The following is a 56,966-nucleotide window of genomic DNA, read 5'->3' on the forward strand; positions in this document are numbered from 1 at the left end:
GAACATCACCCTCGGCACCGACCACGACGACGACGCGATCCTCGCCGCCGCCGCGCAGGCCGGCGCGGACGAAGTGCTCGCCGGCCTGCCGGACGGCCTGGACACCAACCTCGCCCCCTCCTACTGGTCCGGTCGGGACCTGTCCCCCGGCCAGTGGCAGCGCCTCGCCGCCGCCCGCGCCTTCCTGCGTGCCGACGCCCCCGTGCTGGTCTGCGACGAACCGACCTCCGCCCTCGACCCGCTCGCCGAGGAGGCGATGTACGAGCGGATCCGGCGCCTGGCCGAGGGCCGCACCGTCATCCTGATCACCCACCGGCTCGGCTCCACCCGCACCGCCGACCGGATCATCGTCCTGAACAAGGGCACCATCACCGAGGAAGGCACCCACGAGACGCTGCTCGCGGCCGACGGCGGCTACGCGGCGATGTGGCGCACCCAGGCGCAGACATACGGCGATCAGTGAACTCACCATCCCCGGTCGCCCGTTCGGTACGTCGGGCAGCCGGGGATGGTGAGACGGGCAGTGTCACCCGGCGGTCGGCTCCCGGGCCGTCGGCTGGGTGCCACGACGACCTACCCCAGAGGGTGGTCGTCGTCGGCCTCGGGAGCGCTGGCGGGCCGCAGCCGTCCGGCCTGCTCCAGGGCCTGCTCGAAGGCGGCCTTGACCGCCTTCTCGTCCGTACCGCGGGCCACGACTTCGATCGTGCCTCGCAGGCCGTGACGTAGCTGTACGGAGCTGACGGCTGCCTGGTCGGTGTACAGGTCGCGCTCGAACTCGAAGCAGGGCTGCCCGATGAGCGGCAGTTGATAGATCACCGAGCCGGAGCGCCGGTCGACGCCGGCCACGGCGGAGTGCAACTGCTGGTGTCGGGGCCGACGTTCCCACAGTTCCCCGCGACCGTGCCAGCGGGTGCGCTTCTTCGGCAGGATCGCGGGCCGTTCCCTCAGCCCGGGGCAGCCGTGGACCAGGAGCTCGTTCCACAGGTCCACGATGGCCTGCGCGTCCTCAGAGCTGGTCATAGCGACCTCGATCCCGCCAAGCACCAGCAGGTACACCAGCGGGGCGCTGGTGCTGCTTCGGGACTTCACCGGGACGAGGGCGGCAGCCTTCTCGGCGCTCTCGCGGTCCAGGGACGGCAGGACGGAGGTGTAGGTATCGGCGGTCAGCACGTACGTGGCGTGGCCGAGTACCTCCTGCACGACCTTGAGGTCCGCGCCGGCGCCGAGCAGCAGGGTGGCCGCGAGATGGCGAAGGTCGTGCAGGCGCACGGGCGGCAGGCCCAACTTGGCGCACAGCAGCTCGAACCGGTCGGTGAGGTAGTCCGGGTGGATCTCGGTGCCGTCCTCGCGGACGAACACCTTGTCGGTCACCGGCCACGGCCGCGCGGCTTCGGCCGCGTCGCATCGGGCCTCGGCCATCCGCTCCCGGTGGTCTCGTACCTCCCGGAGGGTGTGGCTGTCGAGGGCGAGCGTGCGCTCGCTGTCGGCCTTCGGCTTCTTTCCGAGGGGCTTTCCGTCGACGGTCACCACCTGCCAGTCGACCGTGATGACCGCCGTCTCAAGGTTGGCCTTCGGCCACTCGAAGCCGGCGCCCTCGCCACGGCGCAGCCCTCGGAAGATTGCCAGGTGCCAGAACGCGCGCAGCCAGTCGTTCTCGATGCCGTCGAGGAACTGGCCGGCCTGCTCCGGGGTCCACACCATCACCTTCGACGGCTTCTCGCCGGTGCGCCGCCACTCCTCGACGCGCTCCGGCGTCCACAACAGCGCCTTCGGCCGCTTGCCGGAGGGCAGGTCGACCAGGCTCGCCCAGTTCCTGCTGACCTGGCCCTTCTTGACCGCCGCCGTGAGAGCGGAGCGCAGGGTCGCGCGGATGCGCTGCATGGTCGCCGGGGCGACGATGCGCATCTGGGCGTGGGGCTCGCGCCCGGGTATCTCCGGCGCGGGCACCGGCGGAGGCGGGGCGTTCCTCTTGGGGCGGCCCGGCTTGCGCCCGTACAGGGCCTTCCACTCGGTGTACTCGGCGCGGGCCTTGGCGATCACCGCGAGCTCGTAGGCGATGATGACGTTGCGGGCCTGGATCGCGTCGAACATGTCGGTGATCGGCTCGGCGGTCAGGTCCTCCAGCTTGATGTGGCCGAGCGCGGGGATCAGGTAGATCCGGATGTGGCTCTCATAGGAACTGACGGTCGTCGGCTCCAGGGTCTTGCGCTGCTCAAGCCACTTCGTCAGGTACTGGGCCACGGTGGTGCGGTGGTCGATCACCTCGCCGCGGTCGACCTTCGCAATGGCCTTCTTCAGAGCGGCCACCGCGGCGTCCTTGTCGGGGTAGCCGCCCTTGCGGTCACGCTTGGGCTTGCCGTCGGCGCCGGGCTTGAGCTTGAGGTAGTACCACCACGTGCCGTGGGCCCGCTTGCCTCGCAACTTCGGGCAGCGGGCGCCGAGTTCGCGCATCTTTGGCTTTCCGCCGGCGTCCAAGACGGGCTGCCTGTTCTCGTCCAGGACGGGTTCGCGGCAGGTGCAGCGGCGGTACACGGACCCGGGGGTGTCGTTCTTCTCGCGCTCGCTCATCTCTCTCAATCGGCCCTCAGGCCCCGTTGGTTGGGGCGACGGTCGCGGCACGCCCACAGTCACCAAGGCCGTGCTGGTCAGGGCACAGGCCGGTGCGGCGGTGGGGAGTTGGCCGTGACCGTATGGCCCATGGCGGCGTTGGGTCGCGCCGAGGCTGGACGGGGTCAGCAGCGTGGCCGCCGACATGGACGGGCGTGGACCGGGGTAGACGAGGAGGAAGCCGGGGTGTCGCCGTCGTGCGGTCGTCGCCCTGGTATCGGGTGGTCGAAGACGGTCGGCTCGGGCGGTATGGATTCCCCGGGGAAGGCCGCCATTCGCGGCTCGCATGAGCGCTGACCTGCACGGATTTGGCCTTCGGTGTACTGGTGCAGCCGGTGCGGCACATACGAGAACTGCCCGTACCGGCCGTGGACGGCGGGACGGTAGGGCCCGGCGCAGACCACAGTGCGGGCATGACGACGAGCCCCGTTCCCGCCCTTCCTGACCCGCAGGTCCAGCCGACGATGACCGTGCCCGAGGCCGGCCGCATCTTCGGCCTTGAGCGCGCTGCCAGCTACAACGCCGCCCGGCGCGGCGACATCCCGACGATCACGGTCGGCCGTCGCGTGCTCGTGCCGACCGCGAAGCTGCGCGTTCTCCTGGGCCTTGATGCCCTGGCCACCGACACCGCCGCCTGAGCGCTGCCGCCTCGCCCTGATCGTCGTGTCGGCCTGCGGACCCGGCACCCCACACCTTGGTAGGAGACCACCGGCATGCCCTGGTTCGCCGTCGGCGACAGTACGGACGACCACCCCAAGATCCTCGCGGCAGGCAACGCGGCCACCGGGCTGTGGGTGCGCTGCGGCGCCTACGCGAGCGCCCACCTGACCGACGGGGTGATCCCCGGAGCGGTCGCGGTGAAGAACGGCACCACCACCCAGATCGCCAAACTGCTCGCCTCCGGGCTGTGGCACGAGGCCGGGCACGCGTGCGCGCGCTGCCCTCAGCCCCGGCGCGGCGACTACGTGATGCACGGCTACCTGGACGCCAACCCGAGCCGGGGCCAGGTCCAGGAGCGGCGTCAGCGCGCGGCGGAGAAGAAGCGCCAGCAGCGCAACCCGCCGTCGAGCGGCGACGATTCCGCCGACGACCAGGGACCAAACTGTGCCCCGTCCGGCGAGGAGTACACAGGCCAGCAGCCCGTGTCCCCAGGGGACGTCCGGCGTCCTCGTGCGCGCCCGGCCCCTCCCCGCCCCTCCCGCAGGGAGGGGGCTGGTGTGGGTGAGGAAGGTGCGGGTGGGTGGGGGCCGGCAGCGCGCCGTCACCCCCTGCCCGATGGCTTCTGGCCGGACGCTGCGGCGTTGGCCTGGGCGGCGGCCGACGGCCACCTGGACCGCCTCGGCGGCCCGGCCGGGCTGGCCACCGTGACGGCGGCGTTCACGGACTGGCACCGGGGCCGCGCCACCCTCGGCGCGGACTGGCAGGCCCTGTGGCGCAAGTGGGTTCGCGAGCAGCGGGAGCAGCCCGGACTTCCGGTGCCCGACCGCCCGGCCAGGCCCGGCCGCCGGACGGCCCGCCGAAGGCCGGCCCCGGCGGCGCAGGTGAGCGTCGCCGACCGGCTCGCCTCGATCGAGAACGAGATCTCCCGCGACCAGGAACCCGGTCCCGCCGGCCAGCCGTTGACGCTGCTTCCCGCGCCTTCGGGTGGCCGGGACCGGCCCGCAGGCGCGGCCCCGATGCCAGGGCAGCGGCCGCTCATGGCCGCGCTGCCCGGAGGCCGCGTGGCCGAGCCCGACCCGCTGGAAGTGCTGGAGGCGATCGCCGACCACGGCCAGGCCCACGCCGTCGCCCTGTTCGGCTGGCGGCAGGTGGCGGCCCTCCTCGTCGGCGACACCGCGTCAGCCGAAGAGGCGTGAGCGTGCTGCCGACGCGAGGACTCGCCCGGTGCCGCCGGTGCGCTACAGCCGTGCGCTGGACCATCACCGCCGCAGGCGCGCGGCTGGCGGTGGACGCGAACCCGAGCGCTCTGGGCAACACCGCGGTCTACCGCGACGGCGCCGGCACGATCCGCTCGCGCCGACCGAGCGCGGACCTGCCGCTGCTGCCGTACGAGCGGCTGCACCTGCCGCACGCGGCCACCTGCATCGCGCTGTCGCTGGAGGGCAACCCTTCGAGCCGTTGCGTGTCTTGACGGTAAGGAGACGAACCAGCCTGCACGTCCAGCAGGCCGGTCGAGAGCAGAACGGAGGAAGGGTGCGTGGCACAGGAGTACGAGACGGTGCTGGCAGCACTGCGCCGGTGGGGAAACGTCCGGCCGACCGAGGGCGGCTGGCTGGCGCGCTGCCCCGCGCACGACGACCGCCAGGGCTCCCTGCTGGTGCTCGCGGCCGGGGACGGGCGGGTGGAACTGGACTGCCTGGCCGACGGGTGCGAGACGCAAGACATCGCGGCGGCGCTGCGGCTGGGCCCGGAGTACGTGGTGGTCGCGCCGCCGGCGTTCGATGACGGCCCCGGCTGGATCTGGCCCGGGTACGTGCCGTCGGCGGGCCTGAGCCTGATCGACGGCGAGGACGGCGTCAGCACCTGGGCGGTGGCCTTGGACGTCGCGGTGCGGGCGGCAACGGCGGCGGCCCTGCCCGACGGGCAGCAGCTCCAGGCAGCGCGCACCGTGCTGGTGCTCGCATCGCCGCAGACGGCGGACCGGACGGCGGAACTCCTGGCGGCCTGCGGGCCGGGCGGCGAGCGGGTCGAGGTGGCCCTGGTGCTGGGCGGCCGCGGTGGGCGGCGAGGCCTGCGCCTGCCCGGCGACGCCGACCAGATGGAACACCTCCTGCGCGAGCGCCGGCCCGACCTCGTGGTGGTAGACCTCATGACGATCTGCCCCTACCGGGTCCCCGTCGAGAAGGCGATGCAGGTGCTCGCGGAACTCGCGCAGCGCGTCGGCACGGCCGTCCTGGCCGTCCGGGACGCCTCGAAGCGTGCGGGCTGGTCGTCCACGCGCAGGGCGACGGAGGCGGCGCGGTCCTCGCACGCGGCCGCGGTGCACATGGCCGTCCACGGCGTGGACGGGGCGATGGCGCTGGTGCCGGTGGCCAACAGCGGCTGGGCGGTCATGGGCGGCTTGCAGTTCCACCAAGCAGGCCGGACCCGGCCCGTGACGTGGAGCAGCCGCTGCGCGCGCGGCCGCGACGAAGCGATGACCGGCGCGGACCTGCTGCGGCGACGCCCCGCGAGCACCAGCGCCTACAAGCTCCTGGGCCGCATGCTGGCCGCCGGCCCGGCACCGGCCCGGGACGTGCTGGCGGCGGCAGCGGCCGTCGGACTCGCCCCGCGCACAGTGCAGCGGGCGCGGCGCCAGCTCGGGGTGGTGGCGTCGAAGACGGGAGGCGGCTGGGTGCTGTCCCTGCCGGGCCGGGGCTCCTCGGGCGGAGGAGCCCCGGGTCCAGGTCAGTGACTCGGCTGGGGGCCGCGCGGGGTGCTCGGGGTCGGGGAGGGCGCCGAGGTCGGCAGCAGGGTGGTGATGGCGGTCGGGGATGGGGCGGGGGCCGTGACCGTCGGGGCGGTCACGACCTGCGTGGCGGTGACGGTCACGGTGACGGTCGGGGCGGGCTCGGTGATCGTGACCGCAGGGGCAGTGACGGTGACCGTGGTGGGCGTCCCGGGCAGGGTGATGGCGGCCGGGCTCGGGGCGTCGGCGGGGGCGGGGCAGACGGGCGCCGGGGAGAGGTCGGCCAGCGGGGCCACGGCGGGGGCCGCCGGGGCGGTGGCGGGCAGCGGCTGTGCCGGGGTGGGGCTGAGGGTCACGGCCGCCGGGTTGGCCGGGGCGGTGGTGGGGTGGGTGCTGATGGCCATGCCGGTGGTGAAGGCGGTGGTGAGGGCGAAGGCGACTGCCGCGTGACGGGCAGTGATCCGGTTGGTCGGGGCCATGGTTGGTCTCCTTGGGGTTGGGGCCGGGGGTTCGCGGTCCCCGGCTGGCGGTACCAGCCTCGCAGAGAAATTGACTTAGGTCTATAAAAAAGAGCAAGGTAAATTCCTCGGGGACTGCTCGGTGCGACACCCGACCGCTGGTCCGGCACCGTGGCCTGCCAACCGACATGACCAGGAGGGCCACGTGACCAAGCCGCTGCCCGCGGTGCCCGCGCCCCGCCCCGGAAGGCTTGGCCGCCGCCTCTACGCGGAACTCGCCGCCTCGGCACCGGCCGTCCGCCGGCGCTTCTACGCGACCCTCGACACCGGCGACTGGGCGCAGGTCCTCGCGGCGGCCGACACCGAGGCCGGAACCCCCTACGCCCTGTGGGCCGACGACCCGGTCGGGTTCGTGGAGGACGTGCTCGGCGAGTCCCAGTGGAGCCGCCAGCGGGACATCCTGGAGGCCCTGGTCGACCACCGCCGCGTCGCCGTCCCGAGCTGCTTCGGCTCCGGCAAGACCCACATCGCCGCCCGGGCCGCGGTCTGGTCCTCCGTCGTCCACCCGCCCGGCACCGCGCTCACCGTCACCACCGCCACCCGGGCCCGCCAGGTCCAGCGCCAGATGTGGCCCCACATCCGCCAGATCGTCGCCCGTGCGGGCCTGCCCGGCGAAGTCGGCGTCGCCCAGTGGAAAATGCCCGACTCTCACGGCTCGGACGTCGTGGTCGCCTACGGCTTCAGTGCCCCGCCGCACGACGAGTCCGCCGTCCAGGGCATCCACGCGCCTCGCCTGATGGTCATCGTGGACGAGGCCGGCGGCATCGGCCGGATCATCGGCGCCGCGATGCGCGGCCTGCTCACTGGCGAGCACACCCGTGCCCTGCTGATCGGCAACCCGCCCACCGACGACGAGGGCGGCTGGTTCGAGCAGACCTGCGCCGACCCCGCGGTGCGGGTGCTGCCGATCAGCGTCTACGACACCCCGCTGCTGTCCGGCGAGCGCACCCGGCGCTGCCGTGCCTGCCCGCCCCAGGCCCCCGTCCACCTGCTCGCCACCCACCTCGTGGACCCCCAGTGGGTGGAAGAGGCCATCCGGGACCATGGCGAGGACGCGCCCTTCGTCCAGGCGAAGGTGCACGCGAGGTTCCCCCGAGGGGGCCAGGCCCGCGCCATCCCCTCCTCCTGGGTCGAGCGCGCCAGCGACAACCCCGAACCGGACGGCCCGGACTACGTCGCCCTCAACGCCCTCGGCCTGGACGGCGAGACCAGCGCCCACCGGGTGCGGCGAGGCGCCTGGGTCAGGCTCGGCGTCGACGTCGCCGCCGACGGAGGCGACGAGTTCGCCATCGCCCGCTCCGTCGGTGACCTGGTCGAGCTGCGCCACGCCACCGCCGGCCAGGACAACGCGGACGCCGTGGTCGTCGCCGGAGTCGTGCTGCGGGAGATCAAGGCCGCCCAGGCCCTCGCTGCCGCGCTCGGCAGCACCGCCCCCGTACGCGTCAAGATCGACGGAGTCGGCATCGGCTGGGGTGTCGCCGGCCTGCTGGAAGCCTGGCGGCGCGAAGGCCTCCACCGCGCGGAGATCGTCACCGTGCTCGCCAGCGAGAGCACGGGCCGGGACGACGAAGCCGCCATGCTGCGTCCCTCCAACAAGCGGGACGAGATGTGGCTGGCGATGCGATCGCTGCTGTCCCCCCACGGGCAGGGCTCGCTGCGGCTGCGCATCGACCGCCGCACCCAGGCCCAGATGTCCGCCCCGAAGCTGGAAACCAACTCGGGCGGACGCACCGTCATCGAGTCCAAGAGGTCGATGCGGCGACGCGGGGTCAGCTCGCCCGACCGCGCCGAGGCTGTGTTGCTCGCCCCCTACGAGCCGCAAGTCGGTCGCCGCCGTGTCCGGGTGATTGCCTGACGAACAAGCAGTAAATGCCTGGTCTACGGGAGGCGAATTGGATGTCAATCCGACGGTAATGCATGGCCCAACTATTCCCGTTGACATGGGACATGGGCCGGGCTTTGATGGCAAGTCTTCCGGAACGCGGTCAGCCAGAACTGGTGGGGGCAGTCGCCAGTTTTGGCATGTCCGCGTTCTGTCGGTTGAGCGCGCGATAATCCATTAAGAGGGGGGACCATGCCATCGCTAAAGCGTCTCACCGGGATGCTCGAATTCGGATTGACGGAATTCCCGGACACGCCGCCACACGCACTGGCCCGCAACATCACCTCCGTGCGGCCCGTCCGCCCCGGGGACCGTCCTCGGGCATCCGGCGACCTCTCGACGACCCTCGCCATCGCAGACCTGGATCACTGGGCCCCGACCGACCCTGACTTCGAAGAACTTGTGAGCCGCACCGCCGAAGCCGGCGTTGCCGCGCTGGCCGTCGTCTCCACCGCCGGCCGCGTACCCGCGGGACTCGCCGACGCCCTTCGGCACTTGCGCGTGCCGCTGCTCACCCTGCCCACCACAACCTCGTGGGCCGATCTCGCGGACGCGGTGACCCGTGAGTGCGTGATCGACCTGCGCCACGGCGCCGAGTGGCGCGACTGGCTGCTCGGGCAGGCCCGTCCCGCGCCGGACGTCCGCCGCTCGGGCCGCATCGTGCGGTGGCTGGCCACCGAGACCGGCGGCCGGGTCGTGCTGATCGGACGGGACGGAGCTGTTGTCGCCATGGCTCCGCAGCGCTCGGCGGGCAAGCTCGCCCCGGTCGCCGACAAGATCCAGGAGATCGCGGCCGGCCGCATTGAGTCGGCAGCCCTCGAGAGCGACGGCGCCGAGGTGCGCCTCGTTGCCGTCGGCAGCACCCGCCCGCGCGCCGTCCTGGCCGTCGTCAGGGAGCCGCCCTTCGACCGTCACCTCCTCACCCAGGTCACCAACCGCACCGCTGACCTGCTCTCCCTCCACCTCGCGGTCGAAGACGCCGACGCAGCGATCCAGAACCAGCAGTCCGCAGAGAGGGAACTGCGCGTCGCCATCCTGGAACTGCTGATGACGGGCGAGGTCCTCAAGGCCCGCCGTACGGCAGCCCCGGTCTACCCGGGCCTGCTTGACGCGGCGGCCGCCCGGGTCTACATCCTGGAGGCCCCGCCAAGCGAGCGAGACCGCCTGTACGACGAGTGCCGGCGAGCCGTCGACAGGCTCTCCCTGGTCGTGCAGTGCCCCATCTACGAGGAGCACCTGGTCGTCGTCGCCCCGCAGCCGTGCACCGTCACGGACACCGACGACGAGATGGACACGGCGCTGCGCCGCCTGGTCGCCCTACGCCCCGACCGGTACCTCGGAGCCAGCGGGCTCCGGCTGATCGCCGAGACCGACCAGTCCCACCGGCATGCCCTGAGGGCCCTTGCCCGGGCCCGGATCGACTGCACCCGGACCGCGTACTACAGCTCGCAGGGGAGGCTGCCAGAACTGCTCAACCGGCTGTACCCGGGCTGGGCCACGGCCGTGCTGCACCCGTTGCTCCGACAGGATCAAGCGGATCGAGACATGCTGCTCCAGACGCTCACGCTCACGCTCCAGTCGTCGGTGAGAGCGGCTGCCGAGCTCACCGGTGTCCACCGCAACACCGTCGCGAACCGCGTGCGGGCCGCAGCGACCATCCTGGGGGTCGATCTCGAAGCCCTCCGCGACCGGGCGGTGGTGGCGGCCGCGTTGGAGGCACTGTTCCTGGACGAGCACGTCGATGAGGAGACGCACGCTGGACCGGCCGACCTCCAGGACTATCTGGCCCACCCCGAAGCGCAGGCCTGGGGGCAGGACTTCCTCCAGGTCCTGACGGAGGAACTGGTCGACACCCTGAAGGCGTGGGTCCTGGCCGACGGTGACACGGCCCGCATGGCCGGCGCCCTCGGGATCCACGCGCAGACCGTCCGCAAGCGGCTGCGCATCGCTTCCCGGTTCCTCCAGCGGGACCTGCTCGGTCAGTCCGCCGACGCGTACGACGTCGTGCTGGCGATCGCCGGTGAGTTCAACATCCCCCTGCCGCTCTCGCGTTGACGGCCCCACCCTTGCGCCGACTACGCTAAGTGACATGCGCTACTGTCGGTGTTCACTGTGCAGCGGTGATACGCCTCCTGTGCAGCGGGCAGATTCCGCATCGGCCGCACACCATCTACGGTCGAGTAGGGGGGAGATCCCCAATCCGTAACTCTCGGAATGGAGGGGAAACTTGCGCACACCAGCCGTGCTGACTCGCCATCAGCACGCAAATCGGATCACGGAACGACGCGCTGCCGTACGCCGTCCGGGTGCTTGGGGGAGCACCGTCGGCGAAGCGGGGGGGAGCACAAACCCGATCTCGCGCGAGACCGCGCACGGGGCGACCGCCCTGCCCCGAGCCGAAGGCGCCACGCCGACGCACACGGCCCTCGGCCGACAGGCGCACCAGGCCCAAGCCGCCCAGCTGGAAAACGGCATACCCGTCTACCAGTACTGAGGACAACGCCCCTTCGGGTACCGCCCGAAGCCCGCACGGGCGCACAGTGCGCCACGCAGAGACGAACAACCGCTGCTGCCGCCGGCGCCCACCCACACGGGCGCCTGCTGGCGAGGGGAGTGCAGCTTGAACACTGACAGCACGACGACCGACGACAGCAACACCGACCTCCACGAGTGGGTGATCGCCGCGTACGTCCCCGTGGACACGCAAGGCGCAGCCTACGCACGCCGCCGCGGCGTCTACCGCGTCCCGGCCACAACCAAGATCCGTTCCGCAGACGTGATCTGCATCCGCTGCCGCAGGCCCTACGACGAGGTCTGCGAAGACCCGTGTGCCGGGGCCGACCAGATGCTGCACGGAGGGCCCATCGGCACGCGCAAGCGCCGTCCCGCCCCCGAGCATCGCCACCAGGTCGCCGCGGCCGAGAACTTCCGAAAGCCGGACCCAGGGGACGCGGGCAACCGCAAGCGGGAGCAGCCGCCGGGACGCTAGGCACCGAAGTGCCTAGCCTGCCTGCCGTGACCGTACCCAGCAGGCACCAGCCCCACCTGACCGACGACGTCGCGCACCTGACCGCACGCCGGGTGCGCGACGTCGTCGCCGTCGTCCTACTCGCACTCGGCACCATCGGCCTCAACGTGGCCGCCTACACCACCGACCCCCGCCTCGGCCTCGCCGGCACCAGCCTGCTCGCGCTCTCGGCCGCCGCCGTCCTCGGCCACCACAACGAGCAGCAGTAGGAGAACGCATGCCCCGCCGCTGGTTCCCCACCCTGCGCCGCCCCGCGCCGGCCACGAAGTCCACTGCGGACTACACCCTCGGCTGGACGCCCGCAGGCGTGGACCGGGCCCGTCCGTGGTCCGTCGAACGGGCGGTGCGCGACGGCATGGAACGGGCGGTGTGGATCTACAAGGCCGTCGACACGATCTCCAACCACGCCGCCGACCGGCCGCTACGGGTCCGCCCACGCAGCGGCACCTCCGACGAGCCGCTGCCTCCCCACGACGCGCACCCGCTCTACCGCGCGATGAACATCAGGGCCAACCCGGCCGAGGGCGCGTGGACGTTCAAGAAGCGGGTCAGCATGCAGCTTCTGCTGTCCAAGCGCGGGGTGTTCCTCGAGCCGACGTTCTCGCGCGGAGGCGATCTGCTGCGGATCGACCTGCTGCCGCCGGGCCGAACCCGGCCGGTGCCGTCCACCGGCAGCGACCTGATCTCGCACTTCGAGACCGTCACGATCACCGGCGAGCTGCGCCACCTCGACGTGGAACGTGTGCGGTGGATCCGAACCCCCCACCCGCTCGACCCCTACTCCGGCATTACCCCGCTGGAAGCCGCCGGCCTGAGCGCCGACCTCGACTTCTTCACCCGCTACTACAACCTGTCGTTCGTCAACAACGACGCCAGGCCCGGCGGCGTGATCGGCATCGACGGCGACATGGACGACGACGAACTGCGCCTGCTGCGCGCCAGGTTCGGCACCGGGCCGTCCGCAGCCGGCTCCTGGACAGTGCTGAACGGCGGCAACGTCACCGTCACCGACACCTCCGTCACACCCCGGGACATGGCCTACGAGACCGTCGCCGCCCTGTCCAAGATCGAGCTGCTCGCCGCGTTCGGCGTTCCGGAGTCCCAGCTCGGCAACGCGTCGGGCAGGACGTTCGACAACGCCCGGGCCGAGAAGACCACGTTCTGGGAGATCACCATGCCGCCGCACCTGCGGCTGATCGCCGACGCCTTCCAGGACGATGCCGGGGACGACAACGAGGTCTACTTCGACACCTCCGACATCGACGTGCTGCGCGAACCCCGCACCAAACGCCTGTCCGAAGCCCGTGAGGAAGTCGCCGCGGGCGTCCGCTCGATCCGCTCCTACGCCGAACTCGCCGGATACGCCGACGAGATCGATGACACCCCCGAGACCCGGGCCCTGTGGCTGGCCTCCGGCCGGACCGCCCTGCCCGCCCGCACGGCAGATGCTCCGGCCGTCGGGACCACGACGCCGCCCCCGGTGCCGGCCACGGGCAAGACCTTGGCACCCGCCGCCGACCTCGTCTTGGACGAGACCGCGGCCGACTCCCTCCGGGGCCGCCTGGACGACGCCCTCCAGACGCTCACCACCCGCTGGACGGAACGCACCGTCGCCCGGCTCCACTCCCCCCGGCACCGCAAGGGCACCCGGCACTGGGACGACCGAGGCGGCACCACCGATGCCGCCACCGGCATCAAGGGCCTGCCCGTCGACCAGGTGATCGACATCGCGACCTGGCGGCAGGAAGCCGTCCAGGCCCTCCGGCCCCTCATCGAACAGGCCGCCACCACGGCCGTGACCGAGCTCCACGCCGCCCTCGGGTCGACCGGCACCGCCACCGCCGCCGTCTGGCCCACGATCGCCCCGCTGCTCACCGACTGGCTCGCCAAGCAGGCCCAGGCCCTCGCCGACGACATGGCCGGCTCCGATCGGGAGGGCAAGAGCCTGGCTGGCATCGCCGAGGCCACCCGCGACTGGGGCCGCTCCCTCGCGAACCGGGCGAGCGTCAAGGCAAGCCACCTCGCCACCGTCACCGTCGAGAGCGCCCGTGACCAGGCCGCCGCCGCCAGCGCCCGAACCGGGCTCGTCCGCCGCTGGGTTGCCCACGACGACGGCCGCACGAGGCCCGACCACGACGCGGCCGACGGCCAGACCCAGCCCTACGGACAGCCCTTCACCATCGGCGAGGACCTGCTGCGCCACCCCGGCGACACCACCGCCCCGCCCGGGCAGGCCGTCGGCTGCCGCTGCCGCCTCGCTTGGAGGCTTGAACGCTGACCACCAGCCCCGGCCCGCAGACCGCGACGACCCCGCCCGTACCCCCGTGTGAGGATGAAGCATGACCACTGGAACACCGAGCGACCGCCAGCAACTCAACGAGGACTGGCTGCGCAGCCGGCGCTGGGACATCCGCTACCCGAACGGCGAGCCCGTCACCACACTCGACGGACTCGCCCAGGTACTCCGCGTCGACCGGCAGGAAGCCGCCCGGAGGGTCCTGGCCCAGCCCTTCGGCAAGGCCGCACCGGCCAGCCTGCGGCAAGAGGCGGAGTCGCTGCCCGGTGCTGAACGCAGTAGTCGGTAACCCGGTCTCCGCTCGCTACTTCACCCAAAGGACGGCCAGGTAGGCGGCACCGAGAGCGAGTGTGGCTCCAGCGGCGGCAGCGCCGCGCTCGACTGCTTCGGGGAAGGAACGGGTGCGCCAGTAGCGGAGCAGGCCGCTGGTGAGAGCAACGACGAGGCTCGCCAGAGCGATGATCACGAACACGAGGGCCCGCATGGCCGCCCTTCCTGGAGAATTGGGAGAGTGTGAAACACGCCAGCGTTCAGCACGTGTTCAATCCGCCGGATTGAACTCAACTGTACACCTGAGAGTCGAGGAGTGAGCCCTGTGGGTGACCAGAGTGGTCGGCAGCAACTGAGTGACGCCCTCGCCGACTTGCTCACTCGGTCCCGGAAGACCAAGGCGCAGGTGGCCAGCGAGGGAAATCTGTCCCGCACGACGGTCTCGGCGGCGTTCAGCCCTGACAGCCCGCCTCCGTCTGACCGGACCCTTGAGGTGCTCGCAGAAGCCTTGAACGCGGACCCTGCCCCGCTGCGGAATCTTCTGGCGATCGCCCGCAACGAGGAAGCAGTACAACCACGATCCGTGACCGCCGACACTCTCCGGATCAGCGAGCCGGTGTACCGGATCGCCCGGGAGATGGCGGACTCGCGCCTGCGCGAGTACAAGTTCGACCCGCTGCGCCCCGAGAACCTGGTACACAGCGTCGTCGAGAGGCTCCGCTCGGTCGAGGCCGGCAGCCTCGTGAAGGCCGCTTCATGGGCGCGGGACTCGGGGATCTACGCGATCTACTACTTCGGTGCTCACGAGCTCTACGCCCCGGTTTCCGGAACTTCGGTTCCGCTGTACGTGGGCGGTGTTCAGAAGGGGTCGGGGTCGGTGCCGATGAACGCATACCTCAAGCCCCCCGCGGTGAGCGTGCGACTCGATGAGCACTGCCGAACCCTCGACCAGAGCCGGAACCTCGACCCGATGGACTTCTGTGTCCGAGTGCTGTTCATTGATGACCTCTTCATTGCGCCAGCAGTGGCTGAGCTGACATCGGAGTTCAAGCCGGTGTGGAACACGACCCTTGACGGGTTCAACCTTCGTCATCCGGGGCGGTCCAGGATTCAGCACGCGGCCCGACCGAAGTGGCATGAACTGCACGCTGGTCCTGACTCCTGGGCAGCCGAGATGCGATCGAAGAGGACCCCTGCCGAACTAGAGAACGAGGTCCGCCAGCACTTCGCAGCCTGGCTTCGTTGACACAGGCGGCCCCACGGTGAGCACACCGCGACGGTAGGCAGTTCTCCTGCGATCGTGCCGGTTCGACTTGCGCACAATCACCAGGAGTTCGAGTGGCCCTCCCCGAAGCTCGTGAAGTGCTCCTACGCCTCCGCTGGAAGACCGAGCCGTTCCGTGAGAGCTTGCACCCGCGGGACGGTCGCGGCCGGTTCGCGCATGGCCCTGGCACGGGGCTCAACCCGTTGCTGGAGCGCATCCGAGCAGCCGCGAGCCGGCCGTCCAGGGCGCCGCGCTCCGAACCCCGCTTCGACGAGGAGCAGCACGGCCTGGTGTTCCGCGACGGGCAGAGCGAGCGCGTCGCCAAGGCGTACAAGGCCAACGTGGTGGCAGGGATCACCCGCGACCTGCGCGACATCCCGGACGAGGCGCTGCTGCTGGAGCCCGAGAGGGCCTGGCTCGACAAAGTCCGCTCCGATGGGGTGCACGCGTACGAGGACCCCGAGACCGGGATCGTCAACTCCGTCGTGAAAGGTGGTTCCCCGTCGGCCCCCTCCTGGAGGCGCGTCGACGCGGACCGGGCCCGCGAGCTCCTGCGGAGCGGCGCCGTCAACCAGGTGGTCGCCACCTGGGCGATGACGTCCAACGACGAAGACCCGCAGGCCCTCGCCCTTCAGGAGACCGCGCAAGACGCCTTCGGGCTGCGTCCGGCCGCCGACTGGCCCAGCACGGACCAGATCGCGCAGGTGACTGCCGACTATCGGGCCGCCTACGGAACTGGCCACGCGGCGATGCTGGCGGCGATGTGGGAGCGCACCCAGAACCACCTGACCGAAGCCGACCTGGGCTCCCTGACGGTGTGGCGTGGCGTGGCCACCCCCAACGGTCGACCACCAGCAGGTTGGACGGCCGACGGCAGCACCCTCACCGACCCGCTGCTGCGCCCCCTCTCGGCCTTCTCCCTTGACCCGGATGTAGCCCACGGCTTCGCTACCGACGAGGGACCCGGCTTCGTGATGAGCGCGATCGTGCCCGCAGAGCGGGTGATCGCGACGCCGGCTACGGGGCTCGGCTGCCTGGACGAGTCGGAGGTCGTCATCCTGGCCGGCCCCGGTACCTGGCACTGGCAGACCGCCGAGTAGCCTCCGACCGCTCGGCGCGACACCACCCCCGGCCCGGTGCCACGCTGCCGCCGTCCTGATCCCCAGCAGAAGGCGGTGCGGTGCACGACTTCCCCGCCGTCACCCTGCGGTTGCGCCGCAAGAACCGGCTCTGGGACGAGGCCCGGCACGCGCGTGACCTCCAAGGCCGTTTCGCCCACCACCCGGGCGTCGGCCGCGTCGGCCTGCCGGGCACCCTCGCCGACGACCACGCGGTGAGCCAGGGAGACCTGCTCGGGAAGCGGGGGAGGTCCCCCGCGAAGGTCAAGGCCGCCATGTGCGACTCGCTCGCCAAGAAGATGAGCGGCGTCTCCGACGAGCTGCTGCTGTCCGACCGCCAGCGTGAGCGCCTCGCCCGGGTCCGTGCCGGAGACCTCGCCGCGTACCGGCCGGAGTCCGGGGCCAACGGCTACGCCGACCACATCGACCAGGCCGACCTCGACAGCGGCGCGCGCCGCGAGCCCTGGGGGTACGTGAGGATGGGCGCCGAGGAGTACCGGGACTTCGCCCGCGCCGAGGCCGTCGCTCACCACGTCGCCGGGTGGGCTGCGACCTCCAACGACCACGACGCGAACGCCCTCGCCCTCCAGGAGACCGCCCGCCAGGCCTTCAACCTCACCGACACCATGGCCTGGGACCACGGGGACGCCGACCTCGACGCCGAGATCGCCGCGGCTCTGGCCGAAGACGGCCCCGTGCTGCACGCCTTCCTCACCGCCATGTGGGAGAGCACCCAGGCGCACTTCGCCGACCTCGGCGTCACCCACGTCACCGTCCACCGCGGCTTCACCGGCGGCTACGACGACACCCACGTCAGCGGGATCGACGGCCAGGGCACGGTCACGGACCTGCCCCTGCGCCCGCTGTCCTCCTTCACCACCGAAGAACACATCGCCGCCGACTTCGCCACGCACGGGGGCGAGGTCCACACCGGCTACACGATCAGCGGCGACGTGCCCGTCACCCGCATCCTGGCTGTCCCCGGGACCGGCATCGGCTGCCTGGACGAGTCCGAGATCGTCATCCTCGCCGGCCCCGGAGACTGGCACGTCCAGCAGGTCTACGCCGAGACCGACGACGACAACTGGTACGACGGGTAGAACGAGACCCAAGCCCGCCGTCCGCCTACCGTGACCGCCACCAACCCAGCGAACCGGGAGCGACACGGTGGCACCGACCCCCAGCAGCACGCTGGACCACAAGCAGGCGATGCTCGGCGTGCTGGAGACCGACGACGACCAGGGCACCTTCACCACGCTCGTGTCGATCACCGGGCTGCGCGACCACGACGGCGACGTGATCGAGCCCGGCGCCTACGCCCGCACCCTCGCGGAGATCACGCCGAAGGGCGTGTGGTCGCACGACTGGAACGTGTGGACCGCCCGCACCGAACACACCGAGGAACTGCTGCCCGGCGACGCCCGACTGCCCGCCACCCTGCCGAACGGCCAGCCCTGGCCCGCCGAGGCCGGCGCGCTCCTCGTCAAGGGCCGCTGCAACCTGGCCACCCAGGCCGGGAAGGACATGTACGCCAACCTGCTGTTCTTCGGCGACCAGGTGCAGTGGTCGATCGGCTACCAGGTCCGAACAGCCAAACGCTCCAAAGGGGTTCGCCGCATCACCGACCTGGACCTGTACGAGTACAGCCCGGTGCTGTTCGGCGCGAACCCCTACACCTCGACCCTCGACCTCAAGCAGCACCCCGGCAAGGCCCGTGGCGTCCTGGCCGACACCCAGGTGGAACTGGCGCCGCTGGCCGGCACCCTGGAGGAGCGGATCGACGCCATCGCCTCCGCCGTGGAACAGCGCCTGCGCCCCACCGAGGGCGACCGCCTCGAGCACGGCACGGTCCAGGTCATCGGCACCTACCCGGACCGGGTCATCGCCACCATCTGGAGGTACACCGAGGACGGCTTCAACTCGACCAGCTGGGAGGTCCCGTACACGCTCTCCGGCGACGGCGTCCCGTCCGCCGGCCAGCCCAGCCCCGTACGCCTGGTCCTCGACGTCGAGGGCACCGGCCCCGACGCGGCGCTGGCCGCCCTCGCACCCGACGTCGAACGGGTCGCCTCCCAGATGAAGACCCTCGCGGCGCTCCAGCACAAGGCGGGCCAGGTCCTCTCCGGCGAGAACGCCGACCGCCTGGCCTCCGCCGTACAGCACCTGGTCGCCGTGCTCACCGCCGCCGGTATCGACTGGCAGCCGCCCGAGCCCCCGACGGGCGAGAGCAAGAACCTGGCCACGGCGGTCCTCAAACCGAACGAGATCAGCGCGGCCCTCGCGCTGTTCGCCGACGCCCGGGCCGAACCGAGTTTGTGATCACCGACTGGTGCCGTACAGTCGGGACCACCGACGCGGGGTGGAGCAGCTCGGTAGCTCGCTGGGCTCATAACCCAGAGGTCGCAGGTTCAAATCCTGTCCCCGCTACCACGAACGCTGAAGGGGCGGACACAAGCATGTGTCCGCCCCTTCAGCGTTCCTCGACTTCTACAGACGCCGATTTCGGTTCGCCAGCACGCCGGTTGACCTGTTGATCGGGGGATTCCAGCCGGTTCCGGACGCGGCGCCGGAGATTGCCGACGGCGAGACGCCGAGCCGCTCGGCCAGGTCGGTCGGCGAGTAGTTGCCCCGGCCGAGCTCGTCGTTCCGGTAGGCGTCGCGGGTGATCTTTCCCAGGTCGACCGTGGCCCACGTCGCCAGTACCCGATAGCCCTCCCGCACCCAGAACTGGGCTTCGAGCGCCCAGATCCCCGACGGCAGGCTGGTGTCGTGCACAGCCGACCACGCGGCCGGGGCGATCAGATGACCGGCGACGTACACCTCCGCGTCCTGCACGCCACGGTGTGGTCGGACGGTCGGGGGCAGGGCCGTGTGCGCCAGCGCGGTCATCCAGCCCTCCGGGGCCTTGACCAGGCAGCCCCAGGGCCCGCGGGTCCGGGTCAACGGCCACAGGCGCGATGCCGCGTACCGGTGCAGCCACTCCTCCGCCTGCTCGGAGCTGTCCGACGGCCCGTACAACTCGACCGAGGAGGAGGAGATGATCCGCAGGGCCCACCCGGCGGAGGTCCGAACGACGTGGAACGCCGTCCCGTCGACGGTCAGGGGCGGCTTCGCATCGCGGTCGTCGGCCGGTGGGCACGAGGCGGCATCCAGGAGCGGCAGTTGGGGCCTGGGGAAGGGGTACATGCGTGTCTCCAGCGCGCTGGCCGGCGGTAGCCGGGTGTCCGGCACCCTGCCGGACACCACCACACTCACCCACGTCCCACAGGCATGGGCACAGCCAAATCAGCTGCTAGAAGGGTGACTTGAAAGGAGAGAGCCCGACGGTCGGCGACGCCGGACACGCGCCTCGGCGCTCGACGCGACACTAGCGATCAGGTCTTCCTACGGTGTGCCGATCACCGTGGCGATCCGGTGCTGACCGGTCGCACGGCTCGACCCCCTCCGTCCCGCGCTGGCGGGGTGGCCCGGCACCATCCCGAGGAGCGCCACACCGTGCCCACCACCACCGACAAGACCCGACTCAAGGAGCTGAACGGCGCGCTGCGCGCCAAGGCCGCCGAACTCGACACCATCAGCGCGTCCTTCACCGTGGAGGACGGCGGAGTCACCGTCTCGGCCGAGAAGGCCGCCGCCTTCCGCAAGGCCCTTGCCGAGGCCCAGGAGATCAAGCAGCTGATCACCGACCTGGAGGGCGCGGCGAACGTCCACGCCTTCCTCAACGAGCCCACCTCGCAGCCCTTCGCCCCACAGGACGCCGCTCTCGCGGCCCACCTCGCCAGCCAGGTGAAGTCGCTCGGCCAGCAGTTCCTCGACAGCGACGAGTTCAAGGGCCTCAAGGCCGCCGGCTTCCGCGGCTCGTTCGACCAGATGGTGACCATCGACGGCGCCGCCCTGGACCAGCTCGGCCGCAAGGACGTCTTCAGCCGCAGCGCCGGCACCGCCGGTGTCCTCGGCTTCGGCACCCCCGAGCACCTGGACATCGTTCCGCGCGCGGTGCGCCCCGGCCGCATCCGGGACCTGTTCCCCTCCCAGACCACCACCGCCAACATCCTGTACGGGGTGCGCGTCACCGGCTTCACCAACGCGGCCGCGATCGTGCCCGAGCGGGCCATGGAGGTGCCGCCCGGCGGCACGGCCGCCGTCGAGGTGTACGCGCGAGCCCCGCAGTCGCAGCTGACGTTCAAGACCGTCACCTACCCGGTCGCCGAGATCGCGACCACGCTCCCCATCCACAAGAACACCCTGGCCGACGAGCCGCGGCTGCGCGACATCATCGACAGCGAACTCGTCGACGGCGTCAAGATGACCGAGGACAACGAGATCCTCTACGGCGCCGGCGGCGACGAGAAGATCACCGGCATCGTCAACACCCAGGGCGTGCAGACCTACGCCCAGGCCGACACCGACAAGCAGAGCGCGGCGATCCGCCGAGCGGCCACCCGCGCCGTGCTCGCCTTCTACCCGCCGAGCGGCATCGTGCTCCACCCGTTCGACTTCGAGGACCTGGAACTGGAGACCGACGGCCAGGGCGCGTACCGGGTCGCCGTGAACGTTGCGATCGGCGCGCAGAAGGTCGTCTGGCGGCTCGCCGTGGTGGACTCCATGGCCATCAACCAGGGCAAGTTCCTCGTCGGCTCCTTCGGTCTGGGCGCGCGCCTGTACGACCGGGAGCAGGTCTCCGTCCAGGTCAGCACGGAGAACCGCGACAACTTCGAGAGGGGCGTCGTCACGATGCGTGGCTCCGAACGCATCGGCCTCGAAGTCCCGCGCCCCGAGAGCTTCGTCTACGGGACCTTCAAGGCGCACTGATGGCCGCCCGCAAGCCCACCACGAAGCCCACCGCCGCCCCTGCGGCGAAGACCGCCGGCGCGGACGGCCCGGACCTGGAGACCCCGCCAGCCGAGCTTTCGGCCGCCGCGCCGCTCGACCCGCCGCCCGGCCCCACAGCCGCGCCGGAGCCGAACCAGGCGGAGCCGACGACCCCGGGGATCGCCGTCCACCAGCCCCTGGCCTCCGGCCACGTCGACCTGGTGAACGAGGACGGCACCTTGCTGCCCCACGACCTGGAGCAGCTGTTCGACCTCAGCTACCCCGAGCAGACCGTCGTCTTCCCCCGGCTGCGGATCTACCAGCGCCGGACCTACCCAGGCACCCACCGGACGGTCACGCAACTGCTCTACGTGCCGACGCAGTCGGTCCCCCGTGACGAGTTCGAGCGCCTGCGGCTGGCGCTCGGCGGGGAGTAGACCCCACGAGCTCACGGAGCCCGTCGCCTTCGGGAGACGGGCTCCGGCGCGTAACCGGCCTGCGTCAGCACGCTAGGTCGTCCGGCCGTGACGGAGCCGCCGGTCCATGAGAGCCGGAATCGAGTGGATCTTCGCCTCGGTGAGGTGGTCCCACAGAATGCCGGCCGGACGAGGGCGAGGCGGGCACCTGATGACCTCGGTAGGAGTGATCACCAGGTCCATGTAGACGTCGTGGTCCGTTGTCGGGACGCTGTCCACCAGCTGCAACTGGTGGACCGTCGTCGCGATGACGGTGCCGGGTCCCACCAGTCCGGCTTCGGCGAGCAGCGCGTACTCCAGGTCCGAGTAGCCGGCCCCCTTGCCGATCCGGGCTCCGGAGCGATCGGCGGCGACGCTCCCGAGAACGATCAGGTCGACGGGCCGCATGTCGCCCAGGTCGGTCGTCGGCGCGACGGCCGCCGCAGTGCGACGGTTCGCCGCAGCCTCAACGGGGATCTTGAGCTCAGCCGGATCGAGGACGAAGAAGGGATGCGGCAAGGCGAGCCGGGGGACTGCCATGTAGACCAGTCGCCCCTCCCGCAGGGCTATTGCCCGAACCGGTTCCTGCGCCGTGTCGGGTACGGCTTTCACCACCGAAGCGGTCCTCCACTCCGGAAGCTGGGCGAGCAGCTCTGCGGCCTCGTGAGAGCCGTGGAAGTCGGGGATGCTGTCGCGGGCTGGTTCACGAACCGCCTCTGCGGCATCCAGCGCGTTCCACACGCGCTGTCGCAACGTGGCCTTGTCCACCTCGACGTTGTTGGGCATGGAGGCTCCCCTTCTACGGCGCAGCCATCAGGTCGAACAGCCTGTCCTGAACATCCTGCACCTCCTGAGCGGTTCGCCACGGCCGGAGTTCCCTGACCGCGGTGACGACCACGCCGATTCCGCCACCGCTCATGACGGTCTGAAGGTCGTCGATGGCCCGGCCGATCGCGAAGACAGCACCGTCGAGTTGGCCTTGCCCGATGGCGGCGCGGGCAAGGTTGCCCAGCACGATCGGCCGGGACTTCGGGCCGATCGAAACGGAACTGGCCGCGGCTTCCAGCCGTCTCTGCGCGGCGCGGTGCTGCCCGAGTTCGAGGTGGCACGACCCGGCGAGTCGCTCGACTTGGTCGACGGCGCCGAGGTCGCTGGCGATGTCGGTGGCATCGACCGTTTCGAGGGTGCTGATCGCCTCGCCGAGCGCACGGTCGCACTCGCGTCCTTGGCGAAGCATCGCGTGGGCCTCGCCAGCATGCAGCAGCGCGAGACCCGCGAGTGCTGGGCTGATCGGTGCTGCCACCGTGGCGGCGGACCGGGCCAGGACCAGGCCGGCTTCGGCATCCCGCGTTCCGTACAGCTCGACGTACGCCGACCGCAGGAGGGCATGGCCCTGCACGGCTGGGTCCCGCAGACGCTCACCGATGCGGGCGGCCTGATCGTAGTACGCGCGGGCTGCGGCGGAAGCCCGGCGCTGGCTCGCGTCCCAGACGATCTTTCCCATCAGGATGGCGGTCTCGGCCTGCAAGGCGAGCATGTCCCGCGTGAGGCGACCGGAGTGGGACTGCTTGGCGAGCTGTTTGAGATGCGCGAGTTGTTCGCTTCCTTCGGCGAGCAGTTCGGAGCTGGGGACCAGTTCGTAGCGCGCCGACAACGCGAGGTGCGCCTCGCGCAGTTCGAGGACCGTGGTCAGATCGGCGATGGTCGGCGCGCTCGGCGCCTGACTGGGCTCCACGGTGGCTGGCGGACCGTCGAAGAGGGCACTCACATCAGCGACTTTGATCTTGAGCACCCGGGCGAGTGGCGGATACCTCCACGGCCGGGGCTTGTCGTGTCCGCGCTCCCACCTGCGCACGGTGGAGAGGCTCACGTTCAACAGTTCGGCCAGCTGCTCCTGCGTAAGGCCGGCGGCTCTCCGCCATCGGACAAGCTGTCGCTGCTCCATAAGTCCCCCGGAGATCCACGCCGAACAACAGTGCAGGCCACGGGCCACTTTGAACCCTAAGGGAACCATATTCGCACCAAAACCGGCCTGGTGATCGGAAGTTGATGGTGATTCCGTAGGCAATGCATCGGGCGCGTCGTGCCTTCGGCGCGAGGTCCGTTGACCCACGACCCGAAGCCTCTTCGCCCACTGGGAGCGATGCACATGGTGGCCGTCGAATACCCGACCGTACGCCGCTGGAAAGGGCGATACAGGGCGGATACGGACCTGGTCCCCACGGTGCGTCACAGCGTGCGGTCAGAGCTGGGGAAGTGGGGGTGGGACGTGAGGGGCGAACGCGCCGACGTCCTGCTGCTCGTCCTCACCGAGCTGCTGACCAACGCGATCCGGCACGGCAGCGGCCCGGGCGACTTCGTCGTGGTGCGCCTTGACGAGCGCGGCGGTACCTGCCGAGCCGAGGTCGAGGATTCCCGGCCCGACCGGCTGCTCCCCGGGGCCTTCACCGCCTGCGGGGAACACGGCCGCGGACTGATCCTCGTCGACCGCCTGGCGCTCGCCGTGGGAGTGGTGACGACGGCCACGACGAAGAAGGTATGGGCGAGCGTTCTCGCCGACGACACGGGAGCCACGCGGTGAAACTCAGCAAACTTGCCCAGGTCTTCGGCTGGCCCGCGTCCGGCCGCCGGCGCAGGACCGCGCCGAACCGGTCGCGGCCCGCCGCGCCGCAGCACCACCAGGTGGCCGACCAGGACGTCTTCGTCCGGGCGCGCCCCTGGACGTCGCCGGTGCCGTTCTGGTGCACGGTCACCGCCTACTACCGGTACGGGCAGCCGATCATGCTCTGGAGCGGCGGTGCGGGCAGTGTGCGCCTGGCCGTCAGGGTGCTGCGCGAGCGGGTCGAGGCGCTCGCCGACGAACTCGGCCTTCCCGAGGGCGACGAGCAACTGCTGTGGCTGGACGCCCCGTCCGCCGAGGGGCGGGCGGCCGACGACCTCGCCAAGGGCCGGTCCCACGCCATCGCGATCACCCACGGCACCGTCGTCTACATCGTCAACGCCACCCCGGCCGCTCGCACCGAGACCGGGACGGCGATCCACGACCTGCTCTGCCCGGCCTGACGGGAACGACCCCATGACGTACACGCGAAGCGGCCGACTCCGATCGGCCGCCCCGAACTTCAACCTCGGCGCCGCCTGGCTCGCCTCCGCCAACCGGGACCCGCAAGCGGCCATGGACCAGTGGAAGGCGGGCCGGCTCGCCGCCATCGAGACCGGCGAGGTCTTCAACGTCGTTCGGGTCGGCGACGTGCAGACGGGCCGGGCCGCGCTGGCGGACCTGTGGCACGCCGACGTGCCGGTCGGCCCGGTCCTGCACAACCGCGCCGAGGGGTGCATCGAGTTCCTGGTCACGATCCGGGCGGACACGGCGTGGGACATGCCGCAGACCCGGCTGATCGGCCGCCCCGCAGACGGACACGGCCCCCTGTCGGTCGCGATGCCCGCCCCCGGCATGCAGCGGCTCGGCGGACGGAGCTGGCTCGTCCTGCCGGACGGCGAACGAAGACCGACCGACCCGGCCGACCTGGCCGTGGCCCTGCGGCGCGCAGGCGCCCGCCTGCGCCACGACCACCCCTGAACCCCCGCTACGACCGGCCGACCGGGCCGTAGCGGGCCCCTGGCCCGGCCGTTTCACTCCCGCCGGACGGCCCGGCCAGGAACGGGATCGGCGACGGCCGATCCCACGCTGACCGTCCCCAGGCGCGGGCGCGCGCAGGGTGGTGCCGCTGCGCCCCCTGGGGACGGTCGGCCCCAGCCCGTCAACGATCGAGCGTGAGGGCCTGCCCGGAGGGCGGGCCGGAAAGGCACGACCCTGATGCGCCGCACGTCGGCCGAAGTTGTCCAGATGCCTCCTCGGGCGCCCGCCCCCGACCACCGGGTGCCGGTGGTCGGGGAGCCACGGGTGCGCCGCTGCGGGCACTACACCGACCTCACGCCGCAGGAGCGCGAGGTGATGGCGCTGGTCGCCGCCGACCTGAGCGGCGTGCAGATCGCGGCCCGTACCGACGTCTCCGAGCACGCCGTCCGCAGGCGCCTCGCCGCGCTCCGTCAGAAGCTCGGTGCGGCGACCACGCCGCAGATGATCGACATCGGCTGCCGGACGGGACTGCTGGTCCCGCGCCGGGCCACGCTGAAGAGGGAGATCACCGACACCGTGCTGACCTCGTTCCAGGCCCTGGCGCACGGCAACAGCCGCACCCAGATCGCCAGGAGCAGGAACTTCTCGAAGCACGCGGTCGCCAGGCACCTGGCCATCGTCCGCTCCCGGATGCGCGTCTCGTGGAACCCGGCAGCGGTCTACCGGCTCCACGGAGTGACGCCCCCGGTCCTGAACACCACCGCCGTGCCGTGCCCGCTCTGCGCGGCCCGGGGTACGTCGTGAACCGCACCCGGCCACGCCGGACGACCGTGTGGAGCGAAGCACCCTGGGCCGCGCGCCGGGGGCTACCAGGTGAGGGCGGCGGCCGCCAGCGCCGCGCAGGCCTGCACCGCCACCAGACGGCGCAGCTCCACCGGCCGGATGCGCAGCCGCCGCCGGCAGCGCTCGGCGCGCTCGGCCAGCACCGCCTCCAGCCGCGCGCGGACGTGCGGTGCCGCCCGGCCGGGCTGCGCCTCGGTGGCGGAGCGCAGGGCCATCGCGGTCGAGCGCAGCGTCAGGACGACCCGGGCGTAGTGGGCCTCGGCCAGCTCCACCCCCGTGACCGGGGCGGTGTCCTCGGCCCGCCGCAGCCAGGCGCGGGTGACGGAGTCGGCCACCGCCAGGGTGTCGGCGGCGGCACGCGCGAACGCGTCGTCGTGAGGGCCGGCCTGCTCCAGCAACCGCTGTACCTCCTCGCTCTCCCCGGTCAGGGCCCGGGCCAGGGCGGTCAGGGCCGTCGGCGGGCCGTCGTGGAAGCGCGTGGCCGCGTGCCAGCGGGGGACCTCCGGCAGCAGGGTGAGCGACCCGTGCCGGGCGGCGTAGTGGGTCAGGTGCGCGCCGTACGCCGGGGCCTGCCGGTCGTGGTCGCGGATCAGCAACTCCTCGATCGGCGGCATGCCGTAGACGCCGTCGCCGAGGACCGGCCACCCGACGACGTCCGACGGAGGCGCCTCGCCGACCGGCAGGCCGCTGCGCGCGGCGACCGCGGCCAGGCGGGCCGCCAGGCCTGGCACGTCCCGGCTCAGAATGAAGAAGGGCTCGCCGAACTCGGCGTTGTGCAGGCTCACGACGGCGGCCGGCTCCAGCTCGTCCACCAGGTCGGCCAGCGCCTGCTGCTCCGGCAGGCCGAACCGGTGGACCCCGCCCCGCCAGGGGATCGGGAAAGTCCATTCCGGCTGCTCCGCCAAGGCCGGGCGGAAGAAATGGCGGTGCTCGGTGTGCAGGTCGAGCGGGGCGCTCGTCCATTCCTCGTTCAGGGCGGCGCCGTCCGGGTCCACGCACGGCAGGAAATGCCACGACATGCCGTCACGCAATTCCGGGCGGGCCGCTGTCAGCTCGGCCAGGAACGCGATCGTGGCATAGCCGACCGGCTCGTTCGGGTGCGGGCCGCCGACCACCAGCACCGGCCGCCGCCCCGTGCCGACCGACAGCACGTCCAGCGCCCGCCCCCGCCGCGAACTGCCGATCCGCCGCATCCGGCACAACCCCGGCGCGCGCCGGGCCACCTCGCGCAACCGCCCGGTCAGCGCCTCCACCGAGGGCACCAGTTCCCCCGTCGGCACCAGCTCCGCGTACCCGGCCAGTGCGCCATCCAGGCCGGAAAGGAAATCAGCCACCTCTAAACCCTTTCTCGAAACCGACCTGGAATCATTCCGGGCCGGATTTGAATGCTGCCCAGAAAAGGGCATGGAAAGTCTTTCGGAAAATTCCCGGAAAACCCTTCCGGGGCGAGTTGGTGAATGCTTTCATGGGTCCCGGCTGATTCGCCACCATCCCTTTCGAGAAAATTCAGGAGGACGCCTCATGGACACCACCCTCACCACCGCCGTGGCCGTCGACCCGCAGGACACCGAGCAGACCGAGGACAGCGGTCTGCGCCCGGCCGCCGCCCACGAACTGCTCGGCTGCACCGTCTCCGGCCAGTAGCCCACCGGCACCACCAGCGGCGGGCCCGGCGACACGCCGGCCCAGCCCCCGCCCCGTCCTCGCCCTTGACCCGAGGAGCCCACCGTGAGCCACCCCCGCCTGCGCGCCGAGCACCAGCCCACGACCCGACCGGACGGCCGGATCCAGATCGGCTCCCTGCCCGGCCTCGCGAGCACCCTGCCCGACCCCGGCGGCTGGCGCCTGCACCTCCTGCAGCTCCTGGACGGCACCCTGACCGCCGACCAGGCCGTCCGGGCGGTCACCAGCCGCCACCCCGACGTCCCGGCCGCCCAGGTCGAGCGGCTGCTCCTCGACCTCGCCGAGGCCGGACACGTCCGCGACGCCACCGCGGCCCGCCCCGCCGTGCGACTGGACTCCGGCACCGCCCGACTCCACCAACGCGGCATCGAGTACTGGGAGATGGTCGACCAGGACCCCCGCCGTACCGGCGCGGACATCCAGCAGATCCTGGCGCGCACCGTCGTGACCGTCGTCGGCATCGGCGGCGTCGGCCTCACCGCCGCGGCCGCCCTGGCCGGCGCCGGAATCGGCTGCCTGATCCTCGCCGACCACGACCGCGTCGAGGACTCCAACCTCAACCGGCAGCTGCTCTACACCCGCTCCGACATCGGCCGGTACAAGGTCGACGCCGCCCGCGAACGCCTGCTGGAACGCCACCCCGACCTCGACGTCGTCCTGCACCCCGACCAGGTCACCTTCCAAGCGCAGTTCGCGCGCCTGATGCGCCGCTGCGACCTGCTCGTCCTCGCCGCCGACGACCCCGACCACCTGCGCCTGACCGCCAACCGCGCCGCCCTGACCACCTCCTGCGCGTGGATCGACCCCGGCTACCACGGCCCGCTGATCGGCACCGCCCTCTACACACCGGGCACCGGCGACGGCCCCTGCTGGGAGTGCCTGCGCCACTTCGACGCCACCGCCTACGGGCTGCCCGGCACCCACGGCGAGGTCCTGGCCGCCGCCCTGCCCCGGCCGCTCGGAAACCCCGTCATCTCCACCAGCGCACTGCTGGCCGGCACCTACGCCGCCCACGCCGCCCTCACCCACCTCACCGGCACCCGCAGCACCAACCCGACGGGCACCATCCAGCGGCACAGCCTCATCGCCCCCGCCGACCAGACCCCCCGCGCCGTCACCTACCCCCGCAACCCCGACTGCCCCTCCTGCTCCCACTACCACCCCAAGACCACGCAGGCCATCTCGCAGAAGACCCCCGCCGCCCGCTGAACAGCGGTGGACGACCGACCACGGGACGAACGTTGACACCAGAACAGAGCCTGGCGGCAGTCCGCGCGGCCGCCCGGCGCCACCACCTGGACTCCGCCGGAGCGACGCTGCTCCAGCCGGGCAAGAACCACACCTGGCGCCTGCCCGGCAGCAACGTCATCGCCAAGGTCCGCGGCGCCGGCGCCACCTTCGCGCAGGCGTACCGGGAGACACAGGCCGCGCGGTACGTACTGGACCGCGGCATACCGGCCCCCCGGCCCGTCGGCGAGGAACGCTACCCCTACCGCCACGACACCGGGCACGAGACCGTCTACGTGCTGGTCACCGAAGACCTCGGCCCGAGCACCCTCCCGGCCACGCCGCGCCAGGTCGCGCTCCTGCTGCGCCGACTCCACGCACTGCCGGTGCCCACCGGGCCGCGCCTGCGCCTGCCGGCCATCGACCCCTTCACCCGCCTGTTCCCGGGCATCGATGAACTCTTCCCGGCCGGATCGGCCCGAGACCGCAGGCGCCTCCACCAACTCCTCCACACAGCCCGCGAGGCCTGGCAGACCACCGCATGGCCGGGCCCGATGTCCCCGCTGCACGGCGACGCCGGCCCGGGCAACTGCGTCGTCACCGCCGACGGCGTCGCCCACCTGATCGACTTCGAGCGCATGGCCATCGGCCCGGTCCTGTGGGACCTCGCCGCGTACGGCTGGCGCCGGGACGTCTACGGAGCCGACCCTGCCGAGTACCAGGCCTTCACCGCCGCCTACGGCCTCGACGTGACCAGCCACGCCGACGGTCGCACCTACCACCACGCGCTCACCCCCGCGTTCGCGGTGAGCGCCTGGCTGGCCGCCGCCGGCTACGCACGCGACGAACCCCACTGGCAGCACGAAGCCGACCTGCGGCTCGCCACCCTCCTCACCGACCCGCTGCCGGGCTTCCCCTGGCACTGGAACCTCGGCAACACCGCCGTCATGAAGGCCGCAGGGGCAGGGGCCGCACGATGACCGCCCACACCCCGCCCACACCGGGCGACCAGGCCGCCGTTGTCGTCGCCCGCACCGGCATCCCGGTGCTCCTGCTCATCGCACACCCCGGCACGCCCACGATCTCCGCCACGGTCGGCACCGGCGACCCCCGCCGCTACACCTCCACCACCGCCCTGTACGAGGACGGCTGGCGCGCCGAGGTCCACGCACCCGGCGGCCCGTCACCGGAGGACCTGGTGCGCCGCGCACTGCCCGGCGCCGCGAAGACGCAGCCCGTCCTCCTGGCCACGCCCGGCGAGATGATCTGGGGCACCGGGACCAGCCACGACGGCCTCACCGCCCGCGCCGGGAACTGGAACGGCTGGACGCTGTTCCACCTGACCCGCGACCAGAACGACCGGGGACGCCTCCCGGCGCTGCGGCTGGTCGGCGCGGAATCCCTGCCCACCGGCCGCCCTGGACTCGAAGCCGTCCCCGGTCCGTGACCGACGCCGGCAGGCCCGCAAGAGGCCTGCTGCGGACCGCCCGGGCCACGCCCCGGCGAGCACACCGCGCTCACGCGCACCGCACCACACGCACCACCCATGGCGGCCGTCCGGGTCAGGGCCGCAACCCCGCCAACCGACCATCCCACCTCAGGAGTTCCGGCATGCCCGACCTGATCGAGGAACACGCCTTCCTCAGCAACACACGCACCGCAGCCCTCACCCGACCCGACGGCACGATGACCTGGCTGTGCCTGCCGGGCTTCGACTCCGCAGCGGTCTTCGCCAGCCTCCTCGGCACCCCCTCGGCCGGATTCTGGCGCCTCGGCCCGGCCAGGTACACCAACACGCCGCCCGAGAGCCGACGGCGCTACGTCGGCGACACCCTCGCCGTCGAACAGACCTGGGACACCGGCAGCGGCGTGCTGGAGGTGGTCGACCTCCTGCCCGCCCCGGACGCCACCGGGTACGCGCCGCCGACGGTCGTGCGCATCGCCACCTGCCGCAGCGGCACGGTACGCCTGGCCTCGAACTTCCGCCCCCGCCCCGGCTACGGCTCCCTCACCCCCGCCCTGCACGAAGCCGACTACGGCACGCCCCGCCTGCGCGTGACCGCCGGGAGCGACACGTACTGGCTGGACGGGCCCCGCCACACCGTCAACCTGGGCGGGTCCGCCTCCTGCGACACGCCGCTGAAGGCCGGGCAGAGCCTGGTCTTCGCGCTGACGTGGACGTCCACCGGCAGCCAGGCGCCCGCCCCGCCGGCGGACACCACCGTGCTGGAGGAGACCAAGCGGTACTGGACGCGGTGGGCGGCCGCCTGCACCTACGACGGCCCCAACCGGGACGCCGTCCTGCGGTCGGCGCTCACCCTCAAGGGCCTGTGCGACCTCGGCGGCGCCGCGGTCGCAGCCCCGACCACCTCGCTGCCCGCGCCCATCGGCGGTGTACGCAACTGGGACTACCGCTACACCTGGCCGCGCGACACCGCGTGGATGATGCAGTCCCTCCTCGCGTTGGGATACACCGACGAGCCCATCGCCTACCGCACCTGGCTGACCACCCACATCGACCCGGACGCCCTCCAGCCCCTGTACGGGATCGACGGCGGCCCGGTGCCGGCCGAGGAGCCCCAGCCCCACCTGCCGGGCTACCGCGACTCCGAGCCGGTCCGGGTCGGCAACGCCGCCGCCGAACAGCACCAGCTGGACGTGTACGGCGAACTCGCCGACCTGCTCGCGCAGATGGACGACGCAGGCATCCCGCCGTGCCCGGACGCCGACCACCTGCTGCTCGCCCTCGCGCTCAAGGCCGAGCAGCTGTGGGAGCAGCCCGACGACGGGATGTGGGAGAGCAGGGGCACCCCGCGCCGGTACGTCTCCTCCCTGGTGTGGGCCTGGGTGGCCCTCGACCGAGCGGTGCGGGTGCTGGAACGCCACAGCGGCGCCGACCGCCAGACGCTGCTGCGGCTGGCGGCGAGTGCCGAGGCCATCCACACCGAGGTCTGTGCCCGCGGCTACGACCAGGGGCGCAACACCTTCACCCAGTACCTCGACGGCCACGACCTGGACGCCTCCCTCCTGCACATCGCCCGCACCGGATTCCTCCCGCCCGACGACAAGCGGGTGATCGGCACCGTCGAGGCGATCGAACGCGAACTCGGCGCCAGCGGCGGCATGCTCCTGCGCTACCCGACCCGTACCGATGCGGCCGACAACGTCGACGGGCTGTCCGGCCACGAAGGCGCGTTCGTCGGCGCCGCGTTCTGGATGGTCGAAGCCCTCGCCCTGATCGGCCGGCACGCCGACGCCGAGGACCTCTTCGGCCGCCTGCTGGCGGTGCGCAGCGACCTCGGTCTCCTCGCCGAGCAGTACGACCCCGCCGAGCAAGTCCATCTCGGCAACTACCCGCAGGGCCTGTCGCACGACGGCCTGATCCGGGCCGCCCTGGCCATCCACGCGGCGAGCACGACCCCTGCCGGTGAACTGGTGCTCGCGGCGGCACAGGGGTAGCGGCGCAGCGCCGCCCACCGGTCCACCACCTCCACCTGCCAACGCCCGCGTCCAGACCGGGCCTCGTCCTGCTGCGCCGCACCACCGGCGAGCAGCGCGCCGTCGCCGCACCCCGAGCGGTAGGCCGCCACGACACCTCTGCGGCGGCCTGCCGCCGGCAGTCGGGCGCGCCGGTGGAGGTCCCGCCCTCAACCCGGCCGGACCACGGCCGACCCCATCCCTACGAGGAGCGCCTCCCCGTGATGATCACCGACACCATCGACCGACTGCCCCCGGAAGGACGCCGACTACTCGCCGACATCGCCCACCTTCCGGCGCCGGACCTGGACGTGCACACCGTGGCCGCCTCCACCGCCACTCCCACCCGCGAGACCAGGAAACGGCTGGAAGAGCTCACGGCCCAGCACCTGCTGGAGCACACCGCAGATGTCGCCGCCCGCGGACCGGTGTACGTGATCCGCCCCGAGGTGGCCGACCGGGCCCCGGCTCTCAACGACAACCCCGGTGCCCGTACGGCCGTCCTCCAGCGCTACCTGGACTTCCTGACCACCACCGCCTACGAAGCCGCCCGGGTCCTCACCCCCCACCACCGCGTCCTGGAGCACACCAGTCGGCACGAACCCGCCGAGCCCGTCCGGTTCGCCGTCAACCACGTGGCGCTCGCCTGGCTGGAAGCGACGGCTCCCGCGCTGCTCCCGGCGATCACCGCCGCCACCAAGCACGGTGAATACAGGGCCGCGACCTGCGTGACCCACGCGGCATGGCCGCTGTTCCTCTACACCCGGCACGAGCGGTGGATTCCCATCCACCGCCAGGGCCTGGCCGCCGCCGAGCGCTGGGGCGACACCGTGGCCATCCGCGAGCTGCTGTCCGCGCTCGCCGGTGGCCTGCGCGACAACCGCGAGTACGACGAGGCGATCTCCTGCCTCCAGCGCGCACGGACCCTCGCGGAAGGCGACCTCGAGGCAATCGCCAAGTGCAGCAGCAGCATCGGAGCGTGCCTGCACGCCGATGCCCGCTACGTCGAAGCCATGCCCCAGCTGACCGCCGCCGCCACCCGCTACGGACAGCTCGGCCACGTGCGCGGCCAGGCCCTCGCCCTGATCCTCATCGGGTCGGCGCACGCCCGGCTGGGCGAACCCGTTGCCGCAGTGCCGGTCCTCCAGGAGGCCTGCACGCTACTCTCGGGGCTGACCGAGCCGGACCCGCTCAACATCTCACGCGCGCTGGCCTACCTCGGCGAAGCCCACTCGCTGGCGGGCGCCCACGACCTGGCCGCCAGCGCCCTCGTGAAGGCCCTGGAGCAGTTCCGCTCCCTGCGCGCGCCCCACTGGACCGCGCACACCATGGAGTTCCTGGGCCAAGCCGCCCTGCGCGCCGACCAACGCCACGCCGCCATGGACTGGTACTCCACCAGCCTCGCCCAGTACACCGACCTCGCCAGCAGCCACGACACCGACCGTCTGAAGCGCCGGCTCGACTCGGTGACCCGCCGGTGAGCGGCCAGCCGACAGCGGGTGCGGTACCGCGTCCCACCGAGGAAGCGTGAAGACCACCCTGCGCTTCCGACCGGGCCTGCTGCGCGGCCCGCAGCCGTGCCGGGCCCGCCGCCCGCGCGGCATCCGACTTCCCGCCAGCACCGGCAGGCCGCCGCAGCGACCCGCCGACCGGCCCCACGTACGGCACGACCTCTGCTGTCCCCGCCCAGGGACCACGGCCAACGCCGCTCCTGCGGGGGCGCCCAGGCCGCGCGACAACCGTCCGACCACGGAAAGATCCACGATGTTCACGATCCACAACGACGCCAACGCCACTGCCGACGACCAGCGCCGGTACGAACGGCTGATGGAAGCCGCCGTCCCGCTGGCGGCCGACCTCTCCCAGTTGCCGCTGCCCGAGCACATCACCGTGCGGATAGCGACCCCAGAGCAGTTCGTCGCCTGGCAGGTCGAGCACAACCAGCTGATGGTCGACAAGGGCATTGAATCCCTGGGGCTGGGCGGCGTGCAGCGCCGGCTGCTCAGGACGGCGGCGACGCTGGCGGTCAAGACCAAGGGCAAGGCCATGTACGCGAAGTTCGCCCCCACGGTCCAGGGCGCGATCATCTATCGTGCCGAGAATCCGGCCTTGGTGGTCATGCCCACCGCCCACGCCGAGTCCCGGGGCAGCGACCGCTTCCTGACCTCCGTCTTCGCTCACGAGATCACCCACCTCGCCCAGTTCGAGCTCAACCCGACCCTCCCCTACGCCGTGGTGCGCCTCGGCACCCAGGATCAGCTGGCCCGCTGGCCCCACGACGAATGCCGCTTCCCGTCCGCTGTCCTTGAGGGCCACGCCTCCTGGGTCCAGGCGAGGGCGTCCGAGCGGCTGTGCGGCATCGCCACACGCACACGCCTGGACGACGAGCCCGAGCCGACCGAGCTGTTCACCCGGCTCACCGCCGAGTCCCCCAGGGCGGATGCCTACGACCTGGGCGAGCAGTTCGTCGCCGCGGTCTACACCTACGGCGGGTACCCCGCGGTCGAGCGCCTCCTGAAGGATGAAGAGTGGATGCCGACCAACCGGGAGATCCAGGACCCGGCGATCTGGCTGGACCGTCACCAGGAGGTCTGAGCGCTCATCCGCCGAGGTGGTAAACGAAGGCCGGCAGCCGCCTGCGAGGTAGCTGCCGTGACCCCGGCTGCGCGCCACGCAGTACGGGACGACACAAGGAAGTGACGCCGCCTACCGTCCCTCCTCGCCACCCAGCAGCGCGAGGAGGACGACGGTGGAGTTGATCGTGACAGCCGAGGACGTCGCCCGCCGCCTCGGCTACCCCACCCCCCTCGGCGACCCAGTGCGGCAGCGCATCGAGGTAGCCGTCGAGGACGCCCAGGACACTCTGGTCGCGCACCTCGGCCGGCCACTGCTGCCCGCGCAGTACACCGAGAGCGGCGTCCACGCCGGGGCGGACGGCTGGGTGCTCCGCCACGGCCCCGTCATCGCGGTGATCTCCGCCGCCCTGGACACGGGCACGACGTCGGGTCCCTTCGGCACGCCGACGTACACCGTCACCTACACCGCCGGCATCGACGCCCGCACCGACCCGCAGACCGCCCCGCTGCGCCTGTGGGTCCGTGCGACGGCGTGCCACCACCCGCTGCTGGCGGACGCGCCCGCGCGCCAGCGCCGCGTCGCCTCCGCCTCCGTGGAGGGCCAGTCGGTCACGTACGACACCGCGGCCGAGCCGCCGGTGGTGCTCGCGCCGCCGGACCTCACCACGACCGACCGGTGGCGGCTGCGCGGCCGCCGGGTCTACCAGGCCCCGACCAGGCCGAACCCGCCCGGGCTCACGATCCCCGGACACTTCGGCTCAGGGGGGCTCTGATGGCGGTCCTGCTGGCCGACCGGCAGCTCGGCGTCCGCACACGCGGCGTGCCCGTCCTGGACGCGCACGGCGCCGAGGTGACCGGGCCGCTCGGCCCGCTGCGGGGACCGTGGCCAGGCCGTGCCGTGCCGCAGGCCGACGGCACGTGGCACCTGGCCCTGGACGGGCAGGCCGGCCTCCTGCTGGCCGGCGACGTCGTGGTGGAGCCGTCCACCGGGACGCAGTGGACGGTGCTGGCGGCCGACGAGTTGGCGAACACCGACGACCCGGCGCTGGCCTACGTGCGGATCAAGGGGCGCGCCCGCGTCTCGGACGGCACCCGGCCGGAAGGACACCCGTGATGGCCCACCTCGAGCTGCCCTCCGACCTTGCTCGCCGCCTGGCCCCGCTGATGATGCAGCACACCCAGCGCCTGGCCGAGGAAGTCGAGGAAGAGGCCCGGCGCCGAGCCCCGGCCGCCAAGACCTGGCACACCCAGGAAGACGGCCAGGCACGGCCCAGCCACCAGGCCGCCGACGGGCAGACCGTACCGGCACCGCTGCCGTTCTCCGTCGGGAACGCCACGCTCTCCGGGCCCCGCGACCCCGAAGGCCCCGTCGAGGAGACCGCAGGGTGCCGGTGCACGGTCACCGAGGACCCGGAAGCCGTCGCCGCGACGATCTCGGCGACCAAGGCCGCCATCGACGGCGAGCGTGTCCGCGCGACGGTCACGTGCGACTTCCCGCAGGCCGCCGAAGCCGAGTTCGCGCACGGCGACGGCACGCACTTCATGAGCGGCGCCGCCTCCCAGGTCGCCGCCCGGCACCGCTGACCCGCCCGCCGGCGCCCGACCGGGGCGAGGCCCGGCCCGGGCGGGGCGGACGGTAGAGGCCGGGCCCTGCTTTCCTTCGCCCGGTCACCCCGAACACCGCCCGAAGGAGCCGAGATGGCCCAGCCCGACCACGTCCGGATCGTCCTCGCCCACCACCTCACGCGGGACGGCGAGCAGCTGATGCCCGGCGACGAGATCGAGGTGCCGCACCACGAGGCCCGGCAGCTGATCAGCGCCGGGTACGTTGCCAACGTGGACCCCACCGACACCGACGCGGTCGCCAAGGCCCTCGCCCCGGTCGAGCGCAAGCCGGCCACGGACAAGCCGACGGCGAACAAGGCGGCAGGGCAGGCGAGTGGGTGACCTCGCTGCCCTCGATCCTGAGGAACTGGCCGTCGCCTGGCTGTCGGGGCACGCCGAGCTGACGACGGTGCTCGGCGGCCCCGGCCGGGTCGGGGCCCGCAACACCCCGCCCTACCCCCGCATCCGCATCACCCAGGTGCCCGGAGGCTCCGCCCCGGGCTGGCGCTGGACCGCCACCTTCCACCTCCAGGTCGAAGCACTCGGCGACCTGGACCGCTCGACGACCCGCCCCCTGCTGCGCCGGGCGTTCGCCACCGCGATCAAGGCCCTGCACGAGCTGGCGGACCAGACGGCCGTGCCGGGCCGGCCGGTGGTGACCGCCGTGCGGGCGCTGTCGACGGGCGGGTGGCTGCCGGAGCCGACCGGCCAGGCCCGGTACGTCGGCGTGGTCGCCGTCACCGCGCACCCGCCGACCGCCTGAGGCGGCATTGCGCGAGTTGTGCGACAGCCCCACGCGCGGTGACGGCGCGACGCTACCGCTCGGCGGGGCCTACGGTCCGGCTCGTCCCTGGCGCCCACGTTGAGGAGGATCGGTGCCCGCGGAGAGCCTGTTCGTAGCCCAGATGGCCCGTCTGTACCTGGCGGCGCCGGGTACGGTCGCACCCACGGACCCGGTGGCGGCGATGCCCGCCGGATGGAAGGAAGCCGGGCTGTTCAAGCCGGGCAGCCTGGAGTGGAACACCGACCCGAAGTTCGAGGACCTCAAGAGCCACCAGCTGAGGTACGCGGCCCGCACCATCCAGACCGAGGACGCCGCGACCGTCAAGGTCGAGCTTCAGGAGTGGAACGCCGGCAACATCATCGCGACGTACGGCGGCGGCGAGGTCACGAGCGTCACCCAGAACGGCAAGACCTTCTACCGGTACAGCCCGCCGAAGGTGGGCGGGCGCAAGCCGTTCGCGGCGGTGGTCGAGCTGATCGACGGGGCCCGGCACTACCGCCGGATCGTGCCGCTGTGCGACCAGGTCGCGTCGGTGGCCCAGAAGTACCCGAACGACGCCGAGTCCACCCTGCCCCTCGAGCTGAAGGTGCTCGGCGGGGAGGGAGCGGACCCGTGGTACGACCTGACCGACGACCCGGGCTTCGCCCCGGCCGCAGCGTGAACCTCCCTGGTCAGTAGGTCTTTTGGGGCTGTGCCCATTCGCAGCCCGTGCGCCTACTGTGGATCACGTCGGGCAGCCCGCTCCCCCTTGGGGTCGCTCGACCCCGCGATGCCCCGGCCCACCCCCCCGGCCGGGGCATCGCGCGTTCGCGCCGGAGTCGGCGGGGCCACTGGAGGCGAGTCGGCGGGCCCCCGGATGCAGCTGAGAGATCAAGGTGCCGTGATTCATCAAGCCGCTGTCCGGAAAGGCGACTTGGTGGAATCATGACTCTTCCGACAGTGACATGCACCATGCCGACGGGACTGCCGATGAAACCGCTGTCCGCCACTGATCCGCAGAAGGTCGGTCCTTACCGTCTGGTGGCCCGCCTGGGCAGCGGCGGGATGGGCCAGGTGTTCCTGGGTCGCTCGCCTGGCGGTCTGTCCGTCGCGGTGAAACTGGTCCGTCCGGAGCTGGCTGAGGACGCACAGTTCCGCCGGCGGTTTGCCCATGAGATCGAGGCCGCCCGCCGCGTCGGCGGCTTCTACACCGCCCAAGTGGTGGATGCCGATCCCGAGGCCGATCCGCCATGGCTGGTCACCGCATACATCCCCGGCCCCTCGCTCCGGGAAGCACTAGCACGGCACGGCCCGATGCCCGCCGAAACGGTCACCCTGCTTGGCGCGGGCCTCGCCGAGGGGCTGGCCGCGATCCACGCCTGTTCGGTGGTGCACCGAGACCTCAAGCCGGCCAATGTCATCCTCGCCTCAGATGGCCCGCGCGTGATCGACTTCGGTATCGCCCGCGCCCTGGACGCCACCTCTGGCCTCACCCACACCGCCGTGATCGGCACCCCGTCCTTCATGTCCCCCGAGCAGCTCCGCGGGCGACCTGCCACCCCGGCGAGCGACGTCTTCAGCCTGGCCGCTGTACTCATGTACTCAGCCACCGGCCGCAGCCCATTCGGGGACGGTCCCACCGAAGCCGTTGTCTACCGCGTCGTCCACGACGAGCCCGACCTCACCGGCCTCCCACCACTGCTCGTGCCACTAGTCGCGTCATGCCTCGACAAGGACCCGCTGCGGCGTCCCAGCGTCACGCAGGTGTTGGAACACTGTGCCGGGCAGGCGCACAACACTACCGAGTGGCTGCCGTCAGACGTCACCGCGATGATCGCCGAACAGGCCGGTAAGACAGCCGAGTTGACCACAATTGTTGGCCCTCCCCACCCGCCGACTGTGGGAGACCACCAAGCGCCGACCGAAGACCGCACCACCCCCATGCCCGATATCTCGCCTCTGGCGGCCCGGTTGGGGGACACCCGGGCCGGATATTCCACCATCACCCTGCCCTGGATACCCGGAGTGAGTGGTGGGGCGAAGCGCACGACCGTTGTCCGCTGGCTTCGACAGGTCGGGGACAAGGTCAAAAATGGCGAGCCGCTGCTCGAGGTCACATCGAGCCGTGGAGACGTCCTGATCACAGCCCCAAGGAGCGGAATCCTCTACACCGTCCACCGACAGGCCGGAGCCTCTGCCCGCACTGGCACCGTGATCGCCGGAATCGGCACACCAACAGCCGCCATCCCGGCATCCCGCCGAAAACGGTACACCCAGGCCGCAGTTGCGCCGCTTCTTGCAATGGCCGTGATCTTGGGCGCGGTCTGCGTGTACAGCCCCCTGTTCGAGGAGGACCTGGGCAACGCTCGGCCCGGGGACTGCGTAGCCATGGACGGGACCGGGGACAGCAACCGGTGGTACACGATGCCGTGCGGGCTCATGAAGGTCCGTAGCGCCCTCGAAAGTAAGAACGAGAAGAAGGGCTACTACAAGGTACTCGCCCGGCTTGCGCCGCCCGAGGTTCTCAGGTGCTCATGGCCCGCCGACAACGGGTCTGGAGCTAAATACATGCAGGCGGACCTCCAGTCCATGACCCTCTGTGTGATCGAGATCTGACAACCGGGTGCCCCGCTCCTGCGACGCAACATCGCAGGAGCCCCCCGAGCGTGTGCGCCATGTGTATTGAGCACATGCCCCCACCCCTGGCCTTCTCCCGGATCGAGCGGACCTGAAGCGCCTCGGCTGTGTCCAGGTAGGTCTTGCGCGCCGTCCATGTGGTCGGCTTCCGGGGCCGCGGTCATGCTCCTGGCTGCGCTTTGCGGCCCAGCGCGACGTTAACTGCCTTCGCCTCCTACGGTCTGCGGCGTTCCGTTGCCGACAGACCGAGGAGCCGACATGGTCGGGATCGACCTCGACGCCGCCCGTGAGCGCCGTCTGGCCGCCGCTGCCGAGAAGGCGCGTGCCGCCAAGGCCGAGTACACCGTCGGCGAGGAGCCGCTGATCTTCGGCGGCGCCACCGTGGCGATGCTGCCGGCCGAGCTGCCACTGGAGGTGTGGCAGCCGCTGATCGGCATCCCGTACCTGCCGCTGCTGCTGCGCTCGCTGGTGGAGGCCGCTCAGGCCCAGGGGGAGCAACAGACGCAGGCGGCCGGCCTGATCGTGGACGTGCTCGGCTCGGAGCCGAGCCTGCCGTCCGATCTGTTGGCCGCCGCTGCCGAGATGGGCCGCCGCCTGCTGGGCGATGACGGCTACGAGCAGCTGATGGCCCAGCGCCCCAGCCACGCCGACCTCCTGGAGCTGGTGCGCTACGCCTGGACCAAGTACTTCTCGGGTGGTGGGGGCCTGGGGGAACTCATCGGGCCGTCCGCGACTGCTTCGAGCGGTGGGACGACCTCGAAGCCGACTTCCAGCGGTACTACCAGCTCGACGCCCGCGGTGTCTGGCGGCGGCCCGGTGACCCCGGATTCCTCGGCACTCGACGTCTCCTGACCTTGATGCGGGGGCTGCCTGCCGAGGCCCTGCTGCGCCGGGACGAGGCGGAGGTCGGCGCGGACCGCTGGGGCCTGACGCAGGAGCTGCTGGCGCAGTTGGTGGAGCTGGTGTCGGTGTTGGCGGCGGAGCACCGACTGCGCCGGCCGGTTGAGCTGCCGCGCCCGGCCTACCTGAGCACTGGCCGCGCGCGCGGGCGGGGCGGGCAAGGCATGGCCCGGGCGGTCGCCGTGCTGCGCCGTAGCGGGAAGGCGGCCGACCGTGGGTGAGGAGATCGACTCCGGCCGCCTCGTGGTGGAGGTCGTCGCCGACTCGACTGGGTTCGCGACGGATGCCCGGGCGCGCGTTGATGCGGCGGTGCGCAACCTGCGGGCCAAGATCCGGCTGGACCCGGACGCCTCCGGGCTGCGCGAGCGCGTCGAAGCCGCCGCGCAGGCCACCCGCGCCCGCATCAAGGTCACGGTCGACGTCGACGTTGCCGGGCTGCGCCAGCGTGTCCAGGCGGCCACGCAGGCCTCCCGCGCCCGCATCAAGGTCGCCGTCGACCCGGACACCTCCGGGCTGGCGGAGAAGGTCCGGGCGGCGACCGCCCGCGCCGCGTACGTGCGCGTCGGTGTCGGCCTCGACACCGGGAACCTGCGCCAGCGCGTGCGGGCCGCCGCCGAGGCGGCCGCGGCCACCGTCAAGCTCGACCTGGACGTCGAGACGGCCGGTCTGCGTGCCCGCGTCAGGGAGGCGCTGGCCGGCCTGTCGGTGCGGGTGCGGGTCGACGTCGACACCGCCGCCGCGACCACCCGCCTCGCGGCGTTCCGCACGCTCGCGTCCCGGCCGGTCGACGTCCCCCTCAACGCCCGGGGCTCCGCCGGCGGCGGCGAGTCCGGCGGGTTCCTTCAGGCCGCCGAGGGCTTCGGCTCCACCGTCGCCGGGCTGGCCCGCCTGCCCGCGATGGCCTCCGGGGCGCTCGCCCTCGGCCAGGCCCTCACCCAGGTCGCCGCCGGGCTCTTCGCGATGGGCGCGGCAGCCGCGCCTGCGGTCGGCCTGCTCGGTGCCCTTCCCGGAGCGGCGGGCGCCGCCGTCCAGGGCCTGGGCACCCTGCTGGCTGCGTTCTCCGGCATCGGCGCCGCCGTCAAGGCCCTCGGCCAGGCGGACAAGCAGTCCGCCGGAGCGGCGGGCGCCTCCGCGCAGGCCCGGCAGGCCGCCGCCGACCGGGTGGCGGACGCGCAGCGCCGACTCGGCACCGCCCAGCGCGACAGCGACGAGCAGGCCCTGCGGGGGGCCGAGCAGGTCGCGCAGTCCCGGCGCCGGCTGGCCGACGTCCAGGAACGGGCGGCGGCGCAGGTCGCCGCCGCCGACCGGCAGCTGGCGGCGGCGGAGCTCACGGTCACCCGGGCGCACCAGGCCGCCGCGCAGGCGCAGCAGGCGCTGAACGACGCCCGGCAGGCCGCGCAGCGCACCCTGGAGGACCTGAACCGGGACGCGGCCCGGGGGCCGCTGGAGGAGCAGAAGGCGCTGCTGTCCCTGGAGCAGGCCCGCTCCCGGCTCAACCAGGTCAACGTCTCCCCGTTCTCGTCGGAGACGGACCGGCGCGAAGCCCAGATCTCCTACCAGGAGGCGGTCAACCAGCTCGAGGACGTCCGCACCCGCAACAAGCGGCTCGCCGAGGACGTCAGGAAGGCCAACCAGCAGGGCGTCGAGGGCAGTGACCAGGTCACCTCCGCGAAGGAGCAGGTGGCCCGCGCCCAGGAGGCCGAGCAGGACGCGGTCCGGGGCGTCCAGGAGGCCGAGCAGCAGGCCGCCCGCGCCCGCGTCGAGGCGGTGCGCGAGGTCCAGGACGCGCACAACGACCTCGACAAGTCCGTCCGCGAAGCGGAGCGCCAGCAGAAACGTTCCGCCGAGCAGGTAGCGGACGCGCAACGGGACGTCGCCCGCGCGCTGCGGGACCAGTCCCAGGCGCTGAACTCCGCCGCCGGAGCCGCCAGCGCCGCCGAGCAGGCGCTCACCGCGCTCTCCCCGGCCGGGCAGCGCTTCGCCCGGTTCATCTCCGGCACGGTGCAGCCCGCCCTGCGCGGGCTGCGGGACACCGCGCAGGAGGCGCTGCTGCCTCCGTTGGAGAGGGGGATCGGCCGGGCTCTGAGCCTGCTGCCGATCTTCAACCGTGCGATCGGCGACACCGGGCAGGTACTCGGCCAGGCCGCCGAGCGCGGCGCGGAGATGGCCGCGTCCGGGCCGTGGCGGGCGGACCTGGCGCAGGTCGCCTCGACCAACACGCGGGTCATCGGCTCGCTGGCGAACGCCGGCCTGAGCGCGGCCGACGGCCTGCGCAACATCACGGTCGCCGCCGCGCCGCTGCTGGAGCGCCTCGCCGGCGCCGCCGAGCGCGGCTTCGCCCTGGCCGCCGCGTTCATCCAGGCCCGCCGCGACGGCGGCCAGCTCGAAGGGTTCTTCCAGCGCGCCGGTGACACCGGCGCACAGCTGTGGGGCATCCTGCGGGACATCGGCGCCGGTGTCCTCAACATCGGGCGCGCCGCCGCCCCCGCCGGACAGCAACTCCTCAACTCGCTCGCTCTGGCAGCGAGTTCCTTCCGCACGCTCACCGGCGAAGGCGAGACGCAGGCCAAGCTCGCCGGATACTTCGCCAACACCGTCCCCGTCCTCCAGGAAGTCGGGCGGCTGGTCGGCGCCTTGGGTGTCGCCTGGTTCAACTTCACCAACAACCCGGCACTCGCGCCGCTGATCGCCCGGCTGCGCACCGAAGTGCTGCCCACGGTCGTGCAGTTGGCTAGCTCGCTCGGCAACGGCCAGCTGTGGGACCAGCTCCTCGGACTGCTCTCCTCGATCGTCGGCATCGCCGCCCAGCTCGGCGGCCTCGGCAACACCTTGTCCGGGTTCCTGTTCGTCATCCAGGCCGTCGCCACGGCCGTGCAGGTGCTGCTGTCGATCCCCGGCATGGGCGCCTTCGTCTCGGCGCTGCTGACGGTGGCCGGCGTCGCGGGCGGGATCATGTTCGTCGCCAACGCGATCGGCGCCGTGCGCGGCGCCCTGACCCTGCTGTCCGCCAACCCGATCATGCTGATCGTCGCCGCTGCCGCCGCCCTGGTGCTCGGGTTCGTCACGGCCTACCAGAAGGTCGACTGGTTCCGTAACGCGGTCAACGGGGCGATCAGCGGGCTTGCCGACGGCGTGCGTTCCGCGCTCGACGGCATGGTGTCCTTCGCGGCCTGGTCGTGGGGCAAGCTGTCGGGGATCTTCGCCCCGCCGATCCGCTTCCTGGTCAACACCGTGTACGACGGCGGGATCCGCAAGGCCTGGAACTGGATCGCCGACGCCTTCGGCCTCGGCAAACTGCCCAGCTTCACCGTCGGGTTCGCCCGAGGCGGTGTCGTGCCCGGCTACGCTCCCGGCCGCGACACCGTGCCCGCCATGCTCTCCCCCGGCGAAGGCGTGCTCGTGCCGCAGGCCGTGCGCCAGCTCGGCGGAGAAGGCGGCATCACTGCCCTCAACGACGCCGCCCGCGCCGGACGGCTCGCCGAGGCCGGCGCGCCCGTGCAGGGCTTCTTCCTCGGCGGCCTCGTCGACGGCGCGATCGACAAGATGCGCGGCTGGGCCGCCGGAGCCCTGGCCAAGGCCCTCAGCCCGGTGAGGGGCTGGTTCAACTGGATGCCCGACACCGCGTGGGGCGGCATGCTGCGCGGCATGGTCAACCGGGCCGTGGACGGCGTGCTGGCGTTCGTACGCGGCTACGCCACCGGGGGAGTGGTGCCCGGCTACGCGCCCGGCCAGGACAGCGCCCTGGCCCGCCTCAGCCCCGGCGAAGGCGTCCTCACGCCGCAGGCCGTACGGGGCCTCGGAGGTGGCGGCGCCGTCAGCGCCATCAACGCCGCCCGCGGGCAGCTCGCCGACGGCGGCGGCCAGGGCGAGCGCATCGGCACTGTCATCTCGCCCGGCGCGATCGTGCAGTACATCACCAACCCGCTGCCTGAGACGCCCGGCGAGACCGTCAACAACCGGCTGCGGGCCCTCGCCAGCTTCGGCCTGTTCGACAAGGAGAGCGCCTGATGGCCCGCGAACGCTGGCTGGTGGACGGCTACGACCTCACCGACGGCCTGGTGCGCGACGTCGAGTACCGGGCCGGCCTGACCGGCACCCCGGCCGTCATCGGCGCGAACGCCACCGTGCCCAACAAGATCGGGGAGCTGTGGAGGCCCAAGCACCACGGCCCCGGCAAGTTCACCCTCGCCCTGTGGCTGGCCCCCGCCAAAGGCGGCTGGCAGGACGTCGAAGCGGCGTGGGAGGACCTGCTGCGCGTCGTCGCCCGCCCGCACCGGCTGCTCGCCTTCGAGCGGCACACCGCCGCCGGCCAGATCCGCCGCTGCGAAGGCGAGGTCCTGTCCGCGCTCACCCCGACCCCGCTGGGCCACAGCGGCATGCGCATCAGCCTGGAGGTCAACGTGCCCGCCGGGTACTGGGTGTCCGCCGACACCAGCACCCAGGCGACCGGGCCCGGCGCGCCCGTGCCCCAGGACCTGGCGTTGACCGAGTTCGCCGACGCCACCGCGCCCATGGAGCAACTCGCCTACCTGCTCTCCGGCCCGATCACCGCCCCGACCGTCACCGACACCACCGACGGAACCGGCGACTCCTTCACCTACACCGGGCAGATCGGCGCCGGGCAGACCCTCACCGTGGACGCCGCCACCTGGCAGCTGACCGGCACCGGCGGCCTCGTCCCCGACCCGGGCCGCCTGACCCTCACCGGGCCCGCCTTCCTGCGCCTGGCCCCCGGCAGGCCCGGCAAGCCGCCGAGCGTGCGCCTGACCGGCACCAACACCGGGCCCACCACCCGGCTTGCCGTCACCGGCCGCCGCGCCTACCTGACCTGACCGGAGAACACCGTGGCCGTGCACCTGCGTATCTCCAGCCCGAGCGGCAGCCTGCTCGGGCTGCTGCCCTACCCCGCCGACCTCAAGACGCAGGCCGAACACAACGGCGCCGGCGCGCTGACCTTCACCTACCCGCGCAACGCCCCGGGCGCCGGCCTGCTGTCCGGAGACGACCCGCGGCTCTCCCTCGTCATCGACGGCGTCGAGCAGCCCGAGCGGTACCTGCTGGAGGACGACGGCGACGACCCGGCCGACGACGCGGGCGAGGCCCGGCCGGTCCAGGTCGGCTGCCGGGGCGCTCTCGCCCTGCTGGAGCGCGCCGTGATCTACCCGGTCGGCCACGCCCCCGGGCAGGCCGTGCAAGGGCTCGACGCGCACTTCCCGTTCGTCAACGCCACTCCCGGAGCGATCCTCGCCACCCTGCTTCAACGCGCCCAGGCCCGCGGTGCCCTGCCCGAGGTCAGCTGGGACTTCACCTCCGCCGCCGACAGCGCCGGACGCCCCTGGCCCACCACGTACACGGTTCAGTACGACGCCGGCGGCGACTTGCTCAAGACCGTCGCGGCGATCACCGGCGCGGGATGGGCGGATGTGCGGATGGAGAGCTACCGGCTGCGCGCCTACGTGCCCGACACCGCGTGCGCCACCGACCACCCCGGCATCGTGCTGTACCTGGGCCGGGACGTCCTCAAGGGCCCCCGGCAGCGCTCCCGCCGTTCGGTGCGCTCCCACCTGCTGGCGGCCGGCGACTCCGGCAACCTCGCCGAAGTCGTCAACCCGACGGCGGCCGCCCGCTACGGACGCCGCGAGGCCTTCGACGGCCGGGGCGGCATCACCGACGGCGCCACCCTCGCCGAACTCGCCCGCGTCACCCTCGGCGGTATGGGCGCCGCCTCCGAGGGCTTCACGATCGAGCTGGACCCGGCCGCCACCCGGCACCGGCCCGGCACCGACTACCGGCCCGGGGACTACATCCGCTACGACCAGCGGCGCACCGACCCGGCCACCCTGGAGCCGCTGAGGGTACGCACCATCGCCACCACGTACGACGAGGCCGGCCAGCCCACCAGCAGCCTGGAACTGAACGACCTGTTCGTGGAGCAGCGCATCCGGGTCCAGCGACAGCTGGACGCCCTCACCAACGGCTCCGCGACCGCCTCCCGTACCCCGCTGCCGCCGCTCGGCGACCGCAACGACACCGTCGCCCCCACGGCCCCGGACGCGGTGCTGCTCGGCTCCTGGGCCTACCTGGACCGCAACGGGCAGCAGCACGCCGCGCTCGCGGTGTCCTGGCCCGCGGTGACGCGGAACGCCGACGGCACCGTGTACGACGACGCCGGCAACTACTACGTCTCCTACCTGCTGCCTGGCCTGCGGATCGCGGGGCGGGACCCGCAGTGGTCCCCCGAGCAGGCCGTCAACGGAACCATCGCGCACTACGACCAGCTGCCCGCCGGGCAGCGTGTCCAGGCCCGGGTGCGCACCGTGGACGCCTCCGGGAACTCCTCCACCTGGCGGCTGTCGGAGGAGACCATCCTCGCCAGCGACACCACCCCGCCCCCGGTGCCGTCGAAGCCCGTGGTGTCCTCGCTGATCGGCGCGGTGCGGGCCGTGTGGGACGGACGCGGCGCGCAGGGCGAGGAAATGCCAGCGGACTTCGCCGAGTTGGAGGTGCACGCCTCCACGGCGGCCGGGTTCGCCCCCAGCGCGGCGACGATCGTCGACCGGCTCGCCGGAGCGGCGGCCGCCCCGATCACCGGCCTGTCCTACGGCACCACCTACTACGTCAAGTTCGTCGCCCGGGACCGGGCGGGAAACGCCTCGCAGCCGTCCGCCGAGGCCTCCGCCGTCCCGACCGTCGTCATCAGGTCCGACCTCGCCGACCAGATCATCGGGACGGCCCAGCTCGCGGACGCCACGATCATCGGCGCGAAGATCGCGCTGGCGACCATCCAGGACGCCAACATCGGCACGGTGTCCGCCAGCAAGCTCACGGTCGGCAAGCTCAACGCGGACATCACGGTCTCCGCGCGCATCAAGACCTCCGACACCGGCGCGAGGGTCGAGCTGAACTCCGGCGGCATCGAGGCGTGGAACGCCAACGGGGTGAAGACCATCGCCGTCTCCGCGACCACCGGCGACGTGCGGATCGTCGGCGGCCTGTCCAGCGGAACCACCGGACAGCGCATCGAGATCAACCCCGGCGGGGGACTCCCGGAGATCCGCTTCTTCCCCACCAACGGCAACAACTACGCCTTCATCAACGCGGTCGGAGGGGGCAACGGCGCGGCGTACATCGGGCTGAACAGCGGCACCTTCCCGCACAACGGGCAGTCGACGGCCTACCGGCTCTACCTGACCGAGTACGTCTCCGCCCTGGAGACCATCCGCACCGATACCCAGAAGCCCTGGGGCGGCACCGTCCGGATGAACGCCAGTGAGGGCGCCGCCCTCACCTACATGGTCGAGGACAAGGTCCACGGCTACGTGATCGCATCGCAGGGAGGCGCCCAGTTCGGCCGGCGCAACGACGACGGCAGCGACAGCGAACTGTGGCTCGACAACTCGGCGTTGCAGTACAAGGGCACCTTCCCGAACTACTGGTACACCGAGCCGGACCGCGGGCTGTTCACCGGCACCGCCGGGATGACCAACTGGACGGCCATGTCGCTCTCCTACGGGCCGACGATGAAGTCCCCGATGGTGCCGATCGTCACCCTGCGGGACTGGCAGGCGGTCCGGGCCTGGCAGGTCACCGCGTCCAGCCTCACCGGCTTCACCACCACCCTCGCCTCCGCCAGCGCCGACGGCTCCGTCGGCTTCTGGTGCTACCGCATCTGACAGGAACGGGGATCACCATGCCCGAGCAGTACCGGGTGCTCGACACCACCCGGATCAACGTCGGATCCACGCCGTGCTGGGCCGTGCGCCAGCAACGGCCCGACGGAGAGCACCACATCACCATCTTCCCGACCTCCTCACTGGAGTGGCGGGCCGCCGAGTACGACATCGACCACACCACTCCGGCCGGCATCGACATGATCCTCGACATGCTGCTCCACGAGCCGTTCGTCCCGGACCCGCTGGAGAACGGCCACACCGACCCGGCCGCCGCGAAGGGACTCACCGCCCCCGCCACCCAGGCGGTGAACGGCCTCGCCGCCGGGGACACCGAGCCTGTCACCCTGCACAACGCGCCCGACCGGGCCACCGCCCGCCAGGCCCACCTCGACCGGATCGCCCACGCCAAGCGGACCCGTGTCGCCGTCACGGCCGGCCCCGCCGCAGGCACGCTCCGAGCGGCGGCAGCACGGCCCGCGCAGGACCCCCTCGACGTGATCCGCCGCAACCACGGCATCACCCCCGAGGGCGTGGCGGCCAAGGCTGAACTCGTGGAGCAGGCCCGGCAACAACTCGCCCAACCCCAGCCGTCCCCCGACGGCACTACCGCCCGCTCCGACCCGAAGGCCTTCACCACACCGGTGTGGGACGCCGCCCTGCCCCGACGCGACGAAGCCCACCAGGGCAACGGAGACGAGACGGCATGACCAACCACCCGACCCCGGAACAGCTCGACCACCTGCTCGGCACCGCCGACCGCCGCCGGCTCACCCCCGCCGAAGCGACCCTGCTGAGAGCCGGCGTCCGGCGCCTGCGGAAGTCGGCCGCCTGCGCATGCACCCGGCCGACCACCGGCGACACCCCCAGCCCGGCCAAGTGAACGGAGCCCCCACCACCATGGCGCACACCGCAGAACCCATCACCGTGGACGCCGAGCCGTACATCGCCCGGCTGCGCACCCAGATGGCCGAGGCCTGGGGCCAGGCACAGGCAGCACTCGCTCTCGCCCGCGAGGAGAACGCCGTACGCGCCGCGCGGGAAGCCGACCAGGCCCGCCGGATCGCCGAACTCGAAGCCACCGTCGCCGAACTGCGATCCGCCGCCTCGACGCGACCGTAGGCACCGCCGCGCCCTACCGTCCCCCGCTGTGGAACCGGACCCGGACGACCAGCAGCCTCCCGCTGGCCGACGACACCGACGGAGGGCCAGATGGAGCGAGATCACCGGATGGAAGACGGTCCGGGACCTGGTCCTGTTCCTGATCGGAGCGGTCGTGATCGTGAGGGAGGCGTGGACGCCGCCGGTCGACCCGAGCGTGATCATCACGGGCCTGACCCTTGCGGGGCTGCCGGCCGTGCTGTCAAGGGACGAGCGGCCGCCACGGGAGTAGCCCCGCGCACCGGCCCTCTGCTGGCCCGCTACCGGTTCACCGCCGGCTACCTGGCCGCGGCCGGCGCCGCGATCGCCGCGACCTGGCCGCTGTGAACCACCCGCCCCGCCCCACAGACCACCGGAGACGACCGTGAACATCCTCACCGACACCGAGGCGTGGGGCCTGCTGCTCGGCGCCCTCACTCCCTGGGCGACCTCGCTCATCCAGCAGCCCGACTGGAGCAAGGGGGTACGGACCCTCATCGGCACCGTGGCGTCCGCGACCGTCGGCATCGCTACCGTCCTCGCCCGCGGGGACATTGCCCATGTGCAGACCGCCCTGACCACCGTCGCCCTCGCCGTCGTGGCGTCCAAGACGTTCTACGACGGCCTGTGGCAGTACGCCGGTGCCGGAGCACTGGAGCGCGCGACAGCCCCGGACCGCCGGTCCGGATGGTGACCGGCCCTGTGTCGGCGGCCGGCGCTACCCTAGAGTGATGATGTGGCCGCCGGGCCGACCGACCGCGTGCTCTGGCAACAAGCCCTTCGGGGCTGTCTCCTATCAAGGGGAGCACGCGGACCCGGGCGGATTCGCAACCCGCGGGCCCGGCGGCCACACTTCCTAATCTCCCTTCTCCGCAGCCGATTTGGCCACGTGGTGGGTGTTCCCACGTGCACGCCGGTAGCGGGAGGGTGGAGGCAGGCAGCCACACCGGGGCCTGCGAACCCCGGTGCCGCCACGGAGACAAGGAAGGCACCCTGAGGTGACAGCACCCACAGAGCAGACCCAGCCCGTGTCCGAGCAGGTCACTCCGCTGACGGACAACCGCGCGGAGATGACCATCGAGACGGCCGACCAGGTCCTCGAGATCACCGGCGAACAGCGGTTCTGGACGAAGGCCCAGCGCGCGGCGATAGCCACCATCGGCCTCAAGGACGCCCCGATGGCTGAGCAGGTCACGTTCTTCCACATCTGCAAGAGCACCGGTCTGGACCCCTTCCGCCGCGAGATCTACTACATCCCGCGCAAGCGCAAGGTGTTCGGCCAGGACGAGATCTACTACACCGCGCAGACCGGGATCGACGGCTTCCGGCACATCGGGCAACGGAGCGGACGCTTCATCCGCCGCATCGGCCCGTTCTGGACCGGTCCCGAGACCGACCCCGCATGGTGGATCCAGGGCGAAGACGGGATCAACCGCCGCCGATGGGTGGAGGTGTGGCTCGCTCCCGGACTGCCCGCCGCCGCGATGTGCCGCATCGAGCACTACAGCATCGCAGGTGACCCGACAGTCAGTCAGGCCGTGGCTCTGTTCAGTGAGTTCGCGGTGACCAAGGACGAGTGGGTGCGCGGCGAACGGACCGGGCAGAAGGTGCTCTCGGGGCTGTGGCCGACCATGGGCGTCCACATGATCGGCAAGGTGGCCGAGGCCCAGGCGTGGCGGGTGGCCTTCCCCCGCGAGTTCGTCAACATCTACGAGCACGCCGAGATGGAACAGGCCGACGCCGCCCAGACCAACCAGGTTCGAGAGGACTCGACACAGCGTCGCAAGGCGGCCCGCGCCCAGGCGCAGCCGGGCACGGTGATCCCCGGCACCGTCGTCACCGCCTCCACCCGCACCGCCCCCGAGGAGAGCACGGAGCAGGGCACACCGGTGACTGGCGCGGAGGCAGGCGAGCCGACCGCCGGACCGGAAGACGAGCCGCCCACCGCAGATGAGCTGCGCCGTGAGCTGCACGCCTACGCCTCCGTGATGGGCAGCACCGTCGACAAGATCACCCACCGGTGGCGGGAGGCTACGGGGACCAGCCTCGACGAGGCAACTGGCGGGCAGCTTGCCGTCCTGCTCGCCGAGCTGCGCCCCTACGTTCTTGCCGCGCTGGGGTCCCACCCCGAGGCGGCCGAGCACGTCGAGGCCGGCGGCCTGCTGATCCGGCTCGACCCCGACACCACCGTGTGGGGCAGAGAGGACGCCCGTCAGGGCTAGCCCGCTTCTCCCCGGCCACCCCACCCGCAGGGCCGCGCCCCGACCGCGCGGTCCTGCGGGCCTGCCCACACGGACACCTCATGAAGCTCCCCATCGAGCGAGCCCGTACGCTCGCCGACGCCCGCCTCATCGGGCCCAGCCCCCTTCCGTGCCGGTGCGGCGCGCCCCGGCACGCGCACCGGGGACAGAAGCGCTCCGGCGGCCACCCCGCCACCAGCTGCGCCCGCTACCGCCGCGACCCCGCCGACATGCTCCTCGAACGCGCCCAGGCGGCGGCCCACAGCCGGCTCGGCGACGACCTCGCGGCATCCGAGCGCACCGGCCGCCGCCGACGCTCCCGCCGCCCCAAGAAGCCCGGCCAGTGGTCGATCGGCGCGTCCGACACCAGCTCCTGCCGCCGCGCGATCTGGTACCGGGAGAACCCGCCGCCCGGCTACACCCCGGCCCCCGTGGACCGGCGCGCGGCCCGGGCCGGAACCCTGATCCACGACTCGGTGTCCCGCCGCCGGCGCGCCCTCTACCCCTGGCGGCTGTACGAGCAGTCCGTCACCCTGCCGGGCCTGGACCGGCCGAGCCGCTACGACGAGTACGACCCGGTCACCGGCGTCCTCTACGACTACAAGACCGCCGGGGACTGGAAGTGGGCGCTGGTCGGCGACGACGGCCCGCCCGAGACCGAGTGGGACCAGACACAGCTGTACGCCCTTGCTCTGCACCTCGCTGGCGAGCGGGTGACCGAGGTGAGGATCGTCTACTTCGAGCGCAAGAGCGGCGCGGACGAGGAGTTCACCCGGCCCTTCGACGAGCAGGCCGCCCGTCGCGCACTCGGCCGGTTGACCGCGATCGCCACGGCCCTCGACCTGGGCACCGCACTGCCCCGGGACAGGTCCGGGCCGAGCACCGACGTGATCTGCAAGCGGTTCTGCCCGGCCCGCACCGACTGCTGGAGCATGGCAGAGGCCCAGGCCGCTGGCCGTTCCCCGGAGTCGTACACCCTCGTCACCGACAGGTCCGACGTCGAATGGGCGCTCGGCGAGTACGACCGGCACCGCGCCGCGAAGTCCGCCGCCGAGAAGGCGCAGAACGTCGCCAAGGCGCTGCTCGACGGGGTGCAGCCCGACACCTACGGCGACTACGAGTACGTGCGCACCGCCGGACGGCTCAAGGACCCCGAACCGGACTATCAAGGACGCGTCCGGCAGCTCGAAGCGTTCTGGGACAACCCGCCCAACGAGCGCCCCGCACTGCACGAACTCGACTACCCCACCAAGCGGACCCGTACGAGCGGCAGCACCCAGGTCCGCCGGGTGCGCGCGGCCAAGCGCGGCGACCCGCCGGCACGTGGACGCCGGTAAGGCCGCCAAACCCTGCGCGCATCAGTCCCCCTGGCCAGGCGCTCCCTGCCTGCGCCTGGCCAGGTCCACACCGGACGCTGAGGCGGCCCGCTGTCCGTCGCCTGATCTAACGTCCGGCCATCACAGGCCAGTTGAGAGGAACACCGTGACCAGCCCGCACGATCCCGCCCCAGGCGTCCCGCGCTCGCCCTGGTTCTCCCGGCAGTCGCCCGCCCTTCAGCCCGCCGCGTACCTCGTGCCGGTGCGGCCCTCCGGAGACCTCGGCGCACCGATCTACGAGCAGATGGTCGCCGAGTTCGGTGATCCGTTCAGCCCGTTCGGCCCGATCCGAGCCCGGTACCTGCACCGGCCCCTCGGCCGTCCGGTCGGAGGCTGAACCCCGACCCCAGCGCCGGAAGTTGCTCGACGCGACCTAACCCCGGGCGGCCGCCTAGGTTCCCCGCTCATGGCAGCCCCCCGCTACATCGACTACGTGCCGCTGGACGAGATCCGGCCCGCCGCCCGCAACCCGAAAGGGCACGACGACGACGGGCTGGATCGCTCCGTCGAGCAGTTCGACTTCACCGAGCCCGGCCTGCTGGACGAACGCACTGACCGGCTGGTGGCCGGACACGGCCGCTACGAGACCCTCGCGCGCCGCCGCGACGCGGGGAAGCCGGCCCCGGACGGGGTGGTCGTCACCGCCGACGGCACGTGGACCGTCCCCGTGGTGCGCGGCTGGGCATCCCGCGACGACGCCCACGCCGAGGCCTACCTGATCGCCTCCAACCAGCTGACCACCGTGGGCGGCTGGGACGGCGAGGGCCTTGCGGCGATGCTCTCCGACCTGGAGCAGGTCGACCCGGCGCTCTTCGCCGCCACCGGTTTCGATCACGCCCAGATTGACGCCATGCTCGAAGACGTCGCCGCGGGCGGCCAAGCCGACGACACGAGCGATGCGGACGACGACGGCGCTGCCGAGCCCGAGCAGATCAACCGCGGCGACCTCCTGGCCCTGGCCGGCGTCACCGTCGGCGAGCCCGAGCACCAGGTCGAGACCGGCCAGGTGTGGGAACTCGGCGACCACCGCCTCGTCGTCGCCGAGGTCTTCGACGGCTGGCCGCAGTGGGCCCCCCTGCTCATCGAGGGCAGCCTCTTCCTGCCCTACCCCACCCCGCTCGCCCCGCTCGCGGACCGGGCCGTCGGCCGACGCCTGGTGATGGTGCAGCCCGAGCGCTACCTGGCCGGTCACCTCCTCGACAAGTGGGAGCGGATCAGCGGCCAGACCCCCACGCTCCGGGACGAGTCGTGACGACCGCCCTGCCGACCGCCGGTGGCACCTTCGACCGGTCGGAGCGGCCCATCTACTTCACCGCAGGCGGCGGCGAGTTCAACGCCGGCCCGCACGTGCTGACGGCCGTCAACGAGGTGATGGGCGACGCCGAGGAACGGCGGCTACGCGACCTGCTGGACGCCGGATGCAAGGTGCTGCTCGACTCCGGGGTCTTCTGGCTCACCAACCGGCACAGCCGCGCCCACGGCGTCTCGATGGACGAGGCCCTGTCGCTCCCCCCGGAGCAGATCGACGGGTTCGCGGAACTGCGCGAGCGGTACGTCTACCTGGCCCGCACCTACGGCGACTGGCTGTGGGGCTACATCGAGCTGGACCAAGGCGGCCTGCTGCACAAACGGGCGCAGCGCCGAGCCCTGTACGACCTCGGCCTGTCGCCGATCCCCGTCTACCACCCGCTCGTGGACGGCTGGGACTACTTCGACGAGCTGGCCGAGCAGTACGACCGGATCTGCGTCGGCAACATCGTGCAAGCCCCTGCCCCGGTGCGGCTGCGCCTGCTCCACACCATCTGGGAACGCCGCCAGAAACACCCGCACCTGTGGATCCACGCGCTCGGCCTGACCGCCAACGAGTGGTGCCTGCCGCTGGCCCCGGACTCCTGCGACTCCTCGTCCTGGCTGGCCCCGCTGCGCTGGAACCACCAGAGGATCGAGACCGCGATGCTGCGCCGCGTCGGCAACCTGCCCGCCGGCTTCCGCTACGCCCCCGGCGACAGCGCCTCCTACCAGGCCGCCGCCCGGCTGTGCGCGGACGCCGCAACGGCGCTGGGCACCTGCTGGAGGCACGCCGCCCACCGCGTCCAGGAGCTGACTGGCGCCCCCGACGGCACCGCGCTGGAAGGGGCACAGCAGTGAGCCCGAGCCTCCAGCCCGCTGCGGTGAAGCGCACCGGCGGCGGCACGTTCGACCCGGCCGACCGGCACCTGTACTTCGCCGCCGGAGACTCCGAGTACTACCCGCACCACGTGCTGCTCGCCACCAACGACCTGCTCACCGCCGGCCACGAGCGGCGCCTGGTCAAGCTGCTGGACGCCGGACACCGCGTCCTGCTCGACTCCGGGATCTTCTGGCTCACCAACCAGTACAAGCGGGCCCACGGCGTCTCCATGGACGAGGCCCTGCGCCTGGCCCCGGAGGAGATCGACGGGTTCGATGACCTGTACTCCCGGTACGTCGAGCTGGTGCAGCGCCACGGCGAGCGGCTGTGGGGCTACATCGAGCTGGACCAGGGCGGCCGGGACAACAAGATCCGCACCCGCACCCGCCTCGAGGACGAAGGCCTCGCGCCGATCCCCGTCTACCACCCGCTCGTGGACGGCTGGGACTACTTCGATGAGCTGGCCGAGCAGTACGACCGGATCTGCTTCGGCAATGTGGTCCAGGCACCGGCGCCGGTGCGGCTGCGCCTGCTGCACACCCTCTGGGAACGGCACCGCCAGTACCCCGACCTGTGGGTGCACGTCCTCGGCCTGACGGTCAATGAATGGTGCCTGGCCGTCCCGCCGGACTCCTGCGACTCCTCGACCTGGATCGGCCCGCTGCGCTGGCCCAAGGTCCGCATCGACTCCGCGCTGCTGCGGCGCGTCGGCGAACTGGGCCGCGGATTCACGTACGACCTCGACCAGCCGGCCCACCCCACCCGCGGCCGTACCGCCTGCTGCCTGATGTGCGCGCAGACCGTCTCGGCGACCACCGCCGTGTGGCGGCTCGCCCGCACCACCCGCGACGAGCTGCTGGGGCAGCCGTCCTACCCGCTCCTCACCGAACCGGAGGCACGATCTTCGTGAAGCCACCTGCCACCGTCTGGGCCAAAGTCGAGCTGCCCGGATTCCACTACTGGCCTGCCGCGCCCGACCACCGCTCCTACCTGCGGGCCCGGCACCGGCACCTGTTCCACATCACGGTCGGCGTCGCCGTCGCCCACGACGACCGCGACACCGAGTTCCACGACCTCGGCGACCTGATCCGCGGCTGGTGGGGCCCGGGCGCCCGGGAGTGCGGGCCGGCCTCGTGCGAGACCCTGGCTCGCACCCTCGCCGACCACGTCAGGAGCGCCGGCCTGAGGGCGACGATGGTCGCCGTCTCCGAGGACGGCGAAGCCGGCGCGGTCGTGCACCTGGGGGACTCGGGGGAGCAGCTGTGAGCCACGCCGTCACCGTCCGCCACAACTTCGAGACGGCACACCGGCTGCCGCACCTCGCAGGGAAGTGCGAGAACCTGCACGGGCACTCCTGGGTGGTCGAGGTCACTGTGACCGCCCCGGTGCTCGCGGCCGGCACCGTTGTGGAGTTCGGCGCGTTCAAGCGGGCCCTGCGTAC

At 72.2% G+C, this 56,966-nt stretch carries 59 protein-coding genes and 1 tRNA gene (2 of these 60 cut by a window edge); 53 read left to right on the forward strand and 7 right to left on the reverse strand.

All coding sequences use genetic code 11. The features are described from left to right. Nucleotides 1-463 carry the 3' end of an ATP-binding cassette domain-containing protein gene (locus ACFCY1_RS21480; protein WP_375875599.1) on the forward strand. Its footprint begins 1,472 nt before the window's first position, so only the last 463 of its 1,935 coding nucleotides appear in the window; the start codon falls outside the window, past its left edge; it ends in the stop codon at nt 461-463. Between the two features lie 110 nt (nt 464-573). Here ACFCY1_RS21480 and ACFCY1_RS21485 read toward each other — a convergent pair whose 3' ends face one another. Then, a complete protein-coding gene (locus tag ACFCY1_RS21485) occupies nt 574-2,568 on the reverse strand; it encodes a tyrosine-type recombinase/integrase (RefSeq protein ID WP_375875600.1) in 1,995 nt (664 codons plus the stop codon). 452 nt (nt 2,569-3,020) lie between these two features. On the opposite strand from ACFCY1_RS21485, the gene ACFCY1_RS21490 reads away from it, so the two are divergent. From ACFCY1_RS21490 to ACFCY1_RS21505, 4 genes are all read left to right on the forward strand, one after another. Continuing rightward, a complete protein-coding gene (locus ACFCY1_RS21490) occupies nt 3,021-3,245 on the forward strand; it encodes a helix-turn-helix domain-containing protein (protein WP_375875602.1) in 225 nt (74 codons plus the stop codon). A gap of 75 nt (nt 3,246-3,320) precedes the next feature. After that, on the forward strand, nt 3,321-4,463 hold the full coding sequence (locus tag ACFCY1_RS21495; RefSeq protein ID WP_375875603.1) for a hypothetical protein: 1,143 nt from the start codon (nt 3,321-3,323) through the stop codon (nt 4,461-4,463). Nucleotides 4,464-4,513: 50 nt separating this feature from the next. Continuing rightward, the gene (locus ACFCY1_RS21500) at nt 4,514-4,738 is read left to right on the forward strand and encodes a hypothetical protein (protein WP_375875604.1); all 225 of its coding nucleotides are present in this window, start codon (nt 4,514-4,516) and stop codon (nt 4,736-4,738) included. Between the two features lie 66 nt (nt 4,739-4,804). Beyond that, the gene (locus ACFCY1_RS21505; protein WP_375875605.1) at nt 4,805-6,001 is read left to right on the forward strand and encodes a hypothetical protein; all 1,197 of its coding nucleotides are present in this window, start codon (nt 4,805-4,807) and stop codon (nt 5,999-6,001) included. Here ACFCY1_RS21505 and ACFCY1_RS21510 read toward each other — a convergent pair. Continuing rightward, entirely contained in the window at nt 5,995-6,474 is a 480-nt protein-coding gene (locus tag ACFCY1_RS21510; RefSeq protein ID WP_375875606.1) for a hypothetical protein, read from the reverse strand. The genes ACFCY1_RS21505 and ACFCY1_RS21510 overlap by 7 nt on opposite strands. 184 nt (nt 6,475-6,658) lie before the next feature. On the opposite strand from ACFCY1_RS21510, the gene ACFCY1_RS21515 reads away from it, so the two are divergent. The 6 genes from ACFCY1_RS21515 (at nt 6,659) to ACFCY1_RS21540 (ending at nt 14,008) form a co-directional block, all read left to right on the forward strand. After that, complete coding sequence (locus ACFCY1_RS21515) at nt 6,659-8,368, forward strand: DEAD/DEAH box helicase family protein (protein ID WP_375875607.1); 1,710 nt, start codon at nt 6,659-6,661, stop codon at nt 8,366-8,368. A 429-nt stretch (nt 8,369-8,797) separates the two neighbouring features. Next, nucleotides 8,798-10,450 (forward strand): helix-turn-helix domain-containing protein, encoded by a 1,653-nt coding sequence (locus tag ACFCY1_RS21520; RefSeq protein WP_375875608.1) that lies wholly within the window; start codon nt 8,798-8,800, stop codon nt 10,448-10,450. A gap of 565 nt (nt 10,451-11,015) precedes the next feature. After that, entirely contained in the window at nt 11,016-11,384 is a 369-nt protein-coding gene (locus ACFCY1_RS21525; RefSeq protein WP_117490168.1) for a hypothetical protein, read from the forward strand. Nucleotides 11,385-11,410: 26 nt separating this feature from the next. Beyond that, on the forward strand, nt 11,411-11,632 hold the full coding sequence (locus ACFCY1_RS21530) for a hypothetical protein (RefSeq protein ID WP_117490170.1): 222 nt from the start codon (nt 11,411-11,413) through the stop codon (nt 11,630-11,632). 8 nt (nt 11,633-11,640) lie between these two features. Further along, nucleotides 11,641-13,701 (forward strand): phage portal protein, encoded by a 2,061-nt coding sequence (locus tag ACFCY1_RS21535; protein ID WP_375875610.1) that lies wholly within the window; start codon nt 11,641-11,643, stop codon nt 13,699-13,701. 61 nt (nt 13,702-13,762) lie between these two features. Beyond that, nucleotides 13,763-14,008 carry a hypothetical protein gene (locus tag ACFCY1_RS21540; RefSeq protein WP_375875611.1) on the forward strand — a complete coding sequence of 82 codons (246 nt, stop codon included), beginning with the start codon at nt 13,763-13,765 and terminating at the stop codon, nt 14,006-14,008. Between the two features lie 15 nt (nt 14,009-14,023). Here ACFCY1_RS21540 and ACFCY1_RS21545 read toward each other — a convergent pair whose 3' ends face one another. Beyond that, the gene (locus tag ACFCY1_RS21545; protein WP_375875612.1) at nt 14,024-14,203 is read right to left on the reverse strand and encodes a hypothetical protein; all 180 of its coding nucleotides are present in this window, start codon (nt 14,201-14,203) and stop codon (nt 14,024-14,026) included. Nucleotides 14,204-14,314: 111 nt separating this feature from the next. Here ACFCY1_RS21545 and ACFCY1_RS21550 point away from each other — a divergent pair, with 111 nt between their 5' ends. The 5 genes from ACFCY1_RS21550 to ACFCY1_RS21570 all read left to right on the forward strand — a co-directional run bounded on the left by ACFCY1_RS21550 (nt 14,315) and on the right by ACFCY1_RS21570 (nt 18,801). After that, nucleotides 14,315-15,235 (forward strand): Eco29kI family restriction endonuclease, encoded by a 921-nt coding sequence (locus tag ACFCY1_RS21550; protein WP_375875613.1) that lies wholly within the window; start codon nt 14,315-14,317, stop codon nt 15,233-15,235. Between the two features lie 221 nt (nt 15,236-15,456). Beyond that, the gene (locus ACFCY1_RS21555; RefSeq protein WP_375875614.1) at nt 15,457-16,353 is read left to right on the forward strand and encodes a hypothetical protein; all 897 of its coding nucleotides are present in this window, start codon (nt 15,457-15,459) and stop codon (nt 16,351-16,353) included. A gap of 80 nt (nt 16,354-16,433) precedes the next feature. Then, the gene (locus ACFCY1_RS21560; protein ID WP_375875615.1) at nt 16,434-17,471 is read left to right on the forward strand and encodes a hypothetical protein; all 1,038 of its coding nucleotides are present in this window, start codon (nt 16,434-16,436) and stop codon (nt 17,469-17,471) included. Nucleotides 17,472-17,538: 67 nt separating this feature from the next. Next, nucleotides 17,539-18,690, forward strand: a complete 1,152-nt coding sequence (locus ACFCY1_RS21565; protein WP_375875616.1) for an HK97 family phage prohead protease — start codon at nt 17,539-17,541, stop codon at nt 18,688-18,690. A gap of 34 nt (nt 18,691-18,724) precedes the next feature. Continuing rightward, a tRNA-Met gene (locus ACFCY1_RS21570) sits at nt 18,725-18,801 on the forward strand. 57 nt (nt 18,802-18,858) lie between these two features. Here ACFCY1_RS21570 and ACFCY1_RS21575 read toward each other — a convergent pair. Further along, nucleotides 18,859-19,557, reverse strand: coding sequence for a hypothetical protein (locus ACFCY1_RS21575; RefSeq protein ID WP_375875617.1), 699 nt, complete (start codon nt 19,555-19,557; stop codon nt 18,859-18,861). Between the two features lie 309 nt (nt 19,558-19,866). Between ACFCY1_RS21575 and ACFCY1_RS21580 the strand changes: the two genes are divergently transcribed. Both ACFCY1_RS21580 and ACFCY1_RS21585 read left to right on the forward strand, forming a co-directional pair. Beyond that, entirely contained in the window at nt 19,867-21,183 is a 1,317-nt protein-coding gene (locus tag ACFCY1_RS21580; RefSeq protein WP_375875618.1) for a phage major capsid protein, read from the forward strand. Further along, nucleotides 21,183-21,620 (forward strand): hypothetical protein, encoded by a 438-nt coding sequence (locus ACFCY1_RS21585; protein ID WP_375875619.1) that lies wholly within the window; start codon nt 21,183-21,185, stop codon nt 21,618-21,620. Before ACFCY1_RS21580 ends, ACFCY1_RS21585 begins: the two co-directional genes overlap by 1 nt. Before the next feature lie 72 nt (nt 21,621-21,692). Here the strand turns inward: ACFCY1_RS21585 and ACFCY1_RS21590 are convergent, their stop codons facing one another. Together ACFCY1_RS21590 and ACFCY1_RS21595 are read right to left on the reverse strand one after the other, a co-directional pair. Continuing rightward, on the reverse strand, nt 21,693-22,424 hold the full coding sequence (locus ACFCY1_RS21590) for a 5-formyltetrahydrofolate cyclo-ligase (protein ID WP_375875620.1): 732 nt from the start codon (nt 22,422-22,424) through the stop codon (nt 21,693-21,695). Between the two features lie 13 nt (nt 22,425-22,437). Continuing rightward, the gene (locus tag ACFCY1_RS21595; protein ID WP_375875691.1) at nt 22,438-23,652 is read right to left on the reverse strand and encodes a helix-turn-helix domain-containing protein; all 1,215 of its coding nucleotides are present in this window, start codon (nt 23,650-23,652) and stop codon (nt 22,438-22,440) included. 135 nt (nt 23,653-23,787) lie between these two features. Here ACFCY1_RS21595 and ACFCY1_RS21600 point away from each other — a divergent pair, with 135 nt between their 5' ends. The 4 genes from ACFCY1_RS21600 (at nt 23,788) to ACFCY1_RS21615 (ending at nt 26,022) form a co-directional block, all read left to right on the forward strand. Beyond that, complete coding sequence (locus ACFCY1_RS21600; protein ID WP_375875621.1) at nt 23,788-24,219, forward strand: ATP-binding protein; 432 nt, start codon at nt 23,788-23,790, stop codon at nt 24,217-24,219. Further along, nucleotides 24,216-24,701: a hypothetical protein gene (locus ACFCY1_RS21605; RefSeq protein WP_375875622.1), complete on the forward strand. Its 486-nt coding sequence runs from the start codon at nt 24,216-24,218 to the stop codon at nt 24,699-24,701. Before ACFCY1_RS21600 ends, ACFCY1_RS21605 begins: the two co-directional genes overlap by 4 nt. Nucleotides 24,702-24,714: 13 nt before the next feature. Beyond that, nucleotides 24,715-25,218: a hypothetical protein gene (locus ACFCY1_RS21610; RefSeq protein WP_375875623.1), complete on the forward strand. Its 504-nt coding sequence runs from the start codon at nt 24,715-24,717 to the stop codon at nt 25,216-25,218. Nucleotides 25,219-25,485: 267 nt separating this feature from the next. Continuing rightward, nucleotides 25,486-26,022 (forward strand): response regulator transcription factor, encoded by a 537-nt coding sequence (locus ACFCY1_RS21615; protein WP_375875624.1) that lies wholly within the window; start codon nt 25,486-25,488, stop codon nt 26,020-26,022. Between the two features lie 62 nt (nt 26,023-26,084). On the opposite strand, the gene ACFCY1_RS21620 is transcribed toward ACFCY1_RS21615, so the two are convergent. After that, nucleotides 26,085-27,395 (reverse strand): M14 family zinc carboxypeptidase, encoded by a 1,311-nt coding sequence (locus tag ACFCY1_RS21620; RefSeq protein WP_375875625.1) that lies wholly within the window; start codon nt 27,393-27,395, stop codon nt 26,085-26,087. Nucleotides 27,396-27,582: 187 nt separating this feature from the next. Between ACFCY1_RS21620 and ACFCY1_RS21625 the strand changes: the two genes are divergently transcribed. The 31 genes from ACFCY1_RS21625 to ACFCY1_RS21775 form a co-directional block, all read left to right on the forward strand. After that, a complete protein-coding gene (locus tag ACFCY1_RS21625; RefSeq protein ID WP_375875626.1) occupies nt 27,583-27,705 on the forward strand; it encodes a hypothetical protein in 123 nt (40 codons plus the stop codon). A gap of 84 nt (nt 27,706-27,789) precedes the next feature. Further along, complete coding sequence (locus tag ACFCY1_RS21630; RefSeq protein ID WP_375875627.1) at nt 27,790-28,953, forward strand: ThiF family adenylyltransferase; 1,164 nt, start codon at nt 27,790-27,792, stop codon at nt 28,951-28,953. A gap of 32 nt (nt 28,954-28,985) precedes the next feature. After that, the gene (locus ACFCY1_RS21635) at nt 28,986-29,951 is read left to right on the forward strand and encodes a phosphotransferase family protein (RefSeq protein ID WP_375875628.1); all 966 of its coding nucleotides are present in this window, start codon (nt 28,986-28,988) and stop codon (nt 29,949-29,951) included. Beyond that, nucleotides 29,948-30,418: a hypothetical protein gene (locus ACFCY1_RS21640; RefSeq protein ID WP_375875629.1), complete on the forward strand. Its 471-nt coding sequence runs from the start codon at nt 29,948-29,950 to the stop codon at nt 30,416-30,418. Before ACFCY1_RS21635 ends, ACFCY1_RS21640 begins: the two co-directional genes overlap by 4 nt. Nucleotides 30,419-30,582: 164 nt before the next feature. After that, nucleotides 30,583-32,430: a glycoside hydrolase family 15 protein gene (locus tag ACFCY1_RS21645; protein WP_375875630.1), complete on the forward strand. Its 1,848-nt coding sequence runs from the start codon at nt 30,583-30,585 to the stop codon at nt 32,428-32,430. Nucleotides 32,431-32,669: 239 nt separating this feature from the next. Continuing rightward, the gene (locus ACFCY1_RS21650) at nt 32,670-33,929 is read left to right on the forward strand and encodes a hypothetical protein (RefSeq protein ID WP_375875631.1); all 1,260 of its coding nucleotides are present in this window, start codon (nt 32,670-32,672) and stop codon (nt 33,927-33,929) included. 283 nt (nt 33,930-34,212) lie between these two features. Further along, a complete protein-coding gene (locus tag ACFCY1_RS21655) occupies nt 34,213-35,043 on the forward strand; it encodes a hypothetical protein (RefSeq protein ID WP_375875632.1) in 831 nt (276 codons plus the stop codon). Nucleotides 35,044-35,197: 154 nt separating this feature from the next. Then, nucleotides 35,198-35,797, forward strand: coding sequence for a hypothetical protein (locus tag ACFCY1_RS21660; protein ID WP_375875633.1), 600 nt, complete (start codon nt 35,198-35,200; stop codon nt 35,795-35,797). Next, a complete protein-coding gene (locus ACFCY1_RS21665; RefSeq protein WP_375875634.1) occupies nt 35,797-36,138 on the forward strand; it encodes a hypothetical protein in 342 nt (113 codons plus the stop codon). Before ACFCY1_RS21660 ends, ACFCY1_RS21665 begins: the two co-directional genes overlap by 1 nt. Continuing rightward, nucleotides 36,138-36,608, forward strand: coding sequence for a hypothetical protein (locus tag ACFCY1_RS21670; RefSeq protein WP_375875635.1), 471 nt, complete (start codon nt 36,138-36,140; stop codon nt 36,606-36,608). Before ACFCY1_RS21665 ends, ACFCY1_RS21670 begins: the two co-directional genes overlap by 1 nt. A 114-nt stretch (nt 36,609-36,722) precedes the next feature. Next, complete coding sequence (locus tag ACFCY1_RS21675) at nt 36,723-36,971, forward strand: hypothetical protein (protein ID WP_375875636.1); 249 nt, start codon at nt 36,723-36,725, stop codon at nt 36,969-36,971. Continuing rightward, on the forward strand, nt 36,964-37,392 hold the full coding sequence (locus tag ACFCY1_RS21680) for a hypothetical protein (protein WP_375875637.1): 429 nt from the start codon (nt 36,964-36,966) through the stop codon (nt 37,390-37,392). The genes ACFCY1_RS21675 and ACFCY1_RS21680 overlap by 8 nt, the downstream gene beginning before the upstream one ends. A gap of 112 nt (nt 37,393-37,504) precedes the next feature. Continuing rightward, a complete protein-coding gene (locus ACFCY1_RS21685; RefSeq protein WP_375875638.1) occupies nt 37,505-38,074 on the forward strand; it encodes a hypothetical protein in 570 nt (189 codons plus the stop codon). 290 nt (nt 38,075-38,364) lie between these two features. Beyond that, on the forward strand, nt 38,365-40,008 hold the full coding sequence (locus ACFCY1_RS21690) for a protein kinase (RefSeq protein WP_375875639.1): 1,644 nt from the start codon (nt 38,365-38,367) through the stop codon (nt 40,006-40,008). Between the two features lie 279 nt (nt 40,009-40,287). After that, the gene (locus tag ACFCY1_RS21695) at nt 40,288-40,881 is read left to right on the forward strand and encodes a hypothetical protein (protein ID WP_375875640.1); all 594 of its coding nucleotides are present in this window, start codon (nt 40,288-40,290) and stop codon (nt 40,879-40,881) included. A gap of 5 nt (nt 40,882-40,886) precedes the next feature. Further along, nucleotides 40,887-41,150 (forward strand): hypothetical protein, encoded by a 264-nt coding sequence (locus ACFCY1_RS21700; RefSeq protein WP_375875641.1) that lies wholly within the window; start codon nt 40,887-40,889, stop codon nt 41,148-41,150. Further along, nucleotides 41,143-44,937, forward strand: coding sequence for a hypothetical protein (locus ACFCY1_RS21705; RefSeq protein ID WP_375875642.1), 3,795 nt, complete (start codon nt 41,143-41,145; stop codon nt 44,935-44,937). Before ACFCY1_RS21700 ends, ACFCY1_RS21705 begins: the two co-directional genes overlap by 8 nt. After that, complete coding sequence (locus ACFCY1_RS21710) at nt 44,937-45,761, forward strand: hypothetical protein (RefSeq protein ID WP_375875643.1); 825 nt, start codon at nt 44,937-44,939, stop codon at nt 45,759-45,761. Before ACFCY1_RS21705 ends, ACFCY1_RS21710 begins: the two co-directional genes overlap by 1 nt. Nucleotides 45,762-45,773: 12 nt before the next feature. Further along, complete coding sequence (locus ACFCY1_RS21715) at nt 45,774-48,602, forward strand: hypothetical protein (RefSeq protein WP_375875644.1); 2,829 nt, start codon at nt 45,774-45,776, stop codon at nt 48,600-48,602. Between the two features lie 17 nt (nt 48,603-48,619). Continuing rightward, nucleotides 48,620-49,309 (forward strand): hypothetical protein, encoded by a 690-nt coding sequence (locus ACFCY1_RS21720; protein WP_375875645.1) that lies wholly within the window; start codon nt 48,620-48,622, stop codon nt 49,307-49,309. Then, nucleotides 49,306-49,482 (forward strand): hypothetical protein, encoded by a 177-nt coding sequence (locus ACFCY1_RS21725; RefSeq protein ID WP_375875646.1) that lies wholly within the window; start codon nt 49,306-49,308, stop codon nt 49,480-49,482. The genes ACFCY1_RS21720 and ACFCY1_RS21725 overlap by 4 nt, the downstream gene beginning before the upstream one ends. A gap of 17 nt (nt 49,483-49,499) precedes the next feature. Beyond that, nucleotides 49,500-49,721 carry a hypothetical protein gene (locus ACFCY1_RS21730; protein ID WP_375875647.1) on the forward strand — a complete coding sequence of 74 codons (222 nt, stop codon included), beginning with the start codon at nt 49,500-49,502 and terminating at the stop codon, nt 49,719-49,721. Nucleotides 49,722-50,124: 403 nt separating this feature from the next. Then, nucleotides 50,125-50,433 (forward strand): hypothetical protein, encoded by a 309-nt coding sequence (locus ACFCY1_RS21735; RefSeq protein ID WP_375875648.1) that lies wholly within the window; start codon nt 50,125-50,127, stop codon nt 50,431-50,433. Nucleotides 50,434-50,737: 304 nt separating this feature from the next. Continuing rightward, nucleotides 50,738-51,961: a recombinase RecT gene (locus ACFCY1_RS21740; protein ID WP_375875649.1), complete on the forward strand. Its 1,224-nt coding sequence runs from the start codon at nt 50,738-50,740 to the stop codon at nt 51,959-51,961. Between the two features lie 80 nt (nt 51,962-52,041). After that, nucleotides 52,042-53,316, forward strand: coding sequence for a hypothetical protein (locus ACFCY1_RS21745; protein WP_375875650.1), 1,275 nt, complete (start codon nt 52,042-52,044; stop codon nt 53,314-53,316). Between the two features lie 145 nt (nt 53,317-53,461). Continuing rightward, entirely contained in the window at nt 53,462-53,692 is a 231-nt protein-coding gene (locus tag ACFCY1_RS21750; protein WP_375875651.1) for a hypothetical protein, read from the forward strand. Between the two features lie 69 nt (nt 53,693-53,761). Further along, nucleotides 53,762-54,607, forward strand: coding sequence for a hypothetical protein (locus ACFCY1_RS21755; RefSeq protein ID WP_375875652.1), 846 nt, complete (start codon nt 53,762-53,764; stop codon nt 54,605-54,607). Next, complete coding sequence (locus tag ACFCY1_RS21760; protein WP_375875653.1) at nt 54,604-55,503, forward strand: hypothetical protein; 900 nt, start codon at nt 54,604-54,606, stop codon at nt 55,501-55,503. Before ACFCY1_RS21755 ends, ACFCY1_RS21760 begins: the two co-directional genes overlap by 4 nt. Next, the gene (locus ACFCY1_RS21765) at nt 55,500-56,435 is read left to right on the forward strand and encodes a hypothetical protein (protein WP_375875654.1); all 936 of its coding nucleotides are present in this window, start codon (nt 55,500-55,502) and stop codon (nt 56,433-56,435) included. Before ACFCY1_RS21760 ends, ACFCY1_RS21765 begins: the two co-directional genes overlap by 4 nt. Continuing rightward, entirely contained in the window at nt 56,432-56,791 is a 360-nt protein-coding gene (locus ACFCY1_RS21770) for a hypothetical protein (protein WP_117490258.1), read from the forward strand. The genes ACFCY1_RS21765 and ACFCY1_RS21770 overlap by 4 nt, the downstream gene beginning before the upstream one ends. Then, nucleotides 56,788-56,966, forward strand: partial view of a 6-pyruvoyl tetrahydropterin synthase family protein gene (locus ACFCY1_RS21775; RefSeq protein ID WP_375875655.1) — the beginning only. The gene runs 298 nt beyond the window's last position; the window shows 179 of its 477 coding nt (coding positions 1-179); it begins with the start codon at nt 56,788-56,790; its stop codon lies off the right edge, out of view. Before ACFCY1_RS21770 ends, ACFCY1_RS21775 begins: the two co-directional genes overlap by 4 nt.

The sequence above is a fragment of the Kitasatospora sp. NPDC056273 genome (genome assembly GCF_042268845.1).
Lineage (GTDB): Bacteria > Actinomycetota > Actinomycetes > Streptomycetales > Streptomycetaceae > Kitasatospora.

Coding starts and splice junctions, on each gene's coding strand:
- ACFCY1_RS21640 (WP_375875629.1), top strand. CDS start 29,948: ATGACCGCCCACACCCCGCCCACACCGGGCGACCAGGCCGCCGTTGTC.
- ACFCY1_RS21720 (WP_375875645.1), top strand. CDS start 48,620: ATGCCCGAGCAGTACCGGGTGCTCGACACCACCCGGATCAACGTCGGA.
- ACFCY1_RS21710 (WP_375875643.1), top strand. CDS start 44,937: ATGGCCCGCGAACGCTGGCTGGTGGACGGCTACGACCTCACCGACGGC.
- ACFCY1_RS21485 (WP_375875600.1), bottom strand. CDS start 2,568: ATGAGCGAGCGCGAGAAGAACGACACCCCCGGGTCCGTGTACCGCCGC.
- ACFCY1_RS21725 (WP_375875646.1), top strand. CDS start 49,306: ATGACCAACCACCCGACCCCGGAACAGCTCGACCACCTGCTCGGCACC.
- ACFCY1_RS21595 (WP_375875691.1), bottom strand. CDS start 23,652: ATGGTTCCCTTAGGGTTCAAAGTGGCCCGTGGCCTGCACTGTTGTTCG.
- ACFCY1_RS21675 (WP_375875636.1), top strand. CDS start 36,723: ATGGCCCAGCCCGACCACGTCCGGATCGTCCTCGCCCACCACCTCACG.
- ACFCY1_RS21545 (WP_375875612.1), bottom strand. CDS start 14,203: ATGCGGGCCCTCGTGTTCGTGATCATCGCTCTGGCGAGCCTCGTCGTT.
- ACFCY1_RS21670 (WP_375875635.1), top strand. CDS start 36,138: ATGGCCCACCTCGAGCTGCCCTCCGACCTTGCTCGCCGCCTGGCCCCG.
- ACFCY1_RS21490 (WP_375875602.1), top strand. CDS start 3,021: ATGACGACGAGCCCCGTTCCCGCCCTTCCTGACCCGCAGGTCCAGCCG.
- ACFCY1_RS21645 (WP_375875630.1), top strand. CDS start 30,583: ATGCCCGACCTGATCGAGGAACACGCCTTCCTCAGCAACACACGCACC.
- ACFCY1_RS21495 (WP_375875603.1), top strand. CDS start 3,321: ATGCCCTGGTTCGCCGTCGGCGACAGTACGGACGACCACCCCAAGATC.
- ACFCY1_RS21655 (WP_375875632.1), top strand. CDS start 34,213: ATGTTCACGATCCACAACGACGCCAACGCCACTGCCGACGACCAGCGC.
- ACFCY1_RS21610 (WP_375875623.1), top strand. CDS start 24,715: ATGACGTACACGCGAAGCGGCCGACTCCGATCGGCCGCCCCGAACTTC.
- ACFCY1_RS21575 (WP_375875617.1), bottom strand. CDS start 19,557: ATGTACCCCTTCCCCAGGCCCCAACTGCCGCTCCTGGATGCCGCCTCG.
- ACFCY1_RS21615 (WP_375875624.1), top strand. CDS start 25,486: ATGCCTCCTCGGGCGCCCGCCCCCGACCACCGGGTGCCGGTGGTCGGG.
- ACFCY1_RS21585 (WP_375875619.1), top strand. CDS start 21,183: ATGGCCGCCCGCAAGCCCACCACGAAGCCCACCGCCGCCCCTGCGGCG.
- ACFCY1_RS21700 (WP_375875641.1), top strand. CDS start 40,887: ATGCGGGGGCTGCCTGCCGAGGCCCTGCTGCGCCGGGACGAGGCGGAG.
- ACFCY1_RS21730 (WP_375875647.1), top strand. CDS start 49,500: ATGGCGCACACCGCAGAACCCATCACCGTGGACGCCGAGCCGTACATC.
- ACFCY1_RS21535 (WP_375875610.1), top strand. CDS start 11,641: ATGCCCCGCCGCTGGTTCCCCACCCTGCGCCGCCCCGCGCCGGCCACG.
- ACFCY1_RS21695 (WP_375875640.1), top strand. CDS start 40,288: ATGGTCGGGATCGACCTCGACGCCGCCCGTGAGCGCCGTCTGGCCGCC.
- ACFCY1_RS21540 (WP_375875611.1), top strand. CDS start 13,763: ATGACCACTGGAACACCGAGCGACCGCCAGCAACTCAACGAGGACTGG.
- ACFCY1_RS21745 (WP_375875650.1), top strand. CDS start 52,042: ATGAAGCTCCCCATCGAGCGAGCCCGTACGCTCGCCGACGCCCGCCTC.
- ACFCY1_RS21755 (WP_375875652.1), top strand. CDS start 53,762: ATGGCAGCCCCCCGCTACATCGACTACGTGCCGCTGGACGAGATCCGG.
- ACFCY1_RS21625 (WP_375875626.1), top strand. CDS start 27,583: ATGGACACCACCCTCACCACCGCCGTGGCCGTCGACCCGCAGGACACC.
- ACFCY1_RS21665 (WP_375875634.1), top strand. CDS start 35,797: ATGGCGGTCCTGCTGGCCGACCGGCAGCTCGGCGTCCGCACACGCGGC.
- ACFCY1_RS21600 (WP_375875621.1), top strand. CDS start 23,788: ATGGTGGCCGTCGAATACCCGACCGTACGCCGCTGGAAAGGGCGATAC.
- ACFCY1_RS21590 (WP_375875620.1), bottom strand. CDS start 22,424: ATGCCCAACAACGTCGAGGTGGACAAGGCCACGTTGCGACAGCGCGTG.
- ACFCY1_RS21510 (WP_375875606.1), bottom strand. CDS start 6,474: ATGGCCCCGACCAACCGGATCACTGCCCGTCACGCGGCAGTCGCCTTC.
- ACFCY1_RS21690 (WP_375875639.1), top strand. CDS start 38,365: ATGCCGACGGGACTGCCGATGAAACCGCTGTCCGCCACTGATCCGCAG.